General features: G+C 69.0%; 43 protein-coding genes and 8 pseudogenes. 28 read left to right on the forward strand and 23 right to left on the reverse strand.

Annotation, left to right across the window (positions count from 1 at the left end):
• Positions 1-643: 643 nt before the first annotated feature.
• On the reverse strand, positions 644-1,834 hold the full coding sequence (locus ACTOQ2_RS38400; protein ID WP_440106063.1) for a tyrosine-type recombinase/integrase: 1,191 nt from the start codon (positions 1,832-1,834) through the stop codon (positions 644-646).
• 151 nt (positions 1,835-1,985) lie between these two features.
• On the opposite strand from ACTOQ2_RS38400, the gene ACTOQ2_RS38405 reads away from it, so the two are divergent.
• The gene (locus ACTOQ2_RS38405) at positions 1,986-2,768 is read left to right on the forward strand and encodes a TetR/AcrR family transcriptional regulator (RefSeq protein WP_440106065.1); all 783 of its coding nucleotides are present in this window, start codon (positions 1,986-1,988) and stop codon (positions 2,766-2,768) included.
• 13 nt (positions 2,769-2,781) lie between these two features.
• The gene (locus ACTOQ2_RS38410; protein ID WP_440106068.1) at positions 2,782-3,228 is read left to right on the forward strand and encodes a hypothetical protein; all 447 of its coding nucleotides are present in this window, start codon (positions 2,782-2,784) and stop codon (positions 3,226-3,228) included.
• Between the two features lie 352 nt (positions 3,229-3,580).
• On the opposite strand, the gene ACTOQ2_RS38415 is transcribed toward ACTOQ2_RS38410, so the two are convergent.
• Positions 3,581-4,051 (reverse strand): GbsR/MarR family transcriptional regulator, encoded by a 471-nt coding sequence (locus ACTOQ2_RS38415; RefSeq protein WP_440106070.1) that lies wholly within the window; start codon positions 4,049-4,051, stop codon positions 3,581-3,583.
• Between the two features lie 167 nt (positions 4,052-4,218).
• On the opposite strand from ACTOQ2_RS38415, the gene ACTOQ2_RS38420 reads away from it, so the two are divergent.
• The 3 genes from ACTOQ2_RS38420 to ACTOQ2_RS38430 are packed head-to-tail and all read left to right on the forward strand — an operon-like array spanning position 4,219 to position 8,022.
• Positions 4,219-5,847, forward strand: a complete 1,629-nt coding sequence (locus ACTOQ2_RS38420; RefSeq protein WP_440106073.1) for a CocE/NonD family hydrolase — start codon at positions 4,219-4,221, stop codon at positions 5,845-5,847.
• Positions 5,844-6,842, forward strand: coding sequence for an NAD-dependent epimerase/dehydratase family protein (locus ACTOQ2_RS38425; protein WP_440106075.1), 999 nt, complete (start codon positions 5,844-5,846; stop codon positions 6,840-6,842). The genes ACTOQ2_RS38420 and ACTOQ2_RS38425 overlap by 4 nt, the downstream gene beginning before the upstream one ends.
• 34 nt (positions 6,843-6,876) lie before the next feature.
• The gene (locus ACTOQ2_RS38430) at positions 6,877-8,022 is read left to right on the forward strand and encodes an FAD-dependent monooxygenase (protein ID WP_440106077.1); all 1,146 of its coding nucleotides are present in this window, start codon (positions 6,877-6,879) and stop codon (positions 8,020-8,022) included.
• Between the two features lie 65 nt (positions 8,023-8,087).
• Here the strand turns inward: ACTOQ2_RS38430 and ACTOQ2_RS38435 are convergent, their stop codons facing one another.
• Together ACTOQ2_RS38435 and ACTOQ2_RS38440 are read right to left on the reverse strand one after the other, a co-directional pair.
• Positions 8,088-9,302, reverse strand: a complete 1,215-nt coding sequence (locus ACTOQ2_RS38435; RefSeq protein ID WP_440106079.1) for an FAD-dependent monooxygenase — start codon at positions 9,300-9,302, stop codon at positions 8,088-8,090.
• On the reverse strand, positions 9,299-9,838 hold the full coding sequence (locus ACTOQ2_RS38440; protein ID WP_440106081.1) for a GbsR/MarR family transcriptional regulator: 540 nt from the start codon (positions 9,836-9,838) through the stop codon (positions 9,299-9,301). The genes ACTOQ2_RS38435 and ACTOQ2_RS38440 overlap by 4 nt, the downstream gene beginning before the upstream one ends.
• Positions 9,839-9,984: 146 nt before the next feature.
• Between ACTOQ2_RS38440 and ACTOQ2_RS38445 the strand changes: the two genes are divergently transcribed.
• The 4 genes from ACTOQ2_RS38445 to ACTOQ2_RS38460 all read left to right on the forward strand — a co-directional run bounded on the left by ACTOQ2_RS38445 (position 9,985) and on the right by ACTOQ2_RS38460 (position 13,782).
• Positions 9,985-10,689 carry a DUF998 domain-containing protein gene (locus ACTOQ2_RS38445; RefSeq protein ID WP_440106083.1) on the forward strand — a complete coding sequence of 235 codons (705 nt, stop codon included), beginning with the start codon at positions 9,985-9,987 and terminating at the stop codon, positions 10,687-10,689.
• A gap of 425 nt (positions 10,690-11,114) precedes the next feature.
• Positions 11,115-11,978, forward strand: coding sequence for an alpha/beta fold hydrolase (locus ACTOQ2_RS38450; RefSeq protein ID WP_440106085.1), 864 nt, complete (start codon positions 11,115-11,117; stop codon positions 11,976-11,978).
• A gap of 111 nt (positions 11,979-12,089) precedes the next feature.
• Complete coding sequence (locus ACTOQ2_RS38455) at positions 12,090-13,010, forward strand: ABC transporter ATP-binding protein (protein WP_440106087.1); 921 nt, start codon at positions 12,090-12,092, stop codon at positions 13,008-13,010.
• Positions 13,003-13,782, forward strand: a complete 780-nt coding sequence (locus ACTOQ2_RS38460) for an ABC transporter permease (protein WP_440106089.1) — start codon at positions 13,003-13,005, stop codon at positions 13,780-13,782. Before ACTOQ2_RS38455 ends, ACTOQ2_RS38460 begins: the two co-directional genes overlap by 8 nt.
• Before the next feature lie 64 nt (positions 13,783-13,846).
• Here ACTOQ2_RS38460 and mihF read toward each other — a convergent pair whose 3' ends face one another.
• Positions 13,847-14,140, reverse strand: a complete 294-nt coding sequence (gene mihF, locus ACTOQ2_RS38465; protein WP_440106091.1) for an integration host factor, actinobacterial type — start codon at positions 14,138-14,140, stop codon at positions 13,847-13,849.
• 414 nt (positions 14,141-14,554) lie between these two features.
• Between mihF and ACTOQ2_RS38470 the strand changes: the two genes are divergently transcribed.
• The 3 genes and pseudogenes from ACTOQ2_RS38470 to ACTOQ2_RS38480 all read left to right on the forward strand — a co-directional run.
• Complete coding sequence (locus tag ACTOQ2_RS38470; protein ID WP_440106093.1) at positions 14,555-15,220, forward strand: site-specific integrase; 666 nt, start codon at positions 14,555-14,557, stop codon at positions 15,218-15,220.
• Positions 15,221-15,298: 78 nt separating this feature from the next.
• A pseudogene (locus ACTOQ2_RS38475) lies at positions 15,299-18,327 on the forward strand (Tn3 family transposase).
• Between the two features lie 249 nt (positions 18,328-18,576).
• Positions 18,577-18,768: pseudogene (locus ACTOQ2_RS38480) on the forward strand (methyltransferase); the annotation flags it as partial.
• 168 nt (positions 18,769-18,936) lie between these two features.
• Here the strand turns inward: ACTOQ2_RS38480 and ACTOQ2_RS38485 are convergent.
• Together ACTOQ2_RS38485 and ACTOQ2_RS38490 are read right to left on the reverse strand one after the other, a co-directional pair.
• The gene (locus tag ACTOQ2_RS38485) at positions 18,937-19,821 is read right to left on the reverse strand and encodes an NAD(P)-dependent oxidoreductase (RefSeq protein WP_440106095.1); all 885 of its coding nucleotides are present in this window, start codon (positions 19,819-19,821) and stop codon (positions 18,937-18,939) included.
• Positions 19,822-19,890: 69 nt separating this feature from the next.
• A complete protein-coding gene (locus tag ACTOQ2_RS38490; RefSeq protein WP_440106097.1) occupies positions 19,891-20,223 on the reverse strand; it encodes a nuclear transport factor 2 family protein in 333 nt (110 codons plus the stop codon).
• 96 nt (positions 20,224-20,319) lie between these two features.
• Between ACTOQ2_RS38490 and ACTOQ2_RS38495 the strand changes: the two genes are divergently transcribed.
• Both ACTOQ2_RS38495 and ACTOQ2_RS38500 read left to right on the forward strand, forming a co-directional pair.
• Positions 20,320-21,024, forward strand: coding sequence for a TetR/AcrR family transcriptional regulator (locus ACTOQ2_RS38495; RefSeq protein ID WP_440106099.1), 705 nt, complete (start codon positions 20,320-20,322; stop codon positions 21,022-21,024).
• Positions 21,025-21,220: 196 nt separating this feature from the next.
• Positions 21,221-21,850 (forward strand): recombinase family protein, encoded by a 630-nt coding sequence (locus ACTOQ2_RS38500; RefSeq protein WP_440106101.1) that lies wholly within the window; start codon positions 21,221-21,223, stop codon positions 21,848-21,850.
• A 16-nt stretch (positions 21,851-21,866) separates the two neighbouring features.
• Here the strand turns inward: ACTOQ2_RS38500 and ACTOQ2_RS38505 are convergent, their stop codons facing one another.
• From ACTOQ2_RS38505 to ACTOQ2_RS38535, 7 genes are all read right to left on the reverse strand, one after another.
• Entirely contained in the window at positions 21,867-22,448 is a 582-nt protein-coding gene (locus ACTOQ2_RS38505) for an IS607 family transposase (protein WP_440106103.1), read from the reverse strand.
• A gap of 170 nt (positions 22,449-22,618) precedes the next feature.
• Positions 22,619-23,248 (reverse strand): hypothetical protein, encoded by a 630-nt coding sequence (locus tag ACTOQ2_RS38510; RefSeq protein WP_440106105.1) that lies wholly within the window; start codon positions 23,246-23,248, stop codon positions 22,619-22,621.
• The gene (locus tag ACTOQ2_RS38515) at positions 23,235-24,824 is read right to left on the reverse strand and encodes an extracellular solute-binding protein (protein WP_440106107.1); all 1,590 of its coding nucleotides are present in this window, start codon (positions 24,822-24,824) and stop codon (positions 23,235-23,237) included. Before ACTOQ2_RS38515 ends, ACTOQ2_RS38510 begins: the two co-directional genes overlap by 14 nt.
• A 116-nt stretch (positions 24,825-24,940) precedes the next feature.
• Entirely contained in the window at positions 24,941-26,107 is a 1,167-nt protein-coding gene (locus ACTOQ2_RS38520) for a toxic anion resistance protein (RefSeq protein WP_440106109.1), read from the reverse strand.
• Positions 26,108-26,141: 34 nt separating this feature from the next.
• Positions 26,142-27,257 (reverse strand): hypothetical protein, encoded by a 1,116-nt coding sequence (locus ACTOQ2_RS38525; protein WP_440106111.1) that lies wholly within the window; start codon positions 27,255-27,257, stop codon positions 26,142-26,144.
• Positions 27,258-27,376: 119 nt separating this feature from the next.
• Positions 27,377-28,036 carry a beta-ketoacyl synthase N-terminal-like domain-containing protein gene (locus tag ACTOQ2_RS38530; RefSeq protein WP_440106146.1) on the reverse strand — a complete coding sequence of 220 codons (660 nt, stop codon included), beginning with the start codon at positions 28,034-28,036 and terminating at the stop codon, positions 27,377-27,379.
• Between the two features lie 397 nt (positions 28,037-28,433).
• Complete coding sequence (locus ACTOQ2_RS38535) at positions 28,434-29,225, reverse strand: helix-turn-helix domain-containing protein (RefSeq protein ID WP_440106113.1); 792 nt, start codon at positions 29,223-29,225, stop codon at positions 28,434-28,436.
• Between the two features lie 405 nt (positions 29,226-29,630).
• Between ACTOQ2_RS38535 and ACTOQ2_RS38540 the strand changes: the two genes are divergently transcribed.
• Complete coding sequence (locus tag ACTOQ2_RS38540) at positions 29,631-30,446, forward strand: glycerophosphodiester phosphodiesterase (protein ID WP_440106115.1); 816 nt, start codon at positions 29,631-29,633, stop codon at positions 30,444-30,446.
• Positions 30,447-31,051: 605 nt separating this feature from the next.
• Here the strand turns inward: ACTOQ2_RS38540 and ACTOQ2_RS38545 are convergent.
• Complete coding sequence (locus ACTOQ2_RS38545) at positions 31,052-31,261, reverse strand: three-helix bundle dimerization domain-containing protein (RefSeq protein ID WP_344744386.1); 210 nt, start codon at positions 31,259-31,261, stop codon at positions 31,052-31,054.
• Between the two features lie 250 nt (positions 31,262-31,511).
• Here ACTOQ2_RS38545 and ACTOQ2_RS38550 point away from each other — a divergent pair.
• Together ACTOQ2_RS38550 and ACTOQ2_RS38555 are read left to right on the forward strand one after the other, a co-directional pair.
• A pseudogene (locus ACTOQ2_RS38550) lies at positions 31,512-31,640 on the forward strand (transposase); the annotation flags it as partial.
• A 58-nt stretch (positions 31,641-31,698) separates the two neighbouring features.
• Entirely contained in the window at positions 31,699-31,977 is a 279-nt protein-coding gene (locus ACTOQ2_RS38555; protein WP_440106117.1) for a hypothetical protein, read from the forward strand.
• A 219-nt stretch (positions 31,978-32,196) separates the two neighbouring features.
• Here ACTOQ2_RS38555 and ACTOQ2_RS38560 read toward each other — a convergent pair whose 3' ends face one another.
• Positions 32,197-35,430 (reverse strand): FG-GAP-like repeat-containing protein, encoded by a 3,234-nt coding sequence (locus ACTOQ2_RS38560; RefSeq protein ID WP_440106119.1) that lies wholly within the window; start codon positions 35,428-35,430, stop codon positions 32,197-32,199.
• A 255-nt stretch (positions 35,431-35,685) separates the two neighbouring features.
• Positions 35,686-36,237, reverse strand: coding sequence for a hypothetical protein (locus ACTOQ2_RS38565; RefSeq protein WP_440106121.1), 552 nt, complete (start codon positions 36,235-36,237; stop codon positions 35,686-35,688).
• A gap of 513 nt (positions 36,238-36,750) precedes the next feature.
• Here ACTOQ2_RS38565 and ACTOQ2_RS38570 point away from each other — a divergent pair.
• The 3 genes and pseudogenes from ACTOQ2_RS38570 to ACTOQ2_RS38580 all read left to right on the forward strand — a co-directional run.
• Positions 36,751-37,031, forward strand: a pseudogene (locus tag ACTOQ2_RS38570) (hypothetical protein); the annotation flags it as partial.
• A gap of 640 nt (positions 37,032-37,671) precedes the next feature.
• Positions 37,672-40,778 (forward strand): annotated as a pseudogene (locus ACTOQ2_RS38575) (Tn3 family transposase).
• Positions 40,779-41,047: 269 nt separating this feature from the next.
• Positions 41,048-41,812, forward strand: coding sequence for a DinB family protein (locus tag ACTOQ2_RS38580; RefSeq protein ID WP_386237072.1), 765 nt, complete (start codon positions 41,048-41,050; stop codon positions 41,810-41,812).
• 434 nt (positions 41,813-42,246) lie between these two features.
• Here ACTOQ2_RS38580 and ACTOQ2_RS38585 read toward each other — a convergent pair whose 3' ends face one another.
• The gene (locus tag ACTOQ2_RS38585) at positions 42,247-42,645 is read right to left on the reverse strand and encodes an MmcQ/YjbR family DNA-binding protein (RefSeq protein ID WP_440106123.1); all 399 of its coding nucleotides are present in this window, start codon (positions 42,643-42,645) and stop codon (positions 42,247-42,249) included.
• A 459-nt stretch (positions 42,646-43,104) separates the two neighbouring features.
• Here ACTOQ2_RS38585 and ACTOQ2_RS38590 point away from each other — a divergent pair, with 459 nt between their 5' ends.
• Together ACTOQ2_RS38590 and ACTOQ2_RS38595 are read left to right on the forward strand one after the other, a co-directional pair.
• Positions 43,105-43,974, forward strand: a complete 870-nt coding sequence (locus ACTOQ2_RS38590) for a recombinase family protein (protein WP_440106125.1) — start codon at positions 43,105-43,107, stop codon at positions 43,972-43,974.
• The gene (locus tag ACTOQ2_RS38595; protein ID WP_440106127.1) at positions 43,974-44,243 is read left to right on the forward strand and encodes a RidA family protein; all 270 of its coding nucleotides are present in this window, start codon (positions 43,974-43,976) and stop codon (positions 44,241-44,243) included. Before ACTOQ2_RS38590 ends, ACTOQ2_RS38595 begins: the two co-directional genes overlap by 1 nt.
• Here the strand turns inward: ACTOQ2_RS38595 and ACTOQ2_RS38600 are convergent.
• The gene (locus ACTOQ2_RS38600; RefSeq protein WP_440106129.1) at positions 44,195-44,788 is read right to left on the reverse strand and encodes an IS5 family transposase; all 594 of its coding nucleotides are present in this window, start codon (positions 44,786-44,788) and stop codon (positions 44,195-44,197) included. The two genes, ACTOQ2_RS38595 and ACTOQ2_RS38600, sit on opposite strands and share 49 nt — an antisense overlap.
• Here ACTOQ2_RS38600 and ACTOQ2_RS38605 point away from each other — a divergent pair.
• Positions 44,699-45,133 carry an MFS transporter gene (locus ACTOQ2_RS38605; RefSeq protein ID WP_440106131.1) on the forward strand — a complete coding sequence of 145 codons (435 nt, stop codon included), beginning with the start codon at positions 44,699-44,701 and terminating at the stop codon, positions 45,131-45,133. The two genes, ACTOQ2_RS38600 and ACTOQ2_RS38605, sit on opposite strands and share 90 nt — an antisense overlap.
• Positions 45,134-45,227: 94 nt before the next feature.
• A complete protein-coding gene (locus ACTOQ2_RS38610; RefSeq protein WP_440106133.1) occupies positions 45,228-45,947 on the forward strand; it encodes a TIGR03943 family putative permease subunit in 720 nt (239 codons plus the stop codon).
• On the opposite strand, the gene ACTOQ2_RS38615 is transcribed toward ACTOQ2_RS38610, so the two are convergent.
• Positions 45,862-47,070: a hypothetical protein gene (locus tag ACTOQ2_RS38615; RefSeq protein ID WP_440106135.1), complete on the reverse strand. Its 1,209-nt coding sequence runs from the start codon at positions 47,068-47,070 to the stop codon at positions 45,862-45,864. The genes ACTOQ2_RS38610 and ACTOQ2_RS38615 overlap by 86 nt on opposite strands.
• A 454-nt stretch (positions 47,071-47,524) precedes the next feature.
• Here ACTOQ2_RS38615 and ACTOQ2_RS38620 point away from each other — a divergent pair.
• Positions 47,525-47,665 (forward strand): annotated as a pseudogene (locus ACTOQ2_RS38620) (IS110 family transposase); the annotation flags it as partial.
• Between the two features lie 21 nt (positions 47,666-47,686).
• Here ACTOQ2_RS38620 and ACTOQ2_RS38625 read toward each other — a convergent pair.
• A pseudogene (locus ACTOQ2_RS38625) lies at positions 47,687-48,022 on the reverse strand (transposase); the annotation flags it as partial.
• A 197-nt stretch (positions 48,023-48,219) separates the two neighbouring features.
• Between ACTOQ2_RS38625 and ACTOQ2_RS38630 the strand changes: the two are divergent.
• A complete protein-coding gene (locus ACTOQ2_RS38630; protein WP_440106137.1) occupies positions 48,220-48,969 on the forward strand; it encodes a helix-turn-helix domain-containing protein in 750 nt (249 codons plus the stop codon).
• Positions 48,970-49,014: 45 nt separating this feature from the next.
• On the opposite strand, the pseudogene ACTOQ2_RS38635 reads toward ACTOQ2_RS38630, so the two are convergent.
• Positions 49,015-50,243 (reverse strand): annotated as a pseudogene (locus ACTOQ2_RS38635) (IS110 family transposase).
• A 229-nt stretch (positions 50,244-50,472) separates the two neighbouring features.
• Here ACTOQ2_RS38635 and ACTOQ2_RS38640 point away from each other — a divergent pair.
• The gene (locus tag ACTOQ2_RS38640) at positions 50,473-51,177 is read left to right on the forward strand and encodes a GOLPH3/VPS74 family protein (protein ID WP_440106139.1); all 705 of its coding nucleotides are present in this window, start codon (positions 50,473-50,475) and stop codon (positions 51,175-51,177) included.
• A 20-nt stretch (positions 51,178-51,197) separates the two neighbouring features.
• On the opposite strand, the gene ACTOQ2_RS38645 is transcribed toward ACTOQ2_RS38640, so the two are convergent.
• Positions 51,198-51,404: a hypothetical protein gene (locus ACTOQ2_RS38645; RefSeq protein ID WP_440106142.1), complete on the reverse strand. Its 207-nt coding sequence runs from the start codon at positions 51,402-51,404 to the stop codon at positions 51,198-51,200.
• 502 nt (positions 51,405-51,906) lie between these two features.
• Here ACTOQ2_RS38645 and ACTOQ2_RS38650 point away from each other — a divergent pair.
• Entirely contained in the window at positions 51,907-52,101 is a 195-nt protein-coding gene (locus ACTOQ2_RS38650) for a hypothetical protein (protein WP_440106144.1), read from the forward strand.
• Positions 52,102-52,207 lie beyond the last annotated feature (106 nt).

The raw sequence follows: 52,207 nt of genomic DNA on the forward strand, positions 1-52,207 counted from the left end.
CGCGCCCGTCCGATCACCGCGGTGGGCGCGTCAGAATCGAGTGCCGCGATCACGTCGTGCATCGTCGTTCAGGGAGGTCAGCACGTGATGGGGCGCTAGCGGGGGTACTAGGTCTAGCAGGGCCGGGTGCTAGAGCCTGTGAAGTCTTTCGGCAACGTGCTCCAGGGCGTGGGGCGGCGGCCTGATCCGGTCGGCGGGAGCGCGCCCGGCGGCGCCGGCCGGGACCGACCCGAAGGGGCGCAGCCCGGACCGGCTGGCCGTAAGGGTGCGCGGCCCCGGCCGCGCGGCCGCAGGGGCCGCCGCCTCTTGACCCCTATAGGGGTCCCAGTATCACGGCGGAAAATCCAACGGATATTGCTTCGCCAGCGTCGACGTGGAGCACTCCGGCGAGGTCAGCGGCATCTTCAGCCCAGCCCGCCGCACCCACCAACCGGCAGACCAGCGATACGACGCCCTCACATCCGAGCAGGTCAGGGGTATATCCGTTGGATTTTCGGCGATTACTACCGGAACCCCGTGTATCGCCAGCGGCCAGGTCGAGTGATCGTCTTGGCCGATTACGTGCTGCATTGTGCCAGCCTCACAGCTACACGATCATCGCCTTCAGGGCGGTGAAAGCTGACGCTGCGCGGCGAGCCTCCCGTCACAGGTCTTCGACGTAGGCGGCGGCGATGTCCTCGGGCGGGTTGGTGTACAGCTTCAGGTAGCGCTCGTTGGCGTGGCCCAGGCGCCGTTCCAGCTCGGCCCGGTTGTGGCCGGAGGCCTGGGAGAGCAGGTAGGCGAAGGTGTGGCGCAGGTCGTGCGGGCGCAGGGTGCCGAGCTGCCGGTCGGCGCCGGCGACCTGCAGGTCGTGGATGGCGCCGATCTCGGCGACGATGGTGTTGATCGAGCGCGGCGACAGCCGCCCGTCGGGCCGGCGGGCGGCGATGGAGGAGGCCGCCAGGAACAGCGCGGCGCACTCGGCGGTGGAATTGTCTGCGTCGCGGTCGCGTTCGTGTTCGAGGTAGTCGGCCAGCGCGGTGCGGGCGTCCAGGCCGAGAAAGACGCTGCGGCTGGTGCGGCCCTTGCCGCGCACCCCGTTCAGCTTGGCCTTCTTCACCCGGCGCAGCTGCTCGGGTTCGCGCGGCTGCAGCTGGGCCAGGTCCAGGCCGACGATCTCGGCGCGGCGCAGCCCGGTGCCGAGCATGGTGTGCACGATGGCGCGATCACGCAGCGGCCGGGCGTGGCGATGCGTTGCGCCCGTGGCGGCACGGCCGCCGTCACCGCGGTGGCGGCGCCCGGTCAGCTGATGGAAGGACTCCAGCCGGTCCAGCACGTTCTTGACTGTGCGCACCTGGGCGGCGTTCAATGCGCAGACTTCGGGGGCGGGCAGACGCAGCGGCTCGACCCGCTTGGAGGGATCGCCGCCCGGCAGCAGCGCGGCCGGGGCGTGCGCGCTGATCCAGGAGAACAGCGCCGAGGCGTGCGCGAGGTGGTTGTTGACCGTCGCCGGCGCCATGGCGGCCGCGCTGCCGTCTTTTCGCCGCCATCCGGCGGCGGCCAGATGATCGCGCCAGGCGGCGAGTTCGCGGGCGGTGATCGCCGAGACGCGCTCGTTCCCGAGCCCGGAGCCGATCCAGGAGCGCAGCCGCTCCAGATGGCGGCTGATCTTTGCGCTCACCTCGGCCGAGCGCACCCCGCGCACCGCGAGGTCGAGGTAACGCTCGATCCACACCCCAAGATCGTCATCGGCCGGGTCGAGCCCTCCGGACAGGCCGATCACCTTTCGTGAAGTGAATTTGCGGCGATCCTGCCCCTCGGCCGAAACGGCCGAGCTGGGCGTCTGCGAGATCATGCCGCCAGGTTACTTCACGGAAGGGTCATTTCCTGAAGAGAAGTGGCACCTGCCGTCCGCGCTGGCGTGAGCGGGGCGGGACAGCGCCGACCGCCTCGTGCTATTAATAAACCAGCAGCCGGTTTGCTAATAGATGGATGAGGAGGGGCCGGTGGCCCGGACAGTTGATCAGGCCGCGCACGCCGGACGGCGGGCGCAGTTCCTGGACGCGGCGCAGCACCTGCTGCACACCAAGGGATACGAGCGGATGAGCGTGCACGACGTCTGGTCGAAGGTGGGCGCCTCCAAGGGCGCCTTCTACCACTACTTCGACTCCAAGCAGGCCCTCGTCGAAGCGGTGATGGAACGCATGGCGGACCAGATCGCCGCCGCCCTGGCGCCGGTGGCCGCCGATCCGCACGCACCCGCGCTGGAGAAGCTGCAGAGCTTCTTCACCGGTCTGGGCCGCTGGAAGGCCCAGCGGCGCGACCTGCTCGTCGCGCTGCTGGAGGTCTGGCAGTCCGACGACAACGCCATCGTCCGGCAGAAACTGCGCCCCGGCATCGCCGACCGGATCGCACCGCTGCTGGCCGGCATCCTGGAACAGGGCGCGCGCGAGGCCGCACTGACGCTCACGCATCCGCAGGCGACCGGCCGCCTTCTCGTCGCGCTGCTGCAGGACCTCAACGACCGGCTGGCCGAGATGATCCTGTCCTTCGACGCCACCGGCCGGCCGGACCTGCCGGCCGCCCTGGACACGGTCGCCGCTCACACCCAGGCCCTGGAACGGATCCTCGGCCTGCCCGAGCAGTCGATCCTGCTGGTCGAGTCCGCCGTGCTGCGCCCCTGGTTCACCGCCGCTGACAGCACTAAAAGCACTGGCAGCACCGACGGCACGGCCGTCCGCGAGATCCGCAGCACCGGCGCCCGCATCGACGACACCGCGACTCCATGAAAGGACGCTGGCCATGACGATCGCCTTGGGCATCGTGATAGCGCTGTTCTATCTGCAGGCAGTGGCCAAGTTCGGGCTGTGGCTGCTGGCCCCCTACCACGTCAGGATCAAGCGGATCGCCGCCTACTACGCGCGCGGGCAACGCCTCATCGGCATCTACGACACCCTCACACTGTTCTGCGTCGTAGCCATCATCGCCCTGCAGTTCGCCTCCGGGATGAGTGCCCCGAGCTTCGCCGCCGGGCTGGTCGCCGGCATGAACCTCATCCAGATCTTCATCCACCGCTTCAACCAGCCGCTGCCCGAGGACAAACGACCGCCCGCGCCGGCGCCACCGAACATGACCCTGTCGTACGCCATCCAGGCCAACCCGGCGCTCGGCTGGCGCGAGATCATCATCATGGCCGGGCTGTCGGTGTGGGCGCTCTACGTCATCATCACCGAAACCCTGCTCGGCTAAGGACCACGCGAACGGTGAATCTTCCCGTCCTGTCAGGCCCTGGCATTGCCTACCCCCCTCCCGCACTCGCCTGCGCCAGCGGAGACGGAGGCGGGCAGCCGACTTCCTCCCGGGAGGCGGCAGGGGAAGAGCCTCGGCTACCGGGGACAGCCGATCCGCGACCGTCACGGTCCCGCATTCGCAAAGGCAATGTGAGCGAGCGAATCCGATCGCTTAAGGGCTTCGCTCCGCGGACCGGCGAGCGGCCGGGCCACCCTACTTGCCTTACCTGATTTAACGACCTTCAAGCGGCTGACCAGCTAGATCGCTCGTCGACCCCAGATGGCCATCGCTGCGGTCCTCGCAGAAAAGATCATCTGGAGTGGGTGGCCTGATGCTGCTGCCAGCGGTGCAGCAGGGTGGGGATCTCCTTGAGCATGAACTGGTAGAAGTCGCGCATCTGGGTCAGCCGTCGATGGGCGGGATCGCCTGCTGTGGTCGTGGCGATGCCGGTCTCGGCGGCGGCGAGCATAAGCTGGACGACGGTGTTCTGGCTGGTGAACAGGGTGGCCCAGGCGTCATCGCGGAGCCGGTAGTGCTCGCGTCGGCTGCCGGGCGCGGGCAGGCGTTCGATCAGGCCGACCGACAGCAGGGACTTGACCGAACCGGAGACCGAGCCGGCGCTGACGCCGAGCCGGTCGGCGATCTCGCCCATGGTGACCGTCTCGGTGTCGGTGAACAGGAACACCGCCAGCGTCCGGGCGGCCATGCGCTGCAAGCCGCCTTCGGTCAGGGTCAGGGCCAGCCGTTCGGCCGCCTGCCACTGCTCGTCTCTGTCGTTCACCCGCCACCTCCCTATGCGACAGAATAGCAAACCTCAGGAGAGTTCAGAATCTTCTGAAGATTCGCTATATTGCTGGCATCGGCTCCGTTCCGGAGATTCGATGGTGTGCCGGGAAGCCTGGTCGGCGACGTGAGTTCACTCACGTGCCGACGAGGAGATGACTCCCGATGACCTTGCTCAGCCGCCTGTTCGGCGTACGTCCCGCCATCCGGCACCCGGTGCGGGTGCAGCGCGACATCGTGATCCCGGCCGCCGACGGGGCGCCCCTGCTGGCCACCCGCCACTACCCGGCCGATCTGCGACGACCTCCGCTGATCCTGCTGCGCAGCCCCTACGGCCGGGGTAACGCGCTCGATCAGCTGCCGAAGCTGCTGGCCGAGCGCGGCTACCAGGTGCTGTATCAGAGTCTGCGCGGCACGGCCGGCTCCGGCGGCCGTTTCGACGGCTTCGTCATCGACGCGGCCGACGCCGATGGCACGCTGAGCTGGCTGCGCGACCAGCCGTGGTTCGGCGGCGTGCTGGCCACCTGGGGAGCCAGCTACCTCGGCTTCGTTCAGTGGGAGCTGGCCGCCCGGCACATCCCGGAGTGGAAGATCGCGCTGATCCAGGACGCGCCGTCGGCCTTCGCCGAGCACTTCATGTACCCGGGCGGCGCGTTCGCGCTGGGCAACGCGCTGGGCTGGGTCCAGCTCGTGGACACCATGTTCAGCGGCAACTTCTCCGTGCCCCGGCAGTTGCTGGCCACCTTCACCGCCGGCCGCAAGCTGCGCCGCGCCACCCTCACCCTTCCGCTGGAGCAGGCCGATCGCGCACTCACCGGGCACCGGGTGAGCTGGTTTCAGGAGTGGATCAGCAACGGTCCTGACCAGGTGTACTGGGCGCGCATGGACCACCGCGCCAACACCGAGCGGATGCCGCCCCGGGTGCACCTGCAGGGCGGCTGGTACGACTTCTTCCTGCCCAGCATGCTGGCCGACCATGCGCGCTTGCTGGCCGCCGGGCGCGAGGTCCGGCTGCTGGTCGGGCCATGGGGACACGGCCGCGGCCTGTACACCCGCGACGGCATGAAGGACGCACTGGCCGCCCTGGACGCGGCCATGACCGGCGATGCCGCACCCACCGGAGTACGGGTGTACGTCACCGGCGCGAACCGTTGGCAGGACCTGCCCAGCTGGCCGCCCGCCCACCGGCTCGCTCCGTGGCATCTGCACCCGGGCGGGCGGCTGAGCCGCGAGGAACCCGAACGTGAGGCGGGCCCCAGCCACTACCGCTACGACCCCGGTGATCCGACCCCCACGGTGGGCGGGACGGCGGTGAGCAGGTCCGCGGGCCCGAAGGACAACCGCGCCATCGAGGCAAGAGCGGACGTGCTCACCTTCACCACCGCGCCCTTGACCGAGGACGTCGAGGTTATCGGCCCGGTGCGGGTCCGCTTGTACGCCCGATCATCCATCCCGCACGTCGACTACTTCGCCCGCCTGTGTGAGGTGAGCCCGCGTGGCCGCTCGCTCAACCTGTGCGATGGCATCGTCCGGCTGAACCAGCCCGGCGACCCACACACCGGTGGCATACGCGCGGTCGACATCGAGCTGTGGCCGCTGGCCCACCGCTTCGTCCGCGGCCACCGGATCCGGCTGCAGATCTCCAGCGGCGCCCACCCCCGCTTCGGCCGTAACCCGGGCACCGGCCAGCCGCCGGCCACCGGGCGCGAGCTCCGCGCATCCGAGCACGAGATCTTCCACGACCTCTCCCACCCGTCAGCCCTCTGGCTCCCCTTGACTTTTGGAGCGTCATGAAACTGCTCGTCCTCGGCGGCACGCACCACGTGGGCCGCGCCATCGTTGAGACCGCGCTGGAGCGCGGGGATGAGGTGAGCACGCTCAATCGCGGCCTCAGCCGCTCACCGGCCCCCGGCGTCCGGGCGCTCGTCGCCGACCGCACCGACACCGCGGCGGTCGCCGCCGCGCTCGCCGGTCGGGAGTGGGACGCCGTCATCGACACCTGGGCCTGGGCCCCACGCGTCGTACGCGACAGCGCCTGCCTGCTGGCCGGCCGGACCGGCTACTACGGCTACGTCTCCAGCCGCGGCGTGCATCGCTGGCCGTGGCCGACGCGCGCGGACGAGAGCGCGCCGCTCGTCGATGGCGACCCCGCCGGCGACGACAGTGCCGACTATGCCGCCGCCAAGCGCGGCGGTGAACTGGCCGTCCTCGAGTCTTTCGGCGAGCGAGCGCTGCTGGCCAGGGCCGGGATGATCCTGGGGCCGTATGAGGACGTCGGCCGCATCCCGTGGTGGCTGCGCCGCCTGCAGAAAGGCGGCCGAGTACTGGCCCCGGGCCCGGCCGACGCGGTAGTGCAGTACATCGACGTCCGCGACATGGCGAGGTGGATGCGGCAGTGCGCCGAACGCGGCACCGGTGGCGCCTATACGGTGACCGGCCGCCCCGGCGCGGTGACGATCGGGCAATTCTTGGAGACGGCGCTGGCGGTGACCGGCTCCGACGCCGAACTGGTGTGGGCGAGCGAGGACCTGCTGCGCAGGGAAGGCGTGTGGCTGGGCATGGAGTTCGGGCTGCGCTTCCCGCACGACCCGACCCCGACCGGCATGCACGACGCCGACGTCAACGCCGCCTTCGCCGCCGGGCTGACCACCCGGCCACTGCGCGCCACGCTCGCCGACACCTGGGCCTGGCTGCAGGCCGAAGGCGACCCCGCCCCGCGCCCGGACGCCCCCTCTTCGGACACCTGGCTCGACCCCGCCGCCGAGCAGCGCGTCCTCGACCAGCTCTAACCCCTCCACCAGCTCTTCAGCAAGGAACCCTTTTATGCGCGCCATCATCATCGGAGCCGGCATCGCCGGCCTGGCCGCCGCCCTGCGGCTGTCCCAGATCGGCTGGGACAGCCTCATCATCGAACGCGCCCCGCAGCGGCGCAGCGGCGGCTACGCCGTCACCTTCGGCGGCCTCGGCTACGACGCCGCCGAACGCATGGGCATCCTGCCTGACCTCCAGCAGCGGGCCTTCATCACCGAAGAGCTCGTCTACCACAAGCCCAGCGGCGAGCAGCGCTTCACCCTCACCGGCGAGATCATCGCCGCGACCCTGGGCCCCCGGACGATGAACATCCTGCGCGGCGACATCGAAACCGTCTTGTACGACAAGGTGCGCGACAGCGCCGAGATCCGCTTCGGCACTACCATCACCGCCGTCGACCAGGACACCCACGCCGTGCACGTCACTCTCAGCGACGGCACGCTGGAGCACGCCGACCTGCTGATCGGCGCCGATGGCCTGCACTCGGCCACCCGCGCCCTGGCATTCGGCCCTGAGGAGGACTACCTGCTCGACCTGGAGCACAGGGTCGCCGTCTACATGCTCGACAAGCGCCCCGCCGCGATCGCACCCGGCACCACCGCCACCCTGTCCTCACGCGGCCGAACGGTCGCGGTCATCAGCGCCGGCGACAGCCGCAACGTCGCCTTCTTCGGCTACCGCACCGACCGCGGCGCCCGCGGCGACGATCCGGCCACGGTGCTGCCCCAGGTGTACGGCGACCTTGGCTGGGTCATCCCCGAGCTCCTCGCGGGCATGGCGAGGACCGACTCGGTCTACTTCGACACCATCAGCCAGGTCGTCGCCCCTGCCTGGAGCCACGGCCGCGTGGTCCTGCTCGGCGACGCCGCCTGGTGCGTCACCCTGTTCGCCGGCTACGGCTCGGCTCTGGCCGTCGGCGGCGCCGACCGGCTCGGCACCGAACTGGAGCGCCACGGCGGCGACATCAACGCCGCCCTGGCCGCCTGGGAGACGGCGCTACGGCCGGAGGTGGAGGCGAAGCAGAAACTCGGCCGCCGGGTCAAAGGCGTCTACCCCCCCGCCAACCCGCTGCTGCTATGGCTGACCCAGCTCCCGCTGCGCCTGGCCGCCCTGCCGCCGGTGCGCCGGTACATGACCCGACGCTTCATCAAAGGCTGAGTGAACCCGTCGGCGGCACCGCTCTGCCGGGGCCCGCATAGGGCGGCCCCGGCAGCGGCTCAGGTTCAGGAGCGGGTGGTCGGCGAGGGCAGGTGCGGCGGCTGCCACCGCCAGGTGGCGTTACCGTCGGCGGCGATGCCCTTGCGCCACAGTGGTGCGGGCATCAGCCGGATCATGGTCACCAGCGCCCGGTGCGCGGCCGCCGACGTGGTGCGGCGGCCGTCGGCGCGGGCGCCCCGCGCGGTGGCTTGGGTGCGCGGGCGGCGCTCGGCGTCATAGCGGCGCAGCGCCGCCTCAACCATGAACGCACCAGCAGGACCGGCGGTGGACTCGTCGGCGAGGGCTGCGGCGAGCACGACGGCGTCCTCGAGGGACTGCCCGGCACCCTGACCACGATCGGGGCTCATCGCGTGCGCGGCGTCGCCGAGCAACACAGCCCGGCCGCGGACGTAGGTGGGCAGCGGGTCCAGGTCGCAGATGTCGATATGGATCACCGCCTCGTCCGGAGTGGCCGCGATCAGCGCCGGGATCGGTTCATGCCAGGAGGCGAGGCGGCGGGCCGCCTCGCTCTTCTCCTCCGGGTAGCGGACGCCGACCTTCTCGGCGGTGGTGACGTAGGCCCAGTAGGCGCGGCCGCGGCTGATCGGATGGATCAGGAAGTAGCCGCCGGGGCCCATGGTGACGCTGCCGGACAGCCCGTCGGCGCCCGCAAAGGCGCCAGTGCCGGCTTCGGTGCTGGCGGCGGCGATGCCGAGCCAGGCAGTGCGGCCCAGGAAGCGCGGCGGCGGCGCGTCCGGCCACAGCAGCCGCCGCACCGTGCTGCCGATACCGTCCGCGCCGATCAGCAGATCGGCGCCGGCCTCGCCGCCGCTCCACGTCACCGTCACCGCGCTGGAGTCGTGCTGGATGCCGGTGATCTCCGCCCCGGTGCGCACCCATCCGGCGGGCACCGCCTCCAGCAGCACCCGGTGCAGGTCCGCGCGGTGAAAGGCAAGCAGCGGGGTCGCATCGCCGAGGCGGGCCCGTTGCAGGTAACGGCCGTCCGGCAGACGCAGATTACCGGCCGAATAGGTGGGCACCCCGGCCGCGCGCGCCTGCTCGCCCACGCCGAGCTCAGCCAGCGCGCGCATCGCGTTCGGAGCCTGGGACATACCGGCGCCGATCTCGCCCAGCTCGGCCGCTCGCTCCAGCACGACGGCCTGCCAGCCGATCCGACGCAAGGCCACGGCGGCGGCCAGCCCGCCGATACCGCCACCGACCACGATCGCCCGTCCGGTCATGGTGTCTCCTCATCGTCAAGATCGCCGGTGGGCTCGTCGCCGACGGGCTCGCCTGCGGGGCCCGCGTTGGCGGGGTTCGGGTTGGCGGGGTCGGGGTGCAGGGGCGGCGCGCTCTTGAACACGCCTGCCATCCATTCGAAGGTGACGTGCGCCTGCCGGATCCGCGCGGCCCTCCCGTCGTCCGGACCGACCAGGTCCAGGCCGTCGCGGGTGATGTCGAGGAAGGAGGTGATGCCAGCGATCTGCTGGCGGGCCACCACCGCCCAGGCGTCATCGGCCATCCGGTAGTAGACCGTCCGCTCGCCCGGCCTCGTGCGCCAGGTCAGAAACCCCATCCCGGTCAGCAGCCGCAGGTTCGAGGTCAGCGAGGCGCGGCTGGCCCCGATCGCCGCGCTGATCTGCCCCGCCGACTGCTCCGGCGGATCGCACACCATCAGCCAGCCCAGCACCCGCCCGGCGATCGGCGGCACCCCGTCACGGGCCAGATACATGGCCACCCGCTCCACCCACTCCAGCAACGGCTCCTGCTCGCTCACGCCCGATCCCCCTCCTCTTGCAGTTGTTTCAGTATGCGCTAAAGTCGCTGTATCAGGATACGTCCCGGCCGGGGCGTGCTGTGGGAGAGCCGGGAAGTCTGGTCGGCCCGCGACGATCCGTCGCGGAGAAACAGGAGGACTTCCCGATGTCATCTCGCACCCTGCCGGTGCTGCTCGGCAGCGGCGTCGCCGCCGGCGTCCTGGTTCCGGCGCTGCTGTGGGCCGACGGCGCCACCCGGCCCGGCTACAGCCTGTGGCACCACGGCGCCAGCCAACTCGGCACCGGTGAGCGCGCCTGGCTGCAGACGATCAACTTCGTGCTCGGCGGGCTGCTGCTAGCCGCCTTCGCCGCCGGGGTGCGCCGCGCCCTGCGATCCGGACGGGGCGCGACCTGGGGACCGATCCTGCTCGCGGCCACCGCGGCGGGCCTGGTCGTGGCCGGGCTGGTGCCCACCGATCCCGCGCTGGGCTACCCGCCCGGCCAGCCGCATGTCGTCACCACTGCCGGCGTCGTCCACCAGGTGGCCGGCTTCCTGCTGTTCGCCGGGCTCAGCGGCGCCGCGTACGTGCTGGCCGGACGCCTGGGCCAGACGAGCCGCCGCTGGGTCGTCTACTCCCGACTGTCCGGGACGATCATCATCGTCTTCGCCTTCGCCGCCGGCATCGCCTACCGCCTGGACACCCTCGATGTCTGGCGACCGGCCCCCGCGGGCCTGCTCGAACACCTCTCCCTGCTGGCCGGGTTCTGCTGGGCCGCGGCCCTGGCCGTGCACCTGCTCCGCCGCCACGCCGGCGGCCCCCACACAAGCACTCCTTCTCCGGCGGCACGCGACACCGATGCTCACCGATGACCGCAGTCCCTCCTGTCGCGTGCGGCCGCCTGAGCCCCGCCGTCGCCGACCGCACGCGCCCGCAGGACGGTCGTAGGAGAAGGGGCCGCTACACATCGGCCCTCGGCCCCGGGATAGCCCGCCCGGCTTCGCCGGCACGGCACGTCTTGACCAGCAGCTGGGCGCATCTAACCGACGGGGCCCGGAGGAGAGGGAACTGAGTTCCCTCGACGGGTGAAGCCGTTGTACGGTGAACCTGGTGCGCCGGGAAGTCTGGTCGGCAAAGGTCCGATACGACGACCCCGGAGACGCAGATGAGCGGTATCCCGCGACAGCACCGTGCAGACGAGACCACAGACGCCACTGCGCCGCGAACGGGCCGGCGTCCACCTCGGCTCACCCCCGTGGGAGAGCGGGATCTGACCCTGGCTCGCGTAGGGGCGCAGATGGTGGAGTACCGGATGCACGGCGACGGCCCCGGCACGGTCCTGGTCTTCCACGGCGGCCACATGCGGGCGCAGCTGGCCCTGGGCGAGGACGTCTTCACCGATGCGGGATTACGGGTGCTCGTCCCCTCGCGTCCCGGCTACGGACGCACACCCATGACCGTGCCGTCGACAGGGCCGTCGACCGGGGCTGCCACTGTGGCGGACTTCACCGACACCATCGCACGGCTGTGCCGGGATCTGGGCGTCGACCAGGTCGCCACGGTGGTCGGCATTTCCGCCGGCGGACGTATCGCGCTGACCATGGCGGCCCGCCATCCCGACCTGGTGCAGCGGGTGATTCTGCAAAGCCCGGTCGGTTTCCTGCCCTGGCCCGACCGGCGCACCCGCCTCGGCGGACGGATCCTGTTCCACCCCGCGGTCGAAGCCGTCACCTGGGCACTCGTGCGCACAGCGATCCGCTTCGCGCCCGGGCCGGCCCTGCGGCTGCTCACCCGCGACCTGTCCCTGCTTTCCGTCGGTCAGGTGCTGGCGCAGCTGAGCGCCGCCGACCGCGCTACGCTGACCCACCTGTACACCTCGATGCGCTCGGGCCGCGGCTTCGTCGCTGACATGCTCCCGGTGGCCGACTGCACCGCCCACATCAGCCAGCCCGCCCTGGTCATCGCCACCCGCAACGACCGCTCGGTGCCCTTCGCCCACGCCCAATCCCTGACCGCTGCGATCCCACGGGCCGAACTGGTGGAAAGCCGCGCCGACAGCCACATGATCTGGTTCGCCCCCGACTATCCCGCCATCGCCGCCCAGATACGCGCCTTCCTCCTCACCGACCACCACACCGCTGGCGGGCACGTGACCGCCTAGCGCGGCACCGCAGTCGCCGACAGTAGTCGCCGGTCAGGCTCCGGCACGCCTGCCGGCAAGCCATCAAGACACGTCAACATCGGGCATACAAGAACGGGGCACGGTGAAGCGATGCCGGTCATTGAGGTTGACGGGGTCGTCAAGCGCTACCGCGACGTCACCGCGGTCGACGACGTCAGCCTGCACGTCGAGCAGGGGCAGATCTACGCCCTGCTCGGTCTCAACGGCGCCGGCAAGACCACGCTGATCCGCATGCTGCTCGGCATGATCGCCCCCACCGCCGGGTCGGTGAGCGTGCTGGGCGCCGCCGTGACGGCCGGCGAGCGCTCGGCCTGGGCCAGGGTCGGCTACCTGGTCGAAGCGCCCGTCGCCTACCCCGAACTCACCGTACGGGAGAACCTGCACCTCGTACGCCGGCTGCGCCGCCTACCCGGCGGAACCGACGAGGTCATCGAACGCCTGGCCCTGACCTCGTACGCCGACCGCCGCGCCCGCACCCTGTCCATGGGCAACCTGCAACGCCTGGCCCTGGCCAAAGCCCTCATCCACGCCCCCGACCTGCTGATCCTGGACGAGCCGGTCAACGGCCTGGACCCCGCCGGTGTCGTGGAGATCCGCACCCTGCTCGCCAACCTGGCCCACCAGCACGGCACCACCGTGCTGCTGTCCAGCCACCTGCTGACCGAGGTCGCCCGCCTGGCCACCCGCATCGGCATCATCCACCACGGCCGGCTGCTCGGCGAGCATGACACCGACGGCCTGGAGCAGCAGCTAAGGCGACACCTGAGCATCACCACCCGCGACGACGACAAGGCCCGCCAGGTGCTCCAGGCCCACGGCTACCACCCCGGCCCGGCCCCCGGCGGCGGGCTGCTGCTCACCGACGAGCGCGCCCTCGCCCGGCCCGAGCAGGTGGCCACCGTCCTGGTGCAGGCCAGCGTGCCGCCCACCAAGCTCCTCATCGAGGAAGAAGACCTGGAAACCTACTTCCTGCGCATCATCGGACAACCCATCGGAGTCGGCGATGCGTGACGCGCTCTGGGCCGAACTCCTGAAGGCACGACGCAGCCGCCTGCCGGCTCTCACCGCGCTCGCCTTCACCATCGTCGCCGTGGTGTGCGGGCTGTTCATGTTCATCCTCGCCGACCCCGCCCGCGCCCGGGCGCTCGGCCTGCTCGGCGACAAGGCCCAGCTGTCCGGCGCCAGCGCTGACTGGCCCGGCTACCTGGCTCTGCTCGCCCAGGCCGTCGCCGTCGGCGGCATGCTGATCTACGGCATGATCGCCATCTGGCTGTTCGGCCGCGAATTCAGCGACCACACCGCCAAAGACCTGCTCGCCCTGCCCACCTCCCGCACCACCATCGTCGCCGCCAAATTCGCCCTCGCCGCCGCCTGGGCGCTGCTGCTGGCCCTGCAGGTCGTCGCGCTCGGCATGGGCATCGGCGCTCTCCTCGATCTGCCCGGCTGGTCAGCGGAAACCGCCGCGCAAGGCGTTCTTCGGATCGTTATCGCCGCCACCCTGACCGCCCTGCTCACCACCCCGCTGTCGCTGGCCGCCAGCGTCGGCCGCGGCTATCTGGCCGCCGTGGCCGCCATGTTCGTGATGCTGTTCAGCGCCCAGGTCATCGCCGCCCTCGGCTTCGGCGCCTACTTCCCCTACTCGGTGCCCGGCCTGTACGCCGGCCTCGCCGGCCCCGACCAGGACCCGCCCGGGACACTGGGCATCGCGCTCGTGCTGGCCACCGCCACGGCCGGAGCGCTCATGACCATCGCGTGGTGGCGCCGGGCCGACCACACCCGCTGAACCGGTACCGAGGAGTGGGTCTCACCCGTGCAGATGAAGCACACGCTCGGCTGATCCTCGGCGATCAGCCGGCCAGCGCCCGCAGCAGACGCTCCCGCTGTGGTTCGGTCAGTCCGCCAACCCGGTGCTTCTCAGCCACCCCCGACACGGCCATCAGTGCCGCGACCCTGGCCGGCCCGTAACCAGGAACCGCTCGAAGAACCTGCGCCACCCGAGTCTTCTTCACCAGTTCCTCGCCGCTACGACCGAACACCTCCGCCACGCTGGTCGTACCGGACCTCACCCCGGCCAGCAGTGCGCTACGCGCCGTGCGAGCCTCCGCCTTCTCCAAGGCTTTCGCCCGTTGTTGCGGGGTCATCGCAGGTATTGCCATCAGATCCGCCCGCCCACTCTGTAGATCAACTGCTCGAACTCCTGCGTTACACGCCCCGACGCAGGTCAACAGCCATCATCGCGCAGAGTGTCAAACATTGTGACGCTAACCCCGGCTCATCGTTCCACTAGTACTGGGAGGCCACATTGTCAGCACGTCAAGGTTCTACTTCCGGAATTGCTCAATTCCGGAAGTAGGCTATGAGAATGGCTTCCGGAAACGCGCAGAAGACGGTGACGCAGGAGCTCGAAACGACTTCCGGAAACACGCAGCCGCGATTGCGAGGCCGCCACCCCGCCCCCCCTCCCGCCGCCCTACGACCGCGCGCTGGCCGACTACGGCGCCGCGCTGGAGGGCTCGCCGCTGGCCGACTCCAGCCGGGCCAAGTACCTGTCGCGGGTGCGCGGGTTCCTCGCCTTCGTCGCCGAGGCATCAGCTGACGGCATCCTGGACGGTGACCCGCTCGCCGACCCCGCGGCCGCGGCCTGGGCGGTGCGCGACTACCGCCGCCACCTCAAAAACAGCCGCCGCGCGCCCACCACGATCGACAACGTGCTGGCGGCCGTCGATGACTTCCACACCCGCTTCGCCCTGGCCGTCACCCCCGCGCGGCGCGAGCGCGCCGTCCGGCGCACCGCGCCCAAGGCCTTGGACGAGCGCCGGGTGCGCCGCTACCTGCGCGAGGTGGAAAAGAACGCCTCTGCCCGGGACGCAGTGATCGCGTTGCTGCCCTATTTGGCGGGCCTGCGCATCGGCGAGGTCGTCGCCCTGCAGGTGGCCGACGTGCGGCTGTCGGCGCGCAAGGGCGAGCTGCGGGTGCTCGGCAAGGGCCACGGCGGCGGCAAGATCCGCACCGTCGACCTCCACCCGGACCTGCGCACCGCGTTGCAGAGCTGGCTGCAGGAGCGCGCCACCTGGCCCTGCGCCGCCGGTGCGGCGTTGTTACTCAACGTCCGCGGCGGCCGCCTGAGCGACCGGGCCGCCCGCAACATCATCGTGCGCCTGGGCCGGGGTTGGGGAATCCAGGAACAGCGATTATCGCTGAGAACGATCATGGCTGCATGAATGGTTGGAACGTTCGTTTTGTAACGAGTTGATTGCTGTGGGTTGGCGACCGGCGGGTTGGTTCTACTTTGCGGTGCTATGCCGGTGGAGTTCTTGTCTGATGAGCAGGTCACGGCGTACGGCTCGTTCACCGAGGTGCCGTCGTTGTCGGACCTGGAGAAGTTCTTCTTCCTCGATGCGTTCGATCGGGATGTGATCGCCAGGTCGCGGTCCGATTCGCACCGACTGGGGGTGGCGGTCCAGGTCTGCACGGTCCGTTACAAGGGCCTGTTCCTGGAGGACCCCCTCGATGTGCCGTGGCCGGTGGTGGACCATCTGGCCGAGCAGCTGGGGATCGGTGACGCCTCGGTGGTGAAGAGGTATTCGGTCCGTCCGCAGACCTGGTACGACCACGCGTGGATGATCCGGGACGATTACGGGTTCGTGTCCTTCGGTGACCGGGACAGTTGGAAGGCTCGCCAGCTCAACAAGGGGTTTCTGACGTTTCTGTATGGCCGGGCGTGGACGCACGCGGAGGGGCCGGTGGCGTTGTTCGACCAGTCGGTGGCGTGGCTGCGCCGGCATCGGGTGCTGCTGCCGGGGGTGCGGGTGCTGGAGCGGCTGGTGGCCAGCGTGCGGGAGCGGACCGACGACCGCTGCAACGCGGTCGTGGCCCGTCAGGCGGCCCGGGCTGATCCGGCGCTGCCGTCGCGGCTGGCCGAGTTGCCGGTGGTCGCGCCGGGAAGGCGGCTGTCGCGGCTGGAGGAACTGCGGCAGTCGCCCAAGCGCACCTCGGGCACGGAGATGGTGCGGGCGCTGCGGCGGGTGGACGAGCTGGGCGCGTTCGAGCTGGGCCGGGTGCGGGTGGACAAGGTGCCGGTGCGGCGGATGAAGACCCTGGCCCGCTATGGGGCGGGCAGCAAGGCGCCGACGCTGGCGAACCTGCTGGAGCCGCGCAAGACGGCGACACTGCTGGCGGTGACGCGGAGTCTGGAGGCGCAGGCGATCGACGATGCGCTGGATCTGTTCGCGTTGTTGATGGCCACGAAGCTGATCAGCCCGGCCCGCCGAAAGTCCGCCGATGAGCGGTTGCGGATGCTGCCTGCCCTGGAGCGTGCCTCGCGAGTGGTGGCCCGCGCGGGAAAAGTGCTGGCTGCCCAGCTCGACCTGGTCGCCGAGACGAACGCTGACCTGGACCCGGCGGCGGTGTGGAACGCGGTCGCCGATCAGACTGGGGCCACCAAACAACAGGTCCTGGCCGCCTTGGCCGAGGTGGAGGTGCTGGTTCCTGAGGATGACGGCGCGGCGGAGGCAGCGCGGTCGGCGCTGGCCGACAAGTACAACACCGTCCGCCCGTTCCTGAAGCTGCTGGGCGAGTCCAGGGCGTTGGCAGCGGCGCCGGGCGGGGTTCGGCTGCTGAAGGCAGTGCGGGCGGTGCCGGAGCTGGCGCGGCGGCAGGTGGGCAAGAAGCCGCTGTTGCCCAAGGAAGTCGACGGCCATCTGGTGGGCCAGGCGTGGAAGCGCGCGGTCTATTCCAACCCGGACATGCCGGAGGGGGCGGTGGACCGTGACGCGTATGTGGTGTGCGTGCTGGAGCATCTGCACCGTGCCCTGCAGGTGCGGGATGTGTTCGCCACGCCGTCGCTGCGTTGGAGCGATCCGCGGGCCCATCTGCTCGCCGGGACCGCGTGGGAGGCCGTCGCCGAGGATGTGCTGGCGTCGTTGTCGCTCACCGACCCGGTCGCCGAGCACCTGAACAGCAAGGCCATGGCGCTGGACGCGGCGTGGAAGCAGATGGCCGCCCGCCTGGAGGAGGCGGGCGATGAGTCTTTGGTGAAGGTGGTCGTCTCGCCCGGCACCTCCGCTCATTCGACAGCCCAGCCGGGCCGGGCGCGGCTGGTGGTGGAGCCGCTGGGGGCGCTGGGCGAGTCGGACACGCTCAAGGAGCTGCGGGCGGTGTGTCAGGCGATGCTGCCTCGCGTCGATCTGCCCGAGCTGCTGCTGGAAGTCCATGATTGGACGGGGTTCCTGGACGCCTACACCCACCTGGCCGACATCTCCACCCGGATGGACGACCTGCACATCTCGGGCAGATCGAGGCGCAGGCCGGTGTGCCGATCGTGTCGGCGTGGGGTGGCGGGCTGCTGGCGTCGGTGGACGGGCTGCGGTTCGTGGTCCCGGTCCGCACGATCAACGCGGGTCCCTCTCCCAAGTACTTCGGCTACAAGCGGGGGATCACCTGGCTGAACGCGGTCAACGACCAGATCGCCGGGATCGGGCAGATGGTGGTGCCGGGCACCCCGCGTGACTCCCTGTACATCCTGGACTGTCTGATCAACCTGGACGCCGGGCCCAAACCGGAGATGGTCACCACCGACCAGGCCAGCGACTCAGACATGGTGTTCGGGATCTTCTCGATGCTCGGGTACCGGTTCGCCGATCTCGGTGACCAGCGGTTCTGGCGCGCCGACCTGCCCGGCGGTGGCGGGAGTGACTACGGGCTGCTGGAGCAGGTCGCCCGGCAGAAGATCAATCTGAAGAAGATCGCCGAGCAGTGGCCGGACATGGTCCGGGTCGCTGGGTCGCTGGTCACCAACCAGGTCCGCGCCTACGACCTGCTGCGCATGTTCGCCCGCAACGGCCATCCGACGCCGCTGGGGCGGGCGTTCGCCGAGTACGGCCGGATCGACAAGACCCTGCACCTGCTGTCGGTGCTGGACCCGATCGACAACACCTACCGCCGCACGCTGGGCCGTCAGCCCAGCGTTCAGGAGTCGCGGCAACGGCTCGCCCGCAAGATCTGCCACGGCGGCGGAGGGAAGATCCGCCAGGCCTACCGGGAAGGCCAGGAAGACCAACTTGCCGCGCTCGGCCTGGTCGTCAACGCCGTGGTGCTGTGGAACTCCACGTACCTGTCGGCGATCGTCGACCATCTGCGCGCGGCGGGCTGGACCTCCGGTGAGGGCGTCGGGGCGACCGACCAGAACGTGGCCCGCCTGTCCCCGCTCGGCCACGCCCACCTCAACTGCCTGGGCCGCTACGCCATCACCCCGTCGACCCCCGGCCAGGGACTCCGGCCGCTGCGCTCACCGGCCGGCGGCCAGGACGACGAGGAGGATGTGGACTGACCGGCCTCTGAGTGCTTCCACGCTGTCAACTGGGCTCGCCAGCCCGGCGGGCTCCGCAGCCACGCCGCGGCCTCCTCCGAGATCACCGTCGCCGTCAGCATGTCCCGCTCCGCAGCGCGCTTCCGTGCCCGATACGCCCGCATCCCACACACCACGCTCGCCTTCCAACAACGTTGACGAAACGGAACCACGTTCACCGTGAACGAGGCGGCCTGGCGGTGGCTGGACCTGGACGGGTCCGGCGGCCGGATGGATCTGGCCGGGCAGAGCTTCTTCGACAAGCTGCCCGCCAGCGCCGACGCCTACGTCGTCAACCGGGTGCTGCCCGCCAGCGCCGACGCCGAGGCGAGCGCCACCCTGCGCCGGTGCGCGCAGGCGGCGGGCAAGCACGGCCGGGTGCTGATCCTGGAGTCGCCCGCCGCCTCGCGAGGTGCCCCGGCCGGGTTCGCGAAGATGAACCTGCGGATGCTGATGCCGGCCGGCGGCAGGGAGCGGACGACTACCGGGCGCTGGCGGCGGCCGCCGGGCTGCGGGCCGCCGCCGTGCACGACATCGCGGGCCGGCACACCGTCATCGAATGCGTGCCCGGCGGCTGAACCCGGCGAAGGATCACCGGGGAAGGCGGAAGCGGGTGATCATCGCCGCGTAGCTGTCGTCGGCGTGCCCGTCGGACGCCGCCCGTTCGGCCAGCTCCAGGAAGAACCTCGGCAGCTCGCTGTTGACGCCGAGCGCCTCGGCCTCCTGGACCAGTTGCTGCATCCCGCCCAGGTGGACGGCGACGGTGGCGTCGGTGGCCGGGTAGCTGCCCTCGTCGATCTGCTGGGCGTAGGCCGCGACGTAGCCGGCCGTCACGTTGATCGCGGTGCCAGCCAGGGCCGCGAACGTCGAGGCCTTCACGTTGGCGGCGCCCAGCAGCGCGGCACCCTGAAGGAAACCATTCAAGACACTCCACATGATGCTCAGGACGGACATGTCATACAGGGCAGACAGGCCGTGGTCCTCATCCAGGTACAGGGTTCCGGCCTCGCCGAGCGCCCGCAGGGTGGCCTGGTGCTCCTCGAAGGCGGCCTTCGGCCCGGAGTACAGCAGCACCGCCTCGGCGGTGCCGATCGCCTGGGGCAGGCCGAGGATCGCGCCGTCGAGGTAGGCGCCGCCGTGCCCGGCCGCCCACGTGGCGGTGTCGCGGGCCTGGGTGGAACTGCCCGTGGTCAGGTTGACCAGGGTACGGCCGGCCAGGGCGGCGGCGACTGGGTCCAGTAGCCGGTGCGCGGCGTCGTAGTCGGAGACGCAGACGACGACGAGAGGGCTCGCCTCGATCGCGTCCTGGACGGAGGCGGCCAGGGTGGCGCCGGAGGCGGCGAGATCGGCGGCCTTGTCCGCCGAGCGGTTCCAGACGGTGGTGGGGTGGCCGTCGGCCAGGAAGGCGGTGGCCAGCGCGTGGCCCATCAGTCCCAGGCCGATCACGGTGACCGGCGAGGTGGCAGGGGTGGACATGGGTGCTCCTGGGGTCTCAATGGTGCTCAAAAGGTGCTTGGCGGTGCGCCTCGGCCGTGCCGCGGCGCCTCAGGTGAAGAACCCGAAGACACTGCGGATGCGGCCGCCGGCGAACTCGACGACGTCGTAGCCGGTGGCGGCCGAGCCGAGTTTCCAGGTGAACAGCGCGCGGTCGTGGTGGGCGCCGAGCACGGTGCCGAGGGTGAAGCGCAGGTCGCCGAAGCGTTGGCGGGCGCGGCCGATCTCCTGCGACAGTTCGGCGTGCCCGCGCAGGCCCGCGTTAAAGGGGTCGGTGTAGAGCGAGTCGTCGGTGAAGACCGACGGCATCATCGCCCGCCGGGCGGCATCGTCGGGCTCGTTCCAGATGTCGAGGTAGGCATGGATCACCTCGGTAGCGCTCACGTGCTGACTCCTTCCCAGACTACATGCTGTCCATATATTACACGGCGTTCAGGATTGAAACGGCATATATTATCCAAACCCTGTAGACTGTCAAGCGTGAACAACCCCACGAGGAGCCGCCGCGACCGGCTCCGCGCCCAGACCAGCGCCGAGATCAAGGCGATCGCCCTGAAGCTCATGGCCGGCGGCGGCCCGGACGCCATCTCGCTGCGCGCGATCGCCCGCGAGATGGGCATGACGGCCGGCGCGATCTACAGCTACTTCGCCACCCGCGACGACCTGATCACGACGCTCATCGGCGACGTCTACACCTCGGCGGTCGACGTCGCCGAGGCCGCCCGCGACGCGGTACCGGACGCCGACCCGGGCGGCCGCATCCTGGCCTGGGCCCAGGCCATCCGCGCGTGGGCGCTGGCCAACCCCGAAGGCTTCCGGCTGATCTACGGTGACCCCGTGGACGGCTACCGCCCGCCCGACGACGGCCCCGCCCGGCAGGCCGACGAGCGGGCCTGCAGCGCGCTGATCGGCCTGGTTGCCGCCGCCTGGCCCACGATCCAGGCGCGGCGGCCCGAGGCCACCGTCTACACCTGGGCCGACTTCGGCCCCGGCCTGGTGGCCCATGTCCGCGAGGAATTCCCCGACCTGCCGCCGGCCGGCATCGCGATGGCAATGCGGGTGTGGGGGCGCATGCACGGGCTCATCGCCCTGGAGATCTACGGCCACCTCAGCGCCCTGATGCACGACCCGTCGAGCGTCTACCGCGAGGAGATGCACGACCTCGTCGCTTCGCTCGGCCTGTAGGAAACCTCCAGCCGCCCACCGTCAAGGACGTGGTCACGCAGTCGGCGAAAGCGGCCAGAATCGCTGTCCCGAAAACGCTCGAATACGGGACGGCCGCGATCGCAACGAGGACGCCCAGGTCGGCGCGTCCCGAAACCAGTCCCGAAACACGGTCCGGGCGATTGAGTTCCGGGACGGTTTACGGGACGATTCCGGGATGCAGCCCGCCCCGCAGGCCCCCGCCACCCACACCAACACCGTCCGGACCGGCTACGCCCGAGTCTCCGGACGGGCACAAGATCATCAAATGCAGTTGGATGCCCTCGCGGCCGCGGACTGCCGCGAGGTGATCGAGGAGACCGCCAGCACAGGTGGAGCCCGGCCAAAGCTGCGGGCCGTCCTGGACGCGCTCAAGCCGGGCGACACACTGGTGATCTACAAGCCGGACCGGATCGCCCGGTCCATGAAGGAGCTCCTGGTGCTCCTGGAGGACGAGCTGCACGCCCGGGAGGTCAATCTGGAGATCCTGACCGGGATCTGCGCGGGGGTGCACAAGCCGAACGGGCAGACCATCGCGGACAAGATGTTGTTCATGGTGGCCGCGATGGCCGCGGAGATGGAACGCGACCTCATCCACGAACGCACCATGGACGGCCTCGCCGCCGCCAACGCCCAGGGGCGCTACGGCGGACGGCCCCCCGCCGTTGACGATGACACCCTCGCCATCGCCCGCGACCGCCGCGCACGCGGCGAGTCGGTCACTTCGATCGCCCGGCACCTGAAGATCGGCCGATCCACCCTCTACCGCGCCCTGGCCGATCACGACCAGGCCCGACCTCCCAGGTAGACCGCAAAGTCAACGCCTACTCGCCCTTGCCTACCAACGCCATGATCGTTCTCAGCGATAACCGCTGTTCCTGGATTCCCCAATCCCGATACAGGCGGGCACACAGCGAGGTGAGGATCTCGGTGACGTCTCGCACCAGGTCGTCATCGACCTCGGCGGGGTCAATGACGAGCAGGCGGCGGCCTTGGGCGGACAGGGCCGCCTCGACGTACTCGGCTCCGAACCGGGCGAACCGGTCGCGGTGTTCGACCACGATCGTGCTCACCTGCGGGTCGGCGAGCAGCGCGAGGAACTTCTTGCGGCGGCCGTTGAGGGCGGGGCCGACCTCGGTCACCACCCGATCCACACTGATGCCGCGCCCGGTCGCCCACGCCGTCACCCGCGCGACCTGGCCGTCCAGGTCGGCCTTCTGGTCAGATGAGGAAACGCGGGCGTACACCACCGTGGTTTCGCCGTGCTGGGCGGTGGGATCGATGTCTCCGACCAGGATCAGCCGCCCAACCTTGCGAGCGGGCACGGGCAGGGTGCCCTCCCGATACCACCGGTAAGCGGTGATCGGGTGGACACCTTGAGCCTTAGCCCACTCTTTCAAGTTCACTCTTGTATACTAAAACATACTCAAGTGCCAACTGTAATAACCCTCCACCTGCTGCAGGCCCTCGCCACCCTGGATCCGGTGGCGTGCCACTCCCCGCTCTGTGACCTCACCGGTGCGAAGGCGATCGAGACGGGGCCTCCTCGCGCCCCCGGAGACGTCGGGCGACCAGGTCAGAGGTCCAGGCCGGAGCCGCCGAACCGGTCCCGCAGGAACCTGCCCTGGTCGCGCAGGGCCTGCTCGTCGCCCCGGTAGACCGACTCGGCCACCTTACGCAGCTGGGTGTCCAGCAGGTCGAGCTGGGCGAGCAGTTCCTCGTGCGCGCTGCGCTCCCGCTCGCCGCGCCGCGTGAGCGCGCGGGAGCGGGGCAGGTTCGCGTACGTCTCCAGGCTGGAGGGCAGGTAGTCCCTGATCGTCTGCGACACGATGTGCAGGTGGTCGGGTGAGGAGGTGAGCGTGTCCGCCCGCCGGAGGATGCCGCGCAGCACCTCGGCGAGCGCGCCGACCCTCGTCGTCACGTCGTCGGGGAAGCGGTTCTGGCCGACCTCGGCCAGCAGGGTGTCCAGGTCGGCACCCAGCTGCCGGGACTCCACCTCCGCGTGCGAGATCGTGAGCCTCACCCGGTCCGCCGGGGCCAGCAGCGCCCCGACGCCGTACAGCCCGGCGACCACGACGGGCCAGTACGTTCCGGCGACGCCGAGGAAGACCAGGACCACCCCGGTGAGGGCCAGGGCGCATCCGGCGATGTTCCTGGTCGATCCGGCGTAGGCGAGGATCCGCTCTCCCGGGCTATTGGTAGCCACGGATCTCCTTGAAGGCCGTGGCCAGCGATCCCCGCCGGGCGTCGAAGGTCGCCCCGCCGGTGAGCTCGGCGATCCGCTTCATCTCGTCGACGTCGCTGTCGCCGAAGAGCACGACGAACGTCCTGACCTTCACGGGGAGAGAGGCGTAGTGGGCGGCGAAGTCGTCGTAGGAGCCGCCGTCGGTGTTCTCGCCGTCCGTCATCAGCACGATGGAGGTGAAGTCCTCCGACGGCGAGGACCGCACTTGCTCGTAGGCGGCCCGCAGGCTGTCGAAGATCGCGGTACCGCCGCCGGCCCGCAGTCCTTCGCCGTAGGAGCGGATCCGCTGGAGCACCGGTTCGGCGTCGCGGTCGGGCAGGGTGAAGGTCCGCGGGGTGCCGGGGCCGGTGTTGAACGGGATCATCGTGACCGTCTCGCGGTCGCGGAAGCGCGAGAACGATCCGCTGGCGGAGGTGTCGGCGCCGGACAGGGCGCTCAGCGCCTGCTTGAGCGCGGTGATCCGCTCCCCTTTCATCGAGCCGGAGGTGTCCAGCACGAACAGGGTCCGCGACGGCCTGCGGACCTGGTTGAGGTAGACGCCGATCAGCTTGTCGGCCGCGCCGCGCCGGTTGGGGAAGGGCAGCTCCACCAGCGACGCGGTCCCGAAACGCGGCTCCGGCCTAACCTCAGGGACGATGGGCCTGCGGTGGGTGGTGGTCATGATCTCCCGCTGGATCTCCGGCGTGCGCAGCCAGGTGGCGAGCTTGCCGTACAGCTCCTTCTTCTCCGGAGGCGCGGAGCTCAGGAGCGTGAGGGGGTAGTCGGCCGTCACCACCCCGTCGCTCGGGTAGACCAGTGTGAGCGGTTCGGAGAGCTTTCCGGAGGCGTTGAGGCCGAGCAGCACGGACTCGTAGTTCACGAGCCCGTCCACCGTGCCCTCCTTGGTGTACGCGTCCGCGAGCCAGCCGGAGGAGCCGGAGGTGAGCGTCTGCGCGGAGAAGAACTCCTTCAGCTGGGGGGTCGCCGCGGTGATCTGGGCCTCCTCCAGGGCCTCGCCGGCGTCGGAGAGCGCCGCCGTCACGCCGACCAGGGCCGAGAATCCGGAGTTGGACGCGGCGGGGCTGGTCATGCCGAAGGTGAACTTCCCGGCGCGGGCGGCCGAGGCGATGTCGTTCCAGGTCACGGGCTTGGCGTCCCAGCCGAGCTCGCGGGCCTTGGACGCCTTCAGCCCGAGCAGCACGGGCGAGACCATGACCTTGGTCTGGGTCGAGAGCCGCGCGGCCGCCCCGTCGATCAGCGACAGGTAGCGGTTGGAGGAGAACCAGGTCGCGTCGTGGCGCCCGTCCGCGCCGCCGCTCGCCACCTGGTCGGCCCCGTCGAGCGTTCCGGCGTACGACAGCGTGACCCGCACGCCGATGGCGTCCTCGGCCCGCCTGAGCAGCGGTTCCAGGTCGCCGACCTCGCTTCCGGCGAGGACGCGGAGCACGTCGGAGCCGTCGGCGGGAGTGTCGGAGGTGCCGGGCGTGTCGGCTCCGCCGCACGCGGCCGACGCCACCAGCAGGACCAGCGGGACCAGCACGGCGAGCGCCCGCCTCACCCGGCGGCCACCCGCCCGCACGCCGAGCGCCGACCCAGTCGAGCGTGAACCGAGTGGCACGCCGGATGCCGACCAGGCCGGGCGGGGGGCCGGCGACGCACCGGGCGCCGGGCCGCTCATCGCGGGAGCTCCTGCTCGTCGCCGCGCCGGGAGCGCTCCAGGTACGTGCGCGCGTGGTCCAGCTCGACGGTCAGGCTGTCCACGGTGATCGCCATGTTCTCCACGGCCTTGGCCTTGAACGTGTCGATCATGTCCATGGTGGCGTAGATGTTGTCGAACGCCTTGCGCAGCGCGTCCATGTCGACCGTGGTCGAGGTCGCCTGGGTCTGGATGCCGGCGGCCTGGGTGCGCAGCATCTCGCTGGTCGCCACGATCAGGTCGGAGGTGGTGGCGTTCAGCGCGGTGATCTGGTCGAGCACGAGTTTCTGGTTGGCGAGGGCCTGGGCCACGGTCACGGCCGTGCGCAGCGCCGCGACCGTCGTCGTGGTCGCCCGGTCCACGCCTTTGATCAGTTCGAGGTTGTTTTTGCGGATCAGGTCCAGCGCGAGATACCCCTGGGCGGACACCGCGAGCTGGGTCAGCAGGTCCTGGTGCTTCTGCCGGATGCCGAACAGCGCGTCCGAGCGCAGGGCGGTGGCCTTCTCCGGCTCGGCCGCCTCGACGTACATGATCTTCTCTTCCACCGCGGCGTCGAGGGCGGCGGCGAGCAGGGCGTACTCCTGCAGGCGCTTCATCGACTCCCACAGGTTGGTCTTCTCGCCCTCGATGGCCGCGTTGTCCTTTCGCAGCTCGTCCTGCCCGGACTTCAGGGCGCGGATGATGTCGTCGAGGTGTTTCTGCGCCGACCGGTACTTCGCGAAGTAGTCGCGCAGCCGGTCGCCGAACGGGATCAGTCCCAGCAGCTTCCTGGCCGGGCCGGACGTCTGCTTGGGATCGAGGTCGACGATCGTCCGGCGCAGCGCGACCAGCTGCCCCGCCACCGCCGCCTGCGCGTCCCGGCCCTCGCCCTTGACGGACGCCAGCGCGGCCACCGGGCGCCTCAGCATGCGGTTCGCCACCTGGGAGGAGGCCCGGATCTCCGCGTCGCCCATGGAGGTGATGTCGTGCACCTTCCTGGTGAACTCCGGCGACCTGGGGTCCAGGCCGCCCAGTTCCTCGGCGAAACCGCGGGCCTTCTCCGCCAGTTCCGCCTCCCGCCCCTCCGGGACCGGCAGCATGGTGGCCGCCTTCTCCGTGGGCACCTTGGCCACGGGTTCGGGCGGGCTGAGCACGAGATCGCTCACGGTGGTCTCTCCTCGAAGCGCTGGGAAGGTGAGGTCAGGGAGTGGGTGAGGGGACCGCTCCGGAGCGGTAGAGCGTCTCGACCGCGGAGATCATGCCCTCCAGCCGCTCGTGGTCGGGGGGCTCCACCACGTCGACCAGGCCGGGTGGCAGCGGAGCCCCCACCTTCGCCACGAGGTCGTCGAACGCCCGGGGGGCGGCGGTGCGGAAGCCGTACAGGGCCGCGAGGCGTCCGAGTTCCGGGTCCTCCTGCAGGAGGCGGCCGACCTCGGTGCCCCGCGCGCTCAGCGGTACGAGCGTGTGCTTGCTCAGGACCGTGGGAGAGGGGTAGAGCAGCCGCATGTCGGGGCGGATCGAGCCGTCCCCGGCGAACAGGCGCGAGGCGTACTGCGCCTCGTAGATCACGACCATGGGCGTCTTCCCCATCCCCAGGGACAGGTAGTCCTCGAACGGCGCCTCGGTGGAGGTCTCGGAGTAGCCCTGGTCGAGGAAGAGGGGGGCGACGGCCTGGGCGACCCTGGCCCCTCGCCCGTCGGAGGTGACCACGTCGTCGCCGTTGGCCACGTAACCGGCGATCGCCAGGTACATCGCCGCGGAGTTGGAGGTGCGGATGTCGGTGGTGGTGAGCAGCACGCGCTTGCGCGCCGGGTAAGCGGTATTACCCGGCAATTTATCCCACCGAGTGCCTTTCGCCACCAAACCCAGATATTTCTGGATATCGAGCACCTGGTAACCCTGACCGGAGTCCCGTACGACGCCCGCCCTGGTGAGCACGTCCACGATCGGGGTGAAAGTGGCGATCGCCATGGGCGAGGAGAACGGCGCGAACGTGCGGGCGGCACCCCGGTCACGCCTGATCTTCTCGGCCGCCGGAGCGCTGGACGGGAACGCGAAGCCGTATTTCCCCAGGTCCACCGAGGTCGCGATCTGGCGCGACCCGGCGGTGTCGACCTCCACCCGGAGACCGTGCGCGGCGAAGGCCGCCCGCACTCTCGGATCGTCGAAGAACGGCTTCTTCTCCGATCCGATCACCCCCCGGACCAGGGTGAGCTCACGCGTCTCCGCGCCGCCGTCACGGTTGCCCACCACGATCGCCGCCACCACGGCGGCGCCGAGGAGCAGTGCCAGCCCGACACCGATCCAACGCCTCATGTGATCCCTCGAAAGCTTGCCCCGTATCGCTATGAAATAGCGGTTGTAATTGAATTATGTGATTAATGACGACAGTGCGGAGCGAGGCACTCACAACGTATTGACAATTCACTTTCCGTTCACCGACACGCCGCTCGAAGGGCGGTCGCCGTCGTCACGCCGGAACTCGCATAAATCCCCCGGCGCCGGCCTCGACCCGCTGGAAAGCGTCGAGGGCGCCCCTCGGATCGCCCGTCACCACCGCCCGTACGCCGTCCGCGCCCACCTTCGGGAACCGGCCGAAGACCATGCCGCCCCGAGAGAACCACCTGCCGGCGGCGCAGACCGCCACCACCAGGACCATGCTGGAGATCCCGGTTCCCGAAGGCCTCGACCGGGCTGAGGTGACCACCTGGGTCAACGAGATCAACGGACGCAATGACCTGCTCAGCGACACGATCAGGGAGGAGTCCCCGAAACACCCGTCTGCCAGTCCGTGACGCCGGGGAACAGGTCCCGGCGCTCCCGCAGCATCGCCAGGTGATCGGTGTCCCCGCAGCCGCCGTACACGCATCACGCCGGGGGTAGGCGCCTGGATCGCAGCCGGCGTTCTCCAGGGCCTCGCACAGCGAGAAGCCGAAGAAGCCCGCGTCGAAGAGGTCGGCGTCCGGCACGACGCCGTAGGCGGAGGCCCCGCCGGTGTTCTCCTCCTCGGGGGATCGCGTGATGAACTCGGTTCCGGCGGCGAGCCCCGCCCAGAACGCGTCGACGTCCGGCGCGCCGGGGAAACGGCCCGCCATCCCGATGATCGCGATGAACGTCTGCTCGGCGTGCGGCGGCACGGTCGGTCCCCCGTCCGTGCGGGCCGCGCACCGTCCATGGAGCCGTCCTTGGAGCCGTCCTCGGGTTCGGCCGGGGCCTGACCGTCGCGCAGCTTGCGTACCAGGGAGAAGAGGGGAGGCAGCATCGACAGGACGGTGAGGACCGCGGCGATCCAGAAGACCTCGCGCAGCCCGAGCGGGGCCACGAGCAGTTCCCCGACGGTGACGCCGAGGGGGATCATGCCCCAGGTGACGAAGCGGAAGACGGAGTTCATCCGGCCGAGCAGCTGCGGGGGCGTCACGATCTGGCACAGGCTGACCTGCAGGACGTTGAAGATGTACGCCCCGACGTAGATGACGAACAGGCCGGCGGCGATCATCGCGAGGGTGATGACGCCCCTCGTCTTCTGCGCGTCGTTGGTGCCGTGGGCCAGGGAGACCAGCGAGGCCGAGCCGATCTGGCCGTATTGGAACCCGCGCCTCCTGGTGTTCTCGGGGACGTTCCTGGTGATGACGTAGACCAGGTAGGTGCCGACGGTGGCCACCAGGATCGCCGCCAGCGGCGCCAGCACGGCCGGGACGAGCACCTTGGACACGTTTCCGTGCCTCCTCGCGGCGGACGGTGGCCGACAGGATCCGCCCCGTGCCGCGCTCCAGATGCCGGGCCAGTTTCCGGGTCGATTCGTGAGTGCGGATGGTGCCGATCCGGGGCAGTGTCACGTGGCGGCGGTCGGCCTCCACCCGGATCGCACCGGTGGTGAACCGGCACGAAGGGGGTGGCGCGGTGCTTGGACCTGAACCGGGCAAACCCGACCTTCGGCCCCTTACGGGTGCCGTGACGCGAAGCCGCCCAGTTCCTCAGCGCCCGCGCCACGCCGTCCAGGCCGCTGGTGCAGGCCTCTTTGGAGTGCTCGGCCCACCACGGCGCGACGTCGCCCTTGGCGGTGTTCCACGCCCGGCGCAGGCCATACAGCGACCACGGCGCCTCGGTCAGGTGTTCATCGGGCACCCCGTAGGACTTCTCCGCCTCCCGCTGGGACAAGGCGGCCTTGACGCGGGCCAGGCCCCAGTTGAAGGCGAACCGGGACGCGCCGCAGTGGGAGGCGAGCAGGCGCACCTGCTCGGGGGTGGGGTCCAGGGCGTAGCGGTAGGCCTGGTGGACCCGCATCAACCCTCCCCCTCACAGTACGTCGCCGACCGTCAACGTACTGTAGGAGTCATGATCAATGACTACCTGACCGGCGAACAGTCAGACGCCTGCCTCGGGAGCGCAGGAAACCGCAGAGGGAGCCGGTGGTCTTGCCAGCGGTGTCGGTGGAGGCGGGCACGTCGATGAAGACGCCTGCGCCTTAACCCACTCTTTCACGTTCACTCACACATCCTGATACATGCTCAACCACCAACTACTTCCAACCCTCTCCCACGCCGGGCCATAGCGACACGCGCGGCACAGCGGTGCCGAGGCGATTGCTCATCTGCCCGGCATCGGCCAACCACTCGCATGTCAACTCGATGTCATGAACGTGGGTCAGATTCAGGGTCGTAGGACGTTCCCCGGATGTCGAGGAGACCCATGTTCCGACGACTCGTCCTCACCGTCATGACCACGCTGGCGGTGCTGGCGGCGGTCGTTCCCCCGGCCGCCGCGCAGCCACCGGCCCCCACCACGGTCGCCCACCGCGGGGCGTCGGCGTACGCGCCGGAGAACACCGTCGCGGCCTTCGAGCTGGCGAACAAGCAGGGCGCCGACATGTTCGAGCTCGACGTCCAGGAGACCAAGGACCACGAGCTGGTCCTGATGCACGACACGACACTGGCCCGTACCACCAACGCCGAGAGACTGTTCCCCGGCCTGGCGCCCTGGAGGGTCGGCGACCTCAACCTCGCGCAGATCCGCAGGCTGGACGCGGGCTCGTGGTTCGACGCGAAGTACAAGGGCGAGCCGGTGCCCACGCTCGGAGAGACCCTGCGCGCGATGAGCGCGAGCCGGCTCGGCCTGCTGCTGGAGATCAAGGCGCCGGGGCTCTACCGGGGCATCGAGACCCGCGTCGCCGACGAGCTACGACGTCACCCCTCGTGGCTGGGGCCCGGACGGCTCGTCGTGCAGTCGTTCGACTGGAACTCGATGCGCACGTTCCACCGGGTCATGCCCCGGGTCCCGATCGGCCTGATCGGCACGCCCGCGATCGCCGACCTCCCGAGACTCGCGAGGTTCGCCGACCAGATCAACCCGCCCTACAACGAGCTCACCCCCGAGTACGTCAGGCGCGTCCACCGCCACCGCATGGAGGTCTTCACCTGGACCGTGGACGATCCGGCGATGATGCGGCGCGTGATCTCCTACCGGGTGGACGGCATCATCACCAACAAACCCGACCTGACGCCCTGACCCGCTCGCGCTCGAAACAATGAATCACCTGAATGAATCACCTGCTCGAACACGCTAGATCGCCGACTTTCGGTAACGGCGGGAGGGGGCGCCCCGATCCCCCGGCCTTTGATCGTGGCGCACCAGAGCCCCGGCCAGGGGACGTCGGCCGGTGGAGAGCTCGGGGAGATGTCTTCCGGTGTTCACCCCGGCCGGGTGACGACGGTGGCCCCCTGTTGTTCCCCCAGTTCGCCTACCGCTGGGCGCGATGGGCGCCACCCGCGCGAGAACATCTTCGTGATCTTCGCACGACCTTCGAGGAGGTCGTACTCAGCCGGACGGTCTGGCGCAACCTACCCCCGCCATGGTGTATCTCGCCCCTGGTCACACTGGTCCCGCTCGCCGCCCGGTAGAGCGGCTTGGCCACCTCGTACAACCGGGTGCCCAGCGGATCAAGCCGAGCGAGCGGTTCCTCTCGGGCGCGGCGCTCCCGATCGCCTACACCGCGTGAGTGCGCAGGAGCGAAGCAGGCCCGCGCACGCCTCCAGGCTGACGGCAAGCAGGCCCAATCGCCTGCAAGGACATGTCTGCGCTGCGCTCCACCGCCCCTGGAGTCGCCCAGCGCCTCAGGCGGAGCCGCCGAGTTCCTTACGGGCGATCCGCTCAACGAAAACGGGAACGAAATCACGGATAGGACGGTCATCGAAGCGCTGGTGGATTGCCGTCACAGTGGAGTGCACCCGCTCGGCCTCATGAGTACCGGCGAAGACTTTCGTCAAACGGTCGGTAAGCTCACCGAGGGCCAGGTGCTCTCGTTCGGCGACATCTATGCTCATGAAGCCTCCCAAGTTGGCGTCAGGCGCGTACCCATCTACAGCATCTTCGGCCTATTTGCCCCGAATCGATATTAAATATCCCTAAATATCCAGTTTAGTTACGGAAGCCATACGCGCGTTGAGCGCCACGCCCTAGCGGGTCGTTTGTGCCCCGGGCATGGGGAGGTCAGGAAGTGATGGGCAGGTCGCGGCGGGCTTGGGCGGCGGTGTCCGACAAATGATCACGGTGGATGCGGTTAGATGATCGTTCGTGGTGCGACGAGGTGAGCTGACCGACAAGGCCTGGCAACGGATCGAGCCCCTGCCGCCCGCGACCGATGGCAGGGAACGTCCCTGGCGTGACCACCGCGAGGTCATCAACGGGATCTTGTGGCGGTTGTGAACCGGATCGCCCTCCAAAGGTGGCGCGGGCGGGACGGGTGCGGAAGACTGCCTCGATGGCTGCCGAGTATGCCCAGAGTGACCAGTTCCGTGGTGCCCGCATCCACCTGTGCGACCTCGCCGGTCTCGAGATCCGTGATTGCGAGGTCAGCGGTCTGAAGATCGTCGACTGCTATGGGAGCGACGTCTACCTCGGTGGCGACTTCGAGCGTCTCGTCGTCAACGACGTCGACGTGACCGCCTACGTCGAGGCCGAGCTCGACCGGCCTTTTATCCGGTACATCGCCCCGGTCCACGGCGCCCTTCTGGCGTACTCCGGCCGCCCCCTGGGGTGAGCGAAGGACCTCAGCGGAATGGGCGCCGTCGTAGCCGACTGTTAGCCGACCGTGTGTCGGCCCACAGCCGCCCTTCGTCAGCGGTCGGGGCCCCGCATGACCATCGCGACCTCCGACCGCGCGTTACGGCCGGCAGTCGCAGGGCTTCGCCGGAACGGTCTCCGGCGAAGCCCGTGATGCGAGTTTCGGTTTCGCTCTGATCGATCAGGGCGCCTCAGATCACCAACACCGGTTGGCCACGCAGAGCGGCAGGCCTCCCGGCGGCGGTGGTTGGGGGTCGTTCGGCATGGGGGTGGTCGTACCGGTCGTGCCGGCGCCGTTGTTGAACCAGGCCTTCACCCCGCCCAGAGTGTCGTGGACGAGGTAGTCGACCCGGCGGTCACCGTTGATCTCGGCCAGACCGATGTTCGCGCGGGCCACGCCGACGCCGGAGGCGATCTCGCCGGCCGCCTGCCAGGCCGACCCGGAGCCGCCCCGGTTGTTGGTCCACGCGCGGATCTGGCCGTAGTCGCCGAGGACCAGGTAGTCGTCACGGCGGTCGCCGTTGACGTCGGCGAAGGTCACCGTGGGACCGGTCGCGCCGACGCCGGAGGCGATCTCGCCCTGACTGACCCACGAGACGGCATCGCCGGTGCCGGTGTTGCGCCAGAGCCGGCCCCTGCCCTGGTCGTCGACCACGAGGTAGTCGTCTCGGTTGTCGCCGTCGATGTCGGCGAACCTGATCTGGTCGCGGGGGGCGGAGCCCGAGGCGAGCTGGCCCTTGCTCGTCCAGGCGACGGCATCACCGGTGCCGCTGTTGAACCACGCCTTGACCTGGCCCTGGTCGCCGACCACGAGATAGTCGTCGCGGTTGTCGCCGTTCAGGTCGGCGAAGCGGATGTGGTCGCGCGGACCCGATCCGGACGCGACCTCGCCGCGGAAGTTCCAGCCGACGCGATCTGCCTCCCGGACGTTCAGCCAGGCCTCCACCCTGCCGTTGTCCTTCACCAGAAGGTAGTCGTCGCGGCCGTCGCCGTTCAGGTCGGCGAACCTGACCTCCTGGCGGGGCGCGTCGGTGGAGGCGATCTGGCCCTGGTAGTCCCACGGGTCGGCACGGCCCCAGCGTTCGTTCAGCCAGGCCGCGACCTCGCCTGCGGCGTTGACGGTCAGGTAGTCGTCGCGGCCGTTCCCGTCGATGTCGGCCATGACCACCTCGTCACGGGAGGCGCCCACGCCACCGACGACGGCGCCCTGGTAGATCCACGGCCGGTTGCCGCCGACGTTGTTCAGCCAGGCCTTGGTGTAACCCGTGTCGTCGAACACCAGGTAGTCGTCGTCGCCGTCACCGTCGAGGTCGTGGAATCGCACCTGGTCACGGGTGGCGCCGACGCCCGAGGCGATCTCGCCCTGGTACGACCACCCCCCGCCGCCGACGGTGACCTGGTTCAGCCAGGCGCGCACCCGGCCCTGGTCGTCGACCACCAGGTAGTCGTCGCGGCCGTCGTCGTCGACGTCGGCGAACCGCACCTGGTCACGCGTCGCGCCGACACCCGTGGCGACCACGCCCTGGGCCACCCAGCTGACGGCGCCGCCGGTGCCGGCGTTGCGCCACATCGAGACCTGGCCCTGGTCGCCGACCACCAGGTAGTCGTCGCGGCCGTCGCCGTTCACGTCCGCGAATCGCACCTGCTGGCGGGGGGCCGCCCCGGTGGCGATCTCGCCGATGTAGTTCCAGCCGCCGCCCTGACCGGCGCGGTTGTTGAGCCAGGCCCTGACCTGGCCCTGCTCGCCGACCAGGAGGTAGTCGTCGCGGCCGTCGCCGTTCACGTCGGCGAAGCGGACCTGCGCACGGCTCGCGCCAGGAACCGATGCGATCTTGCCTGCGTAATCCCAGCCTGCGGGAGCGGGGCCCGTCGGGGGCGGCGGCGGGCTGGCCGGCGCCGGGGTGCACGGTCGGTTGTCGCCGGGGAGCGCGGGCATGATCAGGCCCTCGTCCATCGCGGCGTTGATCGCGTTGTGGTAGGCGTTGGCCATCTTGCGGTAGCCGTCGTTGTTGGGGTGCAGCGAGTCGGCCAGGTCGGCCGCGGTGAACCCGAGAGCGCCGTTGCCGACCAGCCTGACGCGTTTGCCCTCGGCGCGGAGGTTGTTGACGATGGTCGGCAGCCTGGCGTTGTACATCGCGATCAGCGAGTTGTCCCTCTCGTCCTTCGCCGGCACGAGGCTGGAGACGAGGACCGTGGTGAGCGGCGAGATGTCGGTGATCCTGTCGACCAGCCCGCCGAGGCGGATGTGGGCCGTGTCGGGCTCCTCGTCGTTCGCCAGGTCGTTGGTCCCGATGTGCAACACGACGACGTTGGGCCGGTAGCGGCTGATCGCGCACTCGGTCGCCAGGGTGTCGATCTGGCTGATCCGCCAGCGGGGGTGCCCCTCGTGGTCGGTGTCGGGGATGTAGCCGTGCCCGGAGTCCACGGAGCCGACGAAGTCGAGTGCGCTCGCGTCGTCCTGCAACAGGTCCCACAGGCGGCCTCGATAGCCGACGCCGCCAGGGGTCCCGCCGACGCCGTGGGTGATGGAGTCACCGAGCGGCATTACCCGCAAGGCCCGGGTTTGCGATCCACGTTCGCCGGCGGCGAGTTCGATCTCTTCCACGTATTGAGGAATGTTCTCCTCCACGGTCGCAGCCGCGGCTTCCATGGACGCGCCGACGTTGCCCCCCCACCACCAGGTTTTCACCTGGCGACCGAAATCACGCACGCCCCGGGCCAGACTCGTGAACGAGCTCCCATGGTCGAGGTTCAAGCGGGGCCCGAAGTAGCCGTCCCAGAGGGCCGAGCTCGCGCCGAGGACAAAGGACCAGATCAGGAGATTCCACCAGGCGTTCGGATCTGGGCTCGGGGCGATGGTCTGGACGATCGCGCCCCTGGCGAAATTGGCGAAGAAGGTCGCCAGCCCCGAGCATGCCGCGTTGGCGAGGGGCGCCAGCGGACCTGACTCGGGAAGGAAGAACAAAGAGCAGGTGATTCGGATGGTGAGATAGATCCCCACGGTGGCGAGGCCGATCAGAAAGGCCGCCCATGGGGACACTCCGGGGGGCGGTGATGGGGCCGGCTCGGGGGGCGGCTCGTCGGTCTCCGCTGTGATCGTCAGGGTGGAACCTCTCACGGCGATGGTTCCGTCGAAGTCCACCCAGTTGTCCATGAACCCAACTGGAATGGACCCCTTGTTACGCATCAGTTCCTCTTTGAAGGAGTCGCTGAGCAGTTCGTTGGCACCGTTCATGTCGGCGACCCAGTCGTGGATCTGGGTACGCTCGAAACCTTCGGGGAGCGCGAAGTTAACCGTGATCGTGGTCGCGGCCTTCGCGGCAGGCTGGAAGCCCACCTGGAGCAGCAGTGAAAGGGTCACCAGCAGGGCCGTCAGGACCCTGCCTCTTCTTCTTAATCGGGTGAACATCCTGCCGCGGGATGCGAGCACGGTCCCTCCACCTGTTCATCCGCCGGCGGCTCGCCGAGCGGGCGGGTTGATCAAAGATGCTTGCCGGGATGCCGGGGCGGTCAGGGTCCGCCCCTGACGCAGGTCGTGTGAGGCTCCGCTTCCCGTCACGTTGGTCGCGGATGCGGGGCGAGGCGAAGCGCGTCGACGACCGCGGCCCCGCCGGCGATGGACGGGCGGAGGTGACTTCCCTCCGTCCCCGGCGAGGCCGGACGACGCGAGAACTCGGTGACGCGCTTACGCGTCGTGGTTCCACTGCTGGTGGAGGCCACCGTTCCACGCCTGCGCGTAAGCGTTGCCGGCATGGTCGCTGTCGACCGCGTAACTCGTGTTGCCCCACCACAGGGAGAAGATGACCTTGTTCCAGCTCGTACCCTGAGCGAACCACTCACGGGCGGAAGACGAGTCGTTGTCCTCGCACTCGACGGTCGTCCTGAGAGCTCCCGAGCTGATGCGGGCGAGGCACCGGCCTGTCGCCCTGTTCTTCAAAACTACGAGGTCAAAGCGAAGATGCGAGCCGGGGATGCCGTCGCCACGATGCTGGAGGATCGGCTCCCAAAGCTGGTGGTCGTTGGTGTCACGAGGGCTGCACGGCAGCGTGTACACCTCGCCGGCCCAGTTGCTGTCCAGGCAACGGTTGGTCGCGTAGTTCTTCAGGTTGCCGACGCCGACGTAGGCCTGGGCGGGCGCGGGCATCGTCAGCCCCAGGGCCAGCGTCAGGGCGGCGCTCATCGCGACGGCGATCATCCTGCGGCCGGGCCGAGCCCAGGCCCTTTTGGTATCAGACATTTTTGCTCCGATTTTGGGACACCCCGGCTGGCGTCTCCATTTCTCTTGAGCCCGCATATAACCGCGACAAAAGTGCCATCTGGTGTACGCCAGGTGAACTATTTTCCCTAATAGCATGACAAGAAAGATTCAATGGCGGCAATTTCGCGCCGAGTTGCGACTCGACCGCACTTGGTGATCATGTTTCCGGCGTGTTAAAAGAGTGCGGCCGGACCGCATTGGGAATCTGCGCCGTATCGCCACGAGGACCGGTGCAGGTGTCGCCAGATGAAATGAATACCGAGATGGAATGGAAATTCATGCCACACGGTGAACGAGCCGCACATCCTTTGGGCGCGGCGACCATTCAACCGACGTCCTGCTACGCAATCCATTCCCATCACATGCGGGATATCGGAGCCCACCTTTCGGTGACTCGCCGAAGCCGTGCAGGTCGGCCGGCCTCCAGTACAGGCATTGCGTTCATGCGAGGACGAACTGTCAAACGGAGGCTTGGCACAGGTGAACGAATGCAGCCGAGGCAGGCTTTCACCCCTTATCAAGGCCGTCATCCCCGAAAAAAGTGACCAGGCGGCCAACCGTAAGAACCGCGGTTCCCGTGGTGGCCGCCCGGTCAGTCATGATCCAGAGCTGTATGAGCAGCGCAACACGGCCGAACGCCGCATCGATCGGATCAAGGAGTGGCGCGGGCCGGCTTTCCGCTTCGACAAGACCCCGAAAGCTACCTCGCGGGCCTTCATCTACGCGGAGCCATCGTGTGTGAACCGTGCCGGGATTGCTGGAGGCTTCTGTAAGGGGCGCGCACACCGCGACCGCCCAGCTGCTGTGCCGCCTGCTGGAGGGCCACCGCGCTCGCCTCTGTGCACTGGCGCGGGGCGAACTGACGCCAGCGTCCGTGCTTCCCGGGACGGCTCCGCTTGAGCCGCTGCTTCCACGATGAGACCGCTCTGACCAGGCTTGTTGATCTTTGGTGTTAGTCGGCCGGTACTGGTTTCAAAGCCGTGCCGCATCCTCGGGTGTCGGATGTGCTCATGGCGCCCGCGGGCCACGCCCGGCGCAGCTACCGTGGCTAGGTTCTGTCCGGGCGATCAAAAGGACGGGCTAATGCGTCGCGGTCGTCAGGGCGGATTATCTCGGTTGCTGCGGATTTGCTGTGCGGTCACGATCTGCGCATGATTACTCCTGGCCCGATAGTTCCTGGTGGTGGCGGCTACCGTCACTCGTACGAGATCACCGCTCCTGCACGCCTGGTCCATGTCTCCGGACAGATTCCGGTGGCGCCGGACAGCAGCCTCCCAGACGGATTCCGGGGTTGAGGAACAGCGGTACAGCCATTAGCGGTGAGAATGATCTTGGCGTTTTCGCTGGTCGTGAGCACTACAGTTCGATCACGATGCGGACGAACCAGCCGATCAGGTAGCTATCGTCCGCTTCATGCCGGTTGAGTTTCTGACGGATGAGCAGGCTGCGGCGTATGGGACGTTCGCCGAGGTGCCGATGCGGTCGGAGCTGGAGCGGTTCTTCTATCTGGACGATGTCGACCGGGACTTGATCGCGTTGCGCCGCACGCGCTCGCACCAGCTCGGGTTCGCTCTCCAACTGACGACGGTTCGCTACGTCGGGCTGTTCTTGGAGGATCCGCTGGAGGTGCCGTGGCCGGTGGTGGAGTACCTGGCCGAGCAACTCGACATCGCCGATCCCTCGTGGGTGAAAGCGTATACCCGCCGCAAGCAGACGGCCTACGAGCATGCGTGGGAGATTCGCGACGCCTACGGCTACAAGGTGTACGAGGATCACGAGATGGGCCGGAAATTCCGGACCTTCCTCCACGGCCGGGCGTGGATCCACGCCGAGGGACCGGTCGCTCTGTTCGACCACGCGGTGGGCTGGCTGCGCCGGCATCGGGTGCTCTTACCCGGCGTCCATGTGCTGGCCCGGCAGGTCTCCGAGGTCCGCAAGGCAGCGGAGAGCCGGCTGCACGCGACGGTCGCCAAGGCCACCCGCCAGGTGGATCCGGCGCTGCCCGGCCAGCTACTCGCACTGCTGGAGATCCCGAAAGGCAAGCGATGGTCGGATCTGGAGCGGCTGCGGAAACCACCGACTCGCAACTCCGGCAGCAGCCTGGCCAAGGCGCTGCATCGGGTAGAGGAGATCTCCGCCTTCGACCTGGGACGGCTCAAGCTCGCGCATGTGCCGCCGAACAGACTGTCGGCACTGGCTCGGCAGGCGATGAACAGCAAGACCTCCAACCTGGGACGGCCCAGCGAGCCCAAGCGCACCGCGCTGGTGTGCACCCTGGTGCGTCACCTGGAAGCGATGGCCATCGACGACGCGCTGGATCTGTTCGCGCTGCTGATGTCCACCAAGCTGATCAACCCGGCCCGGCGCGGGACCGACAAGGAGCGCCTGGCCATGCTGCCGAAATTGGAGAGAGCCTCCCGGATCCTGGCGAGGGCTTCCCGGGTGTTGATCGAGCGGCTGCAGGCGGTGGAGGAGACCCAGACGGACCTGGATGTCGCCGCGTTGTGGGCGGCGGTGGCGACCGTGGCCTCACGCGCCGAGGTACATCAGGCGCTCGAGCAGGTCGAATCTCTGATCAGCCCAGAAGACGATGGCGGCGACAGTGCGATGCGACGTGCGCTGACCGACCGCTCCAACACGGTCCGACCGTTCCTGACGCTGCTGGGTGAGTCGCCGGCGCTGGGCGCCGCCTCCGGCGGCAAGCGGGTGCTGGCCGCGGTACGGCGGCTGCCTGCGCTGGCCCGCCGCAAGGTGAAGCAGCGGGCGCTGCTGCCCAAGGAGATCGATGAGAAGCTGGTGCCGCCGATGTGGCGGCGCGCCGTGTACGCCAACCCCGACCTGCTGGCCGGGTCGGTCGATCGCGATGCTTATGTGATGTGCGTGCTGGAGCAGCTCATGCGGGCGCTGCTGCGGCGTGACATCTTCGCCTCACCCTCGCACCGCTGGTCCGATCCTCGCGCCCGGCTGCTGGACGGAGCGCAGTGGCAGGCGGTCCGCGAAGACGTCCTGGCGGGTCTGGGACTATCGAGCATCTGGCTGAGCGGGTGCACGTGCTGGATGCCGCCTGGCGGCAGATGGCCGACCGACTAGAGGAAGCGGGCGAAGAGGCCAAAATCTCCATCGTGGTCCCGGAGAGGGGACGCCCCAAGCTGAACGTGGAGCGGCTCGGCGCGCTGGGCGAAAGCGAGATGCTGCGCTGGCTACGGGCGACGACCGCCGCGATGCTGCCCCGCATCGATCTGCCGGATCTGCTGTTCGAGGTGCACTCCTGGACCGGATTCCTGGACGCCTTCGTCCACGCCGCCGATGGCTCCACTCGGATGGAGGATCTGGCTACCTCGCTGGTGGCGTTGCTGACCAGCGAGGCCTGCAACATCGGCCTGTCTCCGGTGATCAACTCGAATGTGCGGGCACTGACGCGGGACCGGCTGGCGCATGCGGACCAGTACTACCTGCGCGGTGAGACTCTGGCGGCGGCCAACGCGCTGCTCATCCAGGCCCAGAGCGAGGTGCCCATTGTGAACGGCTGGGGCGGCGGGCTGCTCGCCTCGGTCGACGGGCTGCGCTTCGTCGTGCCCAAACGCAGCATCAACACCGGGCCGTCGCCGAAGTATTTCCACTTCAAGCGCGGACTCACCTGGCTCAACGCGATCAACGACCAGGTGTCCGGGATCGGGCAGATGGTGGTGCCCGGCACCCCGCGCGACAGCCTGTACATTCTCGACACCCTGCTGAACCTGGACGGCGGCATCAAGCCGGAGATGGTCACCACTGACAACGCCTCCTATTCCGACATGGTCTTCGGCCTGTTCGACATCCTCGGCTACCGCTTCTCACCTCGCTTCGCCGACCTGGTCGACCAGCGGTTCTGGTACGCCGACCTGCCCGACCAAGCCCGTGGCAGCTACGGCCCAGTGGACGCGCTAGCTTGCAACAAGATCAACCTTAAGAAGATCATCACTTGGTGGCCGGACATGCTGCGCGTGGCCGGGTCGCTGATCACCAACCAGGTCCGCGCCTATGACCTGCTGCGCATGTTCGGCCGCGAAGGCCGCCCCACGCCGCTCGGGCAGGCCTTCGAGGAGTACGGCCGCATCGCCAAGACTCTCCATCTCCTCGCCGTGATCGACCCGGTCGATGACACCTACCGGCGCCGGGTCAACCGGCAGCTCACTATCCAAGAAGCCCGCCACACGCTGGCCCGGGAGATCTGCCACGGTCGGCGCGGCCGTATCCACCAGGCGTACCGTGAGGGCCAGGAGGATCAGCTCGGATCCCTCGGCCTGATCCTGAACGCGATTGTCCTGTGGAACAGCCGCTACCTGGATGCCGCCGTGGAACAGCTGCGTGCCCATCCGCCCAAGGACCGAGAAGTGCTCGACGAGGACGTGGCCCGGCTCTCACCCCTCGGCTATAAGCACATCAACACGCTGGGCCGCTACAACTTCATCGCCTCCCAGCCCGGCGAAGGCCTTCGCCCGCTACGAGACCCCTCCCAGCACGAAGAAGACGAGGGCTGATTGCAGGCCTTAACCCGCCCATGAGGGGTCGTAAGTAAAAGGCATGCGCCCAGCCGCCAAATTCGTGATCATGGCGACCCCGTCTGACCTTGTCCAGGATCGGGATTTCGTTCCAAATCACTCCGACCCCCTCAACCGTGCGGGCAAGATCGATCGTCGAGCGCTCGCCAAGATGCTCGATCCCGCACTCCCCCTCCCGGACGCAACACGCAACCCTCACGTTGTGCCATTCACTGGCACGGGCGGGACGGATACGGGAAACTGTCCCAATGCCTGCTGAGTACACCCAAAGTGACCAGTTCCGTGGTGCCCGCATCCACCTGAGCGACCTCTCCGGCCTCGCGATTCGCGATTGCGACGTCACCGGCCTGAAGATCGTGGACTGCTATGGGGGCAACGTCTCCCTCGGTGGCGGCTTCGAGCGTGTCGTTGTCAACGACGTCGACGTGACCGCCTACGTCGAGGCCGAGCTCGACCGGCTGCATCCCAACCGGGTGCTGGCCCGTGAGGCCACGTCCGCCGCCGAATACCGGGCCGCTTGGGATGCCATCGAGAAGCAATGGGAGGAGACGCTCGACCGCGCCAGACGCCTACCCGAGGCGAAGCTGCACGAGCAGGTCGACGGCGAGTGGTCGTTCGTCGAGACGCAGCGGCATCTGCTGATGGCCAGCGATGCCTGGATCGGCAACGCCGTGCTCGAGGAGGACGCGCCGTACCACCCGTTGGGCCTTCCTGCCGGCGGGATGCCGGCCGAAGCATCGGCGAAGCTCGGGCTCACCCTCGATGCCACCCCGACGCTCGACGAGGTACTCGCGCCGCGGCTCGCCCGCATGGCCACGATGCGCCGGGTCGTCGACGAGCTCACCGAGGCCGAGCTCGACCGGGTATGTGGTCGCAAGCCGGCCGACCCCTACCCGGACAAGGAGTACGTCGTGCGCCGCTGCCTCACGGTGGTGTGCAAGGAAGAGGCCGAGCATCACCGGTATGCGGTCCGCGACCTCACCGTGCTCGAGGCCGGTGCCCGAACCGAGTGAAGGCGCGTCCCGGCAATGGACGGCGATCTCGCGATCCTACGCTTGACCAGCCCATTCTTGCTGTCGGAGCCCCTCATCGCACCCGCACTGCCCAGCCAGGGCGCGGTGCCGACCGGCGAGGTAGTCACGACCGGCTACGGAAAGACCAGCAATGCGGGCTTCCCAACGAACGACGCGAGGTCTTCCTCGATGTCACTCCGCGGTGGACCTGCGAAGGCATCTACCAGTTCGTGAAGCCGATCACGCCCGGAATGAACTGCACCCGCAAATCCGGCCAGACGGCCGGAGCATGCGGCACTGGGTGATGTCGTCATCGGAATCGTCTCCTGAAATATCTCTGGCCAGTGTGGCAACCCGTCCTATCCCACCGTGAATAGGAATGTTTCTCAGCACCGAACCTGGATAAGCGGCAACGTGGGGAGGTAGCCGGCGGTTCATCCACCTGCCTTCAGCCGGAACGCGAGGCGGCGGGGCGCCTGCACGCGATAGCTGTCCGTCACCAGCTCGGCAACCTCGACCCAGTCCGTCTCGTCGTCCAGCACCATTCCCACGACATTCACACCCCAGTCGGCCCGAAAGAACGGAGGGCCGGCATGCGCCAGCGCGGCCAACTCCCCGGGCGGCGCCCGGAAGGTCATCAGGATGGCCGGATCGTCCATATCGATGTACGCCGACCCCCTCTCGTCGGTGGTGTAGACGTGCAGGAACGTCCCCCGGCGAATCCGCCACCGCAAGCCGATCCACGCCGGCTCCTCGTACGCCTCGGGCAGCTCCCCGCAGATCACCCGGAGCCGGCCCACAACGGCGGGTGGAACGTCCGCGATGTCGCTCATCTGTACCTCCCGCGCCCATCCTGCCCGCCGGGTAGGACATCAGCACATCAGAGTCTCCGGGGTTGGCGGGGCCGCGCCGACGTCATAGGACTATCGGGCCCTGGACGCGCGCTTCACGTGGCCGATCTTGACGCCCTGGAGGCACGCCGGTGCTGGACATCAAACCGTACCTCCGCGAGTTCGCGCCGCAGGACGAGGTACGGCAAGCCCCCTGGGCAACCAACCTGATGCATCAGTACTACTAAAACTGGATCGCGGGCCCCGGAAGATCTCGTCCCACAGAACCGGTCGGCTGAAGGCTGGGCCCGCGAGATCACTTCCGGTCGATCCCGGCGGGCGTTTCATAGACGAGCACACATGAAACAGTTCTCACCGGAGATCGCGAACAGGGCATTCGCCGTTTCATAGGTCGTTTCAAAACTGTAGCCACATGAAACGACCCCATGAAACACTCGCCGGGTGAATGACGGGTACCTCAGCGTGGAAACCCACGGCTGCCCCATGTCCAGCTGTGCCGCGCCCGCCGGGTCACCTTGCCGGACCAGCAAGGGCAGGGTGGCGATCAACTACCACACCGCCCGGTTCCGCCTCATCCCCTCGCTCGCCAAGGCCCTGACGGTTGTCACCCCGCCGATCCGCAAGCCGGGCACTCCGTGGGTCGAACTGCCCCGCCACGCAAGCTCCGGGGCCGAGCTGAGCGGGCACGTCCGGATCGGGTACGCTCGCGCGTCCACAGCCCGGCAGTCGCTCGACACCCAGCTCGACTCTCTCACCGCCGCGGGCGTGACGAAGATCTTCTCCGAGAAGATCTCAACCCGCGCCGTCAGTCGTCCCGAGCTCGACCGTGCGGTGGAGTTCGCGCGGGAGCTGCGGGCCGCCAGCCTCGGTGTCACGCTAGTGGTCCACGAGCACAAGCGCCTCGGACGCGGCCTGGCCCTGGCTGAGCTCGCCGAGCAGCTCAAGTCCTATGGCGTCGCCCTGGAATTCCTCACCGGCGAACTTCAGGGCAACCACGACCCGTCCGGGATCGTGTTCACCGTGCTCGCCGCGCTTTCCGGCATGGAACGCGAGTACATCCGCGACCGCACCCTGGAAGGCCACGAGTCAGCCCGTACCCGCGGCCAGACCATCGGCGGCGCCACCGTCACCGACGACGCCATGCTCTCCCTGGCCCTCCACCTGCGCGAGAAGAACCTCAGCCTGCGCGAGATCGCGGCCAAACTCGTCATCACCAAGGGCAAGAAGAAGGGCCGACATCCCTCACCCGCGACCGTCCTGCGGATGCTCCGCGAACACGACGAAGCCGATGAAGATCATTCTCACCGCTAATGGCTGTACCGCTGTTCCTCAACCCCGGATTCGCCGCGCAGTGCCGACAGGTCTGGGCCAACCTGGCGGCTGCGCTGGCTCATCACGGGATGGGCTTGTCCGACCTGGTCAAGGTAACCACGTTCCTGTCTGACAGGGCGTATCGGGAGGAGAACTCCGCCATCCGGCGCGAGGTGCTCGGCGACCACGCTCCGGCTCTGACGGTCATCATCACAGACATCTACGACGAAGCGTGGCTGTTGGAAGTCGAGGCTGTCGCTGCGCGGTAGATGCCGTAGTCGGTCATGAGCGGAGCCACAGGACGGGGGCTGCGACAGTAGACGGTGCCGAGGAAGACGTAGCCGCGCTTGTCATACCGTGTGGCCACGGCCCGTGACTGTTTGAGCCTATCGATGGCCCTCTCGACAGTGTTGCGATTCTTGTAGCGGTCCTTGTCAAAGGCGGGTGGCCGTCCGCCGCGTGAGCCTTTGCGCAGGCGGGCGGCCTGGGTGTCGCTCTTCTCAGGGATGGTGTGGCGGATGCCGCGCCGACGCAGGTATTGGCGGCATGGACCGTTGCTGTATGCCTTGTCAGCGGCGAGGCTATCGGGCTTCTTCGCTGGTCTGCCCGGTCCGGGCCGGGGTACCCGGATCTTCTCCAGCACCGGCTGTAGTTGGGTGCAATCGGCCCGCTGACCTGGTGTGACGATGAGGGACAGCGGACGGCAGCGGCCTTCAGCACTCAAGTGGAGCTTAGTGGTGAAACCGCCTCGCGATCGGCCAAGAGCCTTACCTGCTTCGCCACCTCCCTCAGGCGGGCGTGCAGGTTCCGCCACAGGGATTCGTCCTGGCGTTCGATCACTGCGGCCCCTTTTTGTGTGGCGGGTGCCGGTGGCGAAGTGGTGTACGGCCCGGCGGCCATGACCACTTTGCTGACCGCGACACCGAACGAGACCCGCGGGCGGGTCACCTCCTTGTGGAGCGCCACCGCGACCTTCAGCCTCGGCGTCTCGTCCGCCGTCACCGGCATGCTCATCGACCGGCTGGGAGTGAGCGTGGTCTTCGTCGTTCTCGGCCTGGTCATGGCGGTCGCCGGTGGGTCCTGGATGGTCGCGGGCATCCGCATCCGGCGTTCGCCTCCGACGAGAGGAGAGGCGAAAAATCCACAAAACAGGATCTAACTACCGATCAAGGTACCGACTCGCTCCGCACCCCCGGGCACGCCGACAGCTCGGCCCCGGGCACCGGCACGATGGAAGGAACCCGCGCCCCCCGATGAACCGTGTGACCCAGAACCTCCTCCTGACCCTGCTGGGCGGCGCCGTGCTGCGGATCTCGGCGTTCTCCACGACCTACCTCAACTACGTCAAACCCGGTTTTCGGCCGTTCCTGATCAGCACAGGGGTGGTGCTGGTGGCGTTGGGGGTCATCGGACTGCTCCAGGCGTCCCGGACGAAGGAGAGCCCGGCCCGCGACGACACCCCGCCGCCCCGCGACCAGACCCTGAATTCCTTCACCCCGCTCACCGGCACCGGCCCCGTGGAGATGACCGTCGGCGACTTCATCGGCCGCGCCTGGGACGACGACAAGAAATCCCTCACCGGCCGCGAGGTCAAGCTGACCGGCTTCGTCTCACCGGCGAAGAAGAAGGGCCAGTGGTACGTCACTCGCATGCAGATCGCCTGCTGCGCCGCCGACGCCTTCCCGCTGAAGGTCGCGGTCAGGGGACTGCAGGCACCACCCGCCGACACCTGGGTCGAGGTCACCGGCACCTGGATCCCGCAGACCTTCGGCACGATGACCACCGGCGTCGTCTACCCCCAGATGACCGGCAAGAGCCTCACCAGGATCGATCCCCCCGACGAGCAAACGAGTAACGCCCAAGACCACGGAGGAAGGGGCGAGCGTCTCAGGGGCGCTCAGGGAGGTTCTCGTGAGGCGGGATGTCACCCGGGTCCTCGGTCGACGGGGCCTGCGGCGGTGTCCGAAGGGTGAGGAGGCGGCTGATCGTCTGCTGGGCGGCGGCTTCGCGCTGCTCGGCGGCCTGGGCGCGCTGTTCGGCCCGTTCCAGTGCCTGCCGCAGGGCTTCCAGCCGGGTGTCGGCCACCGCGATCGCGGTCTGTGCCTGGTCGCGCTGGGCCTGGGTTCGCCGCAGGTCGGCACGTTCGGCGGTGAGCTCCTCCTCCAGGCGGGTGAGCTGCGCGGTGAGTTCCTCGCGTACGCGGCCGGTCTCGGCGCGGGCCGCCTCGGCTTCCCGGTGGGCCTTCTCGCGGGCGTTCTCGGCGCGCTCGGCGCGACCGGCGGTGGTGTTGAGGTCGGTACGCGCCTGATCGAGGTCGGCGGTGCGGTCGGCCAGGGCGTTTTCCAAAGTGGCGGTCCGCCGGTCGTGTTCTGCGGCCACGGTGGCGTTGTGGCGGCGTTCGGCGTCCAGGACTCCCTGCAGGGCGTCGCGCTCGGAGGTGATCCGCCGGACCGCGCGCTCGGCGGCGGCGGCGCGCTCGGCGGCCGCGGTGGCGTCCTGCTGGGCGCGTGCCCGGGCGGATTCGTGCTCGCCGGCCGTACGCCAGGCCGCGCGTTCGGACTCCTCGGCGCGCTGTTGCGCCGCGGCTGCCTTCTCCACGGCCTTCTCACCTGCGGCGGTGGCGGCCTCGGCGCTGTCGTGGGCGGCGGCGGCGCGCCGGTCGGCGGCGGTGACGCGTTCGGTGGCGCGCTGCTCGGCGGCCGCCGCGGCGGCGCGGGCCTCTTCTGCGGCCTGTTCTGCGGCGTCGATCTGGGTGAGCGCGCCGGTGGTCGCGACGGTCAGCGCTTCGGTGAAGGCGGCCAGCTGGGCGCTCCACTGCTCGCCCGCGCTCAGCAGATCGCCGTTCAGCGCGCCGGTGCGGCGCAGGGCTTCGACGACCACCGGGGTGTGGGCGGCGGTGCGGGCGCGGTGAGCGGCGGCGCGGCAGGCGTCTCCGCAGTACAGGGCCGGACGGCCGCTGCGACGGCCACCGCGGCCCAGCGGCTCGAGCCGGTTGGCACACCCCGAACGGGCGCACATACGCCCCGTATCGACATCGTCCGGACTCGCATCGTGGGCCGGATCGGTCTCGGTCGCGCGGGAAGAGGCGTCGCTCACGCGCAAAGGTTAGCATCGTACCGTTCGAAAACGATCAGCTCTTCATTCGTTCGAAACGAAACAATGAGAGTCGTCGTCAGGATGTCGGTGGCGCCTTCCGGGACGACGGAAGCCCCTCGGCCCGGGTGCCCGTCTCTTCGCCTGGCCGGGTTCGACAACCGTACCCCTTGAGCCGGGGGGAGGCGCGGTGCCGTGAGAGGCGTTTCCGGTGTCGGCGGCCGCGGTGGCGGAAGCGTGCGAGCGTCTCAGGGACGCTCAGAGAAGTCTCGCGAGGCGCTCAGCCTGGTGCGGGTGCAGGGGCGTTCCCGGCTGGTCTGGCCGGTGAGGGCCAGGTGGTGTCGTCCGGTTCCGGGTGGGCTTACAGGCCGACGTTTCGCATGGCGTTGTCGCGCCAGCGGTCGACGGCGCGGATGTCCTGTATCACTCAATCTGAGGCAGTCTCATCTAACAGGCCCGCGCCCGCGGCGTCGGTCATCGAGCGGCACTGCGCCAGGTCGCCAACCGGCTCGTCGGCATCCTGCACGGATGCCTCAAAACCGGCACCCTCTACAGCGAGATCACCGCCTGGCCGCACCACAACGAAGCCGCCGCTTGACGTTGAAGCCCCTGGGATGTCTTTTAGGGCTCTGATGTGGGAGGAGTCCACCGCGGCGCGGGAGAAATCGAGAGCATCGGCGGCGCGCAGCCGGGCCAGGAGCACCTCGTGCAGGCGCTGCCAGACGCTGGCCTTGTGCCACTCGTTCAGCCGCCAGCACGTCATACCTGAGCCGTAGCCCAGTTCTTGCGGCAGGTGCTCCCAGGCGATGCCGGTGTGCAGCGCGAACAAGATGCCCTGCAGGGCCAGGCGCTCATCGAGCCGTTTGCGTCCTGGCCAGCGGGCTCGGCGCTGGTGTTTCGGCAGCAGCGGCTCGATGACCGTCCACAACTCGTCGCTGACCTCCCACGGCTTCAGCCGCGCCACCCGCTGCTCCTCTCACCGTCGCTACAGCGAGAGATCAAAGCACAGGGGGACTCATGCTGTTAGGCGCTCTTAAGGAAGCTTTCAAGATCCGAGTCGTCGGCGCATTGACCCTGTGGTGGGAACACGGTGTCAACTGCGAGCCAGCACCTGACAGCCGACCGCCGGGTCAGACCCAGGAAGGAACCGACGTGGCCTGGAGCACCCGTGAGCTCGCGAAACTCGCCGGCACCACGGTGAACACGATTCGGCACTACCACCGGCTCGGCCTGCTCGACGAGCCCGAACGCCGGGCGAACGGATACAAGCAGTACGGGATACAGCATCTCGTCGTCCTCCTGCGCATCCGGCGTCTCGTAGAGCTGGGTGTACCCCTTTCCCGGATCGGCGCGATCACCTCGGGCGGCGCCCCCGCTCCGGAAGTGCTGCGCCAGGTCGACGCCGACCTGGCGGCCGAGGTCGAGCGTCTGCGCCGAGCCCGCTCCGACATCGCGATCATTCTGCGCGACGGGGCGCCGGCCGACGCGCCCGCCGGCTTCGAGTCGGTCGCGCCGCGGCTGACCGTGTCCGACACCTCGCTCATCCACGTCTTCAGCCAGCTCTACGACGACGACGCGATGAAGGACCTGCGGCGCATGGTGGACGCCGATACGGATCCCATCAGCCACGACATCGACACCCTGCCGCCCGACGCCGACGAGGCGACCCGCCAGAACCTCGCCGAGAAGCTCGCCGCGCGGCTGGCGCAGCATCTGGTCGACTATCCCTGGTTGTGCGATCCCGCCCGGCATCTGTCGAAGAGCGAGCACGTCACGCGCCAGACGTTCATCGACGCCGTCGTCGGGCTCTACAACGCCGCCCAGGTCGATGTGCTGGGCCGGGCCGGCATTCTCGCGCAGGAGCAACTGCGCCGCGAACGGGGGCTCAACTCTCCGGCCTGAGCACCTGCGTCGCATCCCGAATCGAAAGGAATCTCAATGACCACGTCAAGCGGCAAGAGCTGTGACCTGCTGTGGCGGGACCGGGGAGAAGACCCGGTTGTCGCGCAGCAGAGCCCACAGCACGTCGACCAGTCGGCGCGCGAGCGCGAGTAGGGCCTGGGTATGAAGCTTGTTCTCATCCCGTTTGCGCTGGTAAAAAGCACGCGAGAGGCCGTCGGCGCGGATGCTGGACAGCGCGGCCATGTAGAACACCTGGCGCAGCGGCCGGTTGAAGCGCTTGGGGCGGCGGTTGTTGCCGGTGATCCGACCCGAATCGTGCGGCACGGGCGCCAGCCCGGCATAGGAGGCCAGGCGGCCCGCGTGGGTGAAGGCGGCCCGCACGTCACCGCCGGTCGCGACGACGAACTGGGCACCGATCAGCGGGCCCATGCCGGGCAGGCTCTCGATGATGTGCGCCTGCGGGTGGGTGCGGAATCGCTGGGCGATCAGCTTGTCGGTGTCCTTGATCTCCCGGTCCAGCCCCAGCGGTTGACGGGCGAGCTTCTTGACCAGGATCGCCGTGGTGGCCTCGCCGGGCAGCGCGACCGTCTGCCGGCCGGCCGCAGCCAGCGCGGTCGTGACCATGGCGTCGATGCCTTTGCGCCAGGCGCCTTCCTCGTGGAGGAAGGTGGCCAGGCCCTCGTGGCCGGCCCGGCGGATCTCCTCGGGCGTGCAGTAGCCGGACACCAAGATCAGTGCCGGGCGGGTGGAGAAGTCGAAGCTGGCCTCCAACGCGGGGAAGATGCTGGTGAGAAGGTCACGCAGCCGGTTCACACCGCGCACCCAATCGGCCATCACATCGGCTCGATAGGAGGTCAGCCGGGTCAGCTCGACCACCAGTTCGTCGGTGGCGCTCAGCTCGGTCAGGTCACCGCGCATCCGGGCGGTGTCGGCGATGATCCGGGCGTCCTTGGCGTCGGTCTTGCCCTCGCCGCGGAAGATCCCGGCCATGCCGTTGACCATCCGGCCGGGCACATAGACCACGTTCTGGCCGCTGGTCAGCAAGGTGGCCAGCAGCAACGCGGCGACCGGGCTGACCAGGTCCACAGCCCATCGCACCCGAGCGCCGGTCTTAGCGGCCGTGGCCGTGGCGCGCTCGATCAGCTCCTCGATCTGCCGCTGGCCGTTACCGACCTTGACCGACCACAGCTTCTTGCCCGCCGCATCGATCGCCACCGCATGGTGGCTGGTCTTTTGCCCGCGTCGATGCCGATCCACACGCTCGTCGCCGTCACCCGGCCCGCCTTTCCGTTCTTGCAGGTCAACCCCGTGGACGACCCCGCCGGCAGGTCCCTGAACAGCGACGATTCGCATCAGATCTCAATCAGCGGCCAGGGCGTCCAGAACAACGGGGCGGCTATTCCTTTCAAGCCACAACCGCGGCAACCAACCATCAGCCACACCCCATCGCTCTGGGCATCCAGAGCGACTCACTCCAGACAAATCGATCTTAGGGAAGACACCATGGCTCAGCTCGGGACCGCCACCCTGGGCGAAGACCTCCTGTTGCTCCTGTTCCAGCCGAACGCGGGGATGCGGGGCACCGGTGTCATCGCCGGCGAGAACACGCTCTTCTACGTTCTCGGGGGTGCGGTGCTCGCCGATCTCGGCCTCGGTGGACACGTGCGAACCATCCCCGGCTGGGGCGGATCGACCCGGGTGGAGGCCGTCACGGACCGTCCCCCCGCGGACGACACCCTGCGATCGGCGTGGGACTACGTCGCCGTGAAGCCCCGAGGGGTGCAGGCGACGCTCGCCGCGATCGGGCCGACCCTGCGGAGCCCGTTGCTCGACCGGCTCATCATCCGCGGCGACATCCGCGAGTCCACCCGCAAGGCGCTCGGTCTGTTCGACATGAAGGTCCTCGAGGACGGCGGAACCGGCCGGCGGGCCGGTCTGCTCTCCGACGTGCGGGCGGTGCTGGTCGACGGCGTGGAGCCGCAACCTCGGGTCGCCGCGCTCGCGGCGCTGCTGTCGGGAAGCCGTACGCTCCCGCAGTTCGATCCCGAGATCCCCTGGACCTCTTCCGTCATCACCCGCGCCCAGAAGCTCGAGCAGGGCAACTGGGGAGCCGAGGCTGCCGCCGAAGCGGTCGCCCGCACCGTCACCGCAACCATCGTCAGCAACGTGATCGTCGCGGCGGCTGTCCTCCCGCCGCAGAACCAGTAGCGGGGCAGGTCAGGAGGAGCTCACGGCCGCCGGAGGAGCATCGCCTGGTCGACGATCTCGTCGAGTTCGGCGTGGTCGAGACCCTTGACGGCCTGCGCCGAGAGGCCGAACGCGATCGTCGTGATGTATCGGCCGAGTTGCGTCGGGTCGGCGTCGCCCGGCAGGTCGCCCTCGTCGACGGCGCGCCGGAAACGTTCCTCGACCTGAGCCTGGCGGCGTTGCGCCACTGGACCAGCGCCTCGTGCACGGCCCGGCTCTCGTCGTTCGACGGCAGCGCGCCCTGAACCGTCAGACATCCCCCGAAGTCTTCCGGAAGGGTCGAGGTGTGGGCCGCACCGCGCAGAATCGCCTCGGTGGCAGCTTGCGCGGTCGGCTCGGCCAGAGCACTGTCTAGGTAGCTGCCCGGACCCTCGACGTAGCGCTGCAACGAGCTGCTCCTTGTTGCCGAAGGCCGCGTACATGCTGGTGGTGATGCCGTCTTGGTGGACGTTCTTGAGTGCTTGTCGGCGCTCGTACTCAGCCGGGCTGAGTTGGACAAGGTCCTCACCGGGCCGGTGACTTCCTGCTGATCTGGGCCCAGCGTCACGTGGAGGCCGGACTTTTCCGCACCGGCCCGCTGCGCCACGAGGAGTTCTCGATCCCGGACAGAGCGATCGACCTGCTCCTGATCGAACGTCTGGCCGATCTCGCCGAACGCTGCTTCGCGCGGGCCGGCCACAGCCGGTCGTCATGTGGGGCAAGACCACCAGCCACGACCGGCTGCTCCGGCACGACCTGTCGGCCGAGTTGCGCATCCGAGGTCTCGACGTCCCGCGGTTCCGGCCCAGCTCCGCCGGGGTAGACGCCGTGCTGACCGGTGGCCTGTTGTTCGCCACGGCCCGGGTGGGGCGGGCCCGGTCCGCCGACCTCACCCGCTCCTGCTGATCAACCGATGGTGTACGCGCCCGAGGGCGTGGAGCGTTCCGCTACGAGATGCGAGGGGGAAGCGCGACAGTTTCGCCCGCCACATCGATCGCGACCTTGCCGCGCA

This window comes from Streptosporangium sp. H16 (genome assembly GCF_051918855.1).
In the GTDB taxonomy this organism is placed as follows: Bacteria; Actinomycetota; Actinomycetes; order Streptosporangiales; family Streptosporangiaceae; genus Streptosporangium.

Coding starts and splice junctions, on each gene's coding strand:
- ACTOQ2_RS38400 (WP_440106063.1), bottom strand. CDS start 1,834: ATGATCTCGCAGACGCCCAGCTCGGCCGTTTCGGCCGAGGGGCAGGAT.
- ACTOQ2_RS38525 (WP_440106111.1), bottom strand. CDS start 27,257: ATGAGGCGTTGGATCGGTGTCGGGCTGGCACTGCTCCTCGGCGCCGCC.
- ACTOQ2_RS38485 (WP_440106095.1), bottom strand. CDS start 19,821: ATGTCCACCCCTGCCACCTCGCCGGTCACCGTGATCGGCCTGGGACTG.
- ACTOQ2_RS38500 (WP_440106101.1), top strand. CDS start 21,221: ATGCAGCCCGCCCCGCAGGCCCCCGCCACCCACACCAACACCGTCCGG.
- ACTOQ2_RS38530 (WP_440106146.1), bottom strand. CDS start 28,036: ATGGCGGGCCGTTTCCCCGGCGCGCCGGACGTCGACGCGTTCTGGGCG.
- ACTOQ2_RS38410 (WP_440106068.1), top strand. CDS start 2,782: ATGACGATCGCCTTGGGCATCGTGATAGCGCTGTTCTATCTGCAGGCA.
- mihF (WP_440106091.1), bottom strand. CDS start 14,140: ATGACCCCGCAACAACGGGCGAAAGCCTTGGAGAAGGCGGAGGCTCGC.
- ACTOQ2_RS38540 (WP_440106115.1), top strand. CDS start 29,631: ATGTTCCGACGACTCGTCCTCACCGTCATGACCACGCTGGCGGTGCTG.
- ACTOQ2_RS38595 (WP_440106127.1), top strand. CDS start 43,974: ATGGCTGTACCGCTGTTCCTCAACCCCGGATTCGCCGCGCAGTGCCGA.
- ACTOQ2_RS38650 (WP_440106144.1), top strand. CDS start 51,907: ATGTGGGGCAAGACCACCAGCCACGACCGGCTGCTCCGGCACGACCTG.
- ACTOQ2_RS38435 (WP_440106079.1), bottom strand. CDS start 9,302: ATGACCGGACGGGCGATCGTGGTCGGTGGCGGTATCGGCGGGCTGGCC.
- ACTOQ2_RS38545 (WP_344744386.1), bottom strand. CDS start 31,261: ATGAGCATAGATGTCGCCGAACGAGAGCACCTGGCCCTCGGTGAGCTT.
- ACTOQ2_RS38430 (WP_440106077.1), top strand. CDS start 6,877: ATGCGCGCCATCATCATCGGAGCCGGCATCGCCGGCCTGGCCGCCGCC.
- ACTOQ2_RS38460 (WP_440106089.1), top strand. CDS start 13,003: ATGCGTGACGCGCTCTGGGCCGAACTCCTGAAGGCACGACGCAGCCGC.
- ACTOQ2_RS38610 (WP_440106133.1), top strand. CDS start 45,228: ATGAACCGTGTGACCCAGAACCTCCTCCTGACCCTGCTGGGCGGCGCC.
- ACTOQ2_RS38535 (WP_440106113.1), bottom strand. CDS start 29,225: ATGCGGGTCCACCAGGCCTACCGCTACGCCCTGGACCCCACCCCCGAG.
- ACTOQ2_RS38580 (WP_386237072.1), top strand. CDS start 41,048: ATGCCTGCTGAGTACACCCAAAGTGACCAGTTCCGTGGTGCCCGCATC.
- ACTOQ2_RS38640 (WP_440106139.1), top strand. CDS start 50,473: ATGGCTCAGCTCGGGACCGCCACCCTGGGCGAAGACCTCCTGTTGCTC.
- ACTOQ2_RS38425 (WP_440106075.1), top strand. CDS start 5,844: ATGAAACTGCTCGTCCTCGGCGGCACGCACCACGTGGGCCGCGCCATC.
- ACTOQ2_RS38585 (WP_440106123.1), bottom strand. CDS start 42,645: ATGAGCGACATCGCGGACGTTCCACCCGCCGTTGTGGGCCGGCTCCGG.
- ACTOQ2_RS38450 (WP_440106085.1), top strand. CDS start 11,115: ATGGTGGAGTACCGGATGCACGGCGACGGCCCCGGCACGGTCCTGGTC.
- ACTOQ2_RS38420 (WP_440106073.1), top strand. CDS start 4,219: ATGACCTTGCTCAGCCGCCTGTTCGGCGTACGTCCCGCCATCCGGCAC.
- ACTOQ2_RS38555 (WP_440106117.1), top strand. CDS start 31,699: ATGGCTGCCGAGTATGCCCAGAGTGACCAGTTCCGTGGTGCCCGCATC.
- ACTOQ2_RS38565 (WP_440106121.1), bottom strand. CDS start 36,237: ATGTCTGATACCAAAAGGGCCTGGGCTCGGCCCGGCCGCAGGATGATC.
- ACTOQ2_RS38455 (WP_440106087.1), top strand. CDS start 12,090: ATGCCGGTCATTGAGGTTGACGGGGTCGTCAAGCGCTACCGCGACGTC.
- ACTOQ2_RS38445 (WP_440106083.1), top strand. CDS start 9,985: ATGTCATCTCGCACCCTGCCGGTGCTGCTCGGCAGCGGCGTCGCCGCC.